This is a genomic window from Streptomyces sp. NPDC030838 (genome assembly GCF_055572035.1).
The window spans coordinates 54,427-110,552 of record NZ_JBVIED010000021.1 but is presented as its reverse complement, the minus strand read 5'-3'; the positions used below and the strand labels follow the sequence as shown (position 1 = coordinate 110,552).

The 56,126-nt window shown below is 72.9% G+C and carries 55 protein-coding genes and 1 pseudogene (2 of these 56 only partly in view); 27 read left to right on the top strand and 29 right to left on the bottom strand.

Features of this window, described 5'->3' with window-relative positions; genetic code table 11:
- Together ACZ42A_RS37555 and ACZ42A_RS37550 are read left to right on the top strand one after the other, a co-directional pair.
- Window positions 1-23, top strand: partial view of an Lrp/AsnC family transcriptional regulator gene (locus tag ACZ42A_RS37555; RefSeq protein ID WP_468531855.1) — the 3' portion only. It extends 475 nt beyond the left edge of the window; 23 of the gene's 498 nt are visible here — the last part of the coding sequence; its start codon lies off the left edge, out of view; its stop codon occupies window positions 21-23.
- A gap of 32 nt (window positions 24-55) precedes the next feature.
- On the top strand, window positions 56-1,747 hold the full coding sequence (locus tag ACZ42A_RS37550) for a DUF885 domain-containing protein (protein WP_468531854.1): 1,692 nt from the start codon (window positions 56-58) through the stop codon (window positions 1,745-1,747).
- Between the two features lie 129 nt (window positions 1,748-1,876).
- On the opposite strand, the gene ACZ42A_RS37545 is transcribed toward ACZ42A_RS37550, so the two are convergent.
- On the bottom strand, window positions 1,877-2,356 hold the full coding sequence (locus ACZ42A_RS37545) for a rhodanese-like domain-containing protein (RefSeq protein ID WP_468531853.1): 480 nt from the start codon (window positions 2,354-2,356) through the stop codon (window positions 1,877-1,879).
- A gap of 139 nt (window positions 2,357-2,495) precedes the next feature.
- On the opposite strand from ACZ42A_RS37545, the gene ACZ42A_RS37540 reads away from it, so the two are divergent.
- The gene (locus ACZ42A_RS37540; RefSeq protein WP_468531852.1) at window positions 2,496-2,942 is read left to right on the top strand and encodes an Lrp/AsnC family transcriptional regulator; all 447 of its coding nucleotides are present in this window, start codon (window positions 2,496-2,498) and stop codon (window positions 2,940-2,942) included.
- 51 nt (window positions 2,943-2,993) lie between these two features.
- On the opposite strand, the gene ACZ42A_RS37535 is transcribed toward ACZ42A_RS37540, so the two are convergent.
- The 13 genes from ACZ42A_RS37535 to ACZ42A_RS37475 form a co-directional block, all read right to left on the bottom strand.
- Entirely contained in the window at window positions 2,994-5,984 is a 2,991-nt protein-coding gene (locus ACZ42A_RS37535; protein ID WP_468531851.1) for an AAA family ATPase, read from the bottom strand.
- Window positions 5,985-6,072: 88 nt separating this feature from the next.
- Window positions 6,073-7,236, bottom strand: coding sequence for an exonuclease SbcCD subunit D (locus tag ACZ42A_RS37530; RefSeq protein ID WP_468531850.1), 1,164 nt, complete (start codon window positions 7,234-7,236; stop codon window positions 6,073-6,075).
- 162 nt (window positions 7,237-7,398) lie between these two features.
- On the bottom strand, window positions 7,399-7,650 hold the full coding sequence (locus ACZ42A_RS37525; RefSeq protein ID WP_468531849.1) for a chorismate mutase: 252 nt from the start codon (window positions 7,648-7,650) through the stop codon (window positions 7,399-7,401).
- A 38-nt stretch (window positions 7,651-7,688) separates the two neighbouring features.
- Complete coding sequence (locus tag ACZ42A_RS37520) at window positions 7,689-8,447, bottom strand: thioesterase II family protein (RefSeq protein WP_468531848.1); 759 nt, start codon at window positions 8,445-8,447, stop codon at window positions 7,689-7,691.
- A 44-nt stretch (window positions 8,448-8,491) separates the two neighbouring features.
- Complete coding sequence (locus ACZ42A_RS37515) at window positions 8,492-9,115, bottom strand: NADPH-dependent FMN reductase (RefSeq protein WP_468531847.1); 624 nt, start codon at window positions 9,113-9,115, stop codon at window positions 8,492-8,494.
- Window positions 9,116-9,134: 19 nt separating this feature from the next.
- A complete protein-coding gene (locus ACZ42A_RS37510) occupies window positions 9,135-11,315 on the bottom strand; it encodes an anthranilate synthase component I (protein WP_468531846.1) in 2,181 nt (726 codons plus the stop codon).
- Window positions 11,316-11,424: 109 nt separating this feature from the next.
- A complete protein-coding gene (locus tag ACZ42A_RS37505; protein ID WP_468531845.1) occupies window positions 11,425-12,645 on the bottom strand; it encodes an acyl-CoA dehydrogenase family protein in 1,221 nt (406 codons plus the stop codon).
- Between the two features lie 96 nt (window positions 12,646-12,741).
- Entirely contained in the window at window positions 12,742-13,539 is a 798-nt protein-coding gene (thyX, locus tag ACZ42A_RS37500) for an FAD-dependent thymidylate synthase (RefSeq protein ID WP_468531844.1), read from the bottom strand.
- Between the two features lie 13 nt (window positions 13,540-13,552).
- Window positions 13,553-14,308, bottom strand: a complete 756-nt coding sequence (gene fabG / locus ACZ42A_RS37495; RefSeq protein WP_468531843.1) for a 3-oxoacyl-[acyl-carrier-protein] reductase — start codon at window positions 14,306-14,308, stop codon at window positions 13,553-13,555.
- A complete protein-coding gene (locus ACZ42A_RS37490; protein ID WP_468531842.1) occupies window positions 14,305-14,565 on the bottom strand; it encodes an acyl carrier protein in 261 nt (86 codons plus the stop codon). The genes fabG and ACZ42A_RS37490 overlap by 4 nt, the downstream gene beginning before the upstream one ends.
- Window positions 14,566-14,608: 43 nt before the next feature.
- Window positions 14,609-15,586: a beta-ketoacyl synthase N-terminal-like domain-containing protein gene (locus tag ACZ42A_RS37485; RefSeq protein ID WP_468531841.1), complete on the bottom strand. Its 978-nt coding sequence runs from the start codon at window positions 15,584-15,586 to the stop codon at window positions 14,609-14,611.
- Window positions 15,583-16,719, bottom strand: coding sequence for a beta-ketoacyl synthase N-terminal-like domain-containing protein (locus ACZ42A_RS37480; protein WP_468531840.1), 1,137 nt, complete (start codon window positions 16,717-16,719; stop codon window positions 15,583-15,585). Before ACZ42A_RS37480 ends, ACZ42A_RS37485 begins: the two co-directional genes overlap by 4 nt.
- Window positions 16,716-18,479: an AMP-binding protein gene (locus ACZ42A_RS37475; RefSeq protein ID WP_468531839.1), complete on the bottom strand. Its 1,764-nt coding sequence runs from the start codon at window positions 18,477-18,479 to the stop codon at window positions 16,716-16,718. Before ACZ42A_RS37475 ends, ACZ42A_RS37480 begins: the two co-directional genes overlap by 4 nt.
- Before the next feature lie 511 nt (window positions 18,480-18,990).
- Here ACZ42A_RS37475 and ACZ42A_RS37470 point away from each other — a divergent pair.
- The 12 genes from ACZ42A_RS37470 to ACZ42A_RS37415 all read left to right on the top strand — a co-directional run bounded on the left by ACZ42A_RS37470 (window position 18,991) and on the right by ACZ42A_RS37415 (window position 33,995).
- The gene (locus ACZ42A_RS37470; protein ID WP_468531838.1) at window positions 18,991-20,676 is read left to right on the top strand and encodes a class I adenylate-forming enzyme family protein; all 1,686 of its coding nucleotides are present in this window, start codon (window positions 18,991-18,993) and stop codon (window positions 20,674-20,676) included.
- Window positions 20,677-20,819: 143 nt separating this feature from the next.
- Entirely contained in the window at window positions 20,820-22,079 is a 1,260-nt protein-coding gene (locus ACZ42A_RS37465) for an MFS transporter (protein WP_468531837.1), read from the top strand.
- Window positions 22,076-23,305, top strand: a complete 1,230-nt coding sequence (locus tag ACZ42A_RS37460) for a beta-ketoacyl-[acyl-carrier-protein] synthase family protein (protein WP_468531836.1) — start codon at window positions 22,076-22,078, stop codon at window positions 23,303-23,305. Before ACZ42A_RS37465 ends, ACZ42A_RS37460 begins: the two co-directional genes overlap by 4 nt.
- Window positions 23,302-24,078, top strand: a complete 777-nt coding sequence (locus ACZ42A_RS37455; RefSeq protein ID WP_468531835.1) for a beta-ketoacyl-[acyl-carrier-protein] synthase family protein — start codon at window positions 23,302-23,304, stop codon at window positions 24,076-24,078. The genes ACZ42A_RS37460 and ACZ42A_RS37455 overlap by 4 nt, the downstream gene beginning before the upstream one ends.
- Window positions 24,075-24,848, top strand: coding sequence for a 4'-phosphopantetheinyl transferase family protein (locus tag ACZ42A_RS37450; RefSeq protein WP_468531834.1), 774 nt, complete (start codon window positions 24,075-24,077; stop codon window positions 24,846-24,848). The genes ACZ42A_RS37455 and ACZ42A_RS37450 overlap by 4 nt, the downstream gene beginning before the upstream one ends.
- A gap of 39 nt (window positions 24,849-24,887) precedes the next feature.
- Window positions 24,888-25,340, top strand: a complete 453-nt coding sequence (locus ACZ42A_RS37445) for a hotdog fold thioesterase (protein WP_468531833.1) — start codon at window positions 24,888-24,890, stop codon at window positions 25,338-25,340.
- Between the two features lie 27 nt (window positions 25,341-25,367).
- Window positions 25,368-26,741, top strand: a complete 1,374-nt coding sequence (locus ACZ42A_RS37440) for an MFS transporter (protein ID WP_468531832.1) — start codon at window positions 25,368-25,370, stop codon at window positions 26,739-26,741.
- Window positions 26,734-28,869: a molybdopterin oxidoreductase family protein gene (locus ACZ42A_RS37435; protein WP_468531831.1), complete on the top strand. Its 2,136-nt coding sequence runs from the start codon at window positions 26,734-26,736 to the stop codon at window positions 28,867-28,869. The genes ACZ42A_RS37440 and ACZ42A_RS37435 overlap by 8 nt, the downstream gene beginning before the upstream one ends.
- Before the next feature lie 4 nt (window positions 28,870-28,873).
- Entirely contained in the window at window positions 28,874-30,292 is a 1,419-nt protein-coding gene (locus ACZ42A_RS37430; protein WP_468531830.1) for an FAD-dependent oxidoreductase, read from the top strand.
- A complete protein-coding gene (locus ACZ42A_RS37425) occupies window positions 30,289-31,494 on the top strand; it encodes an NAD(P)/FAD-dependent oxidoreductase (protein ID WP_468531829.1) in 1,206 nt (401 codons plus the stop codon). Before ACZ42A_RS37430 ends, ACZ42A_RS37425 begins: the two co-directional genes overlap by 4 nt.
- Before the next feature lie 192 nt (window positions 31,495-31,686).
- Window positions 31,687-32,832, top strand: coding sequence for a hypothetical protein (locus tag ACZ42A_RS37420; RefSeq protein WP_468531828.1), 1,146 nt, complete (start codon window positions 31,687-31,689; stop codon window positions 32,830-32,832).
- Window positions 32,829-33,995, top strand: a complete 1,167-nt coding sequence (locus ACZ42A_RS37415) for a hypothetical protein (RefSeq protein WP_468531827.1) — start codon at window positions 32,829-32,831, stop codon at window positions 33,993-33,995. Before ACZ42A_RS37420 ends, ACZ42A_RS37415 begins: the two co-directional genes overlap by 4 nt.
- Window positions 33,996-34,055: 60 nt before the next feature.
- Here ACZ42A_RS37415 and ACZ42A_RS37410 read toward each other — a convergent pair whose 3' ends face one another.
- From ACZ42A_RS37410 to ACZ42A_RS37400, 3 genes are read right to left on the bottom strand one after another with little or no spacing between them, the layout of a single operon-like run.
- Complete coding sequence (locus ACZ42A_RS37410) at window positions 34,056-34,682, bottom strand: YigZ family protein (RefSeq protein ID WP_468531826.1); 627 nt, start codon at window positions 34,680-34,682, stop codon at window positions 34,056-34,058.
- Between the two features lie 20 nt (window positions 34,683-34,702).
- On the bottom strand, window positions 34,703-35,245 hold the full coding sequence (locus ACZ42A_RS37405; RefSeq protein WP_468531825.1) for a SixA phosphatase family protein: 543 nt from the start codon (window positions 35,243-35,245) through the stop codon (window positions 34,703-34,705).
- Window positions 35,242-36,012, bottom strand: coding sequence for a hypothetical protein (locus ACZ42A_RS37400; RefSeq protein WP_468531824.1), 771 nt, complete (start codon window positions 36,010-36,012; stop codon window positions 35,242-35,244). Before ACZ42A_RS37400 ends, ACZ42A_RS37405 begins: the two co-directional genes overlap by 4 nt.
- Window positions 36,013-36,144: 132 nt before the next feature.
- Between ACZ42A_RS37400 and ACZ42A_RS37395 the strand changes: the two genes are divergently transcribed.
- The 3 genes and pseudogenes from ACZ42A_RS37395 to ACZ42A_RS37385 all read left to right on the top strand — a co-directional run bounded on the left by ACZ42A_RS37395 (window position 36,145) and on the right by ACZ42A_RS37385 (window position 39,023).
- Window positions 36,145-36,561: a CoA-binding protein gene (locus ACZ42A_RS37395; RefSeq protein ID WP_468531823.1), complete on the top strand. Its 417-nt coding sequence runs from the start codon at window positions 36,145-36,147 to the stop codon at window positions 36,559-36,561.
- A 7-nt stretch (window positions 36,562-36,568) separates the two neighbouring features.
- Window positions 36,569-37,798, top strand: a pseudogene (locus ACZ42A_RS37390) (4-hydroxybenzoate 3-monooxygenase).
- A 127-nt stretch (window positions 37,799-37,925) separates the two neighbouring features.
- A complete protein-coding gene (locus ACZ42A_RS37385) occupies window positions 37,926-39,023 on the top strand; it encodes a cation diffusion facilitator family transporter (protein ID WP_468531822.1) in 1,098 nt (365 codons plus the stop codon).
- Between the two features lie 12 nt (window positions 39,024-39,035).
- On the opposite strand, the gene ACZ42A_RS37380 is transcribed toward ACZ42A_RS37385, so the two are convergent.
- Window positions 39,036-39,596 carry a YbaK/EbsC family protein gene (locus ACZ42A_RS37380; RefSeq protein WP_468531821.1) on the bottom strand — a complete coding sequence of 187 codons (561 nt, stop codon included), beginning with the start codon at window positions 39,594-39,596 and terminating at the stop codon, window positions 39,036-39,038.
- 43 nt (window positions 39,597-39,639) lie between these two features.
- Window positions 39,640-40,212, bottom strand: coding sequence for a helix-turn-helix domain-containing protein (locus tag ACZ42A_RS37375; RefSeq protein ID WP_468531820.1), 573 nt, complete (start codon window positions 40,210-40,212; stop codon window positions 39,640-39,642).
- A 93-nt stretch (window positions 40,213-40,305) separates the two neighbouring features.
- Here ACZ42A_RS37375 and ACZ42A_RS37370 point away from each other — a divergent pair, with 93 nt between their 5' ends.
- A complete protein-coding gene (locus ACZ42A_RS37370; RefSeq protein WP_468531819.1) occupies window positions 40,306-41,163 on the top strand; it encodes an EamA family transporter in 858 nt (285 codons plus the stop codon).
- Window position 41,164: 1 nt separating this feature from the next.
- On the opposite strand, the gene ACZ42A_RS37365 is transcribed toward ACZ42A_RS37370, so the two are convergent.
- Window positions 41,165-41,947, bottom strand: a complete 783-nt coding sequence (locus ACZ42A_RS37365; protein WP_468531818.1) for an acyltransferase — start codon at window positions 41,945-41,947, stop codon at window positions 41,165-41,167.
- Window positions 41,948-42,055: 108 nt separating this feature from the next.
- Here ACZ42A_RS37365 and ACZ42A_RS37360 point away from each other — a divergent pair, with 108 nt between their 5' ends.
- Window positions 42,056-42,592: a gamma carbonic anhydrase family protein gene (locus tag ACZ42A_RS37360; protein WP_468531817.1), complete on the top strand. Its 537-nt coding sequence runs from the start codon at window positions 42,056-42,058 to the stop codon at window positions 42,590-42,592.
- A gap of 3 nt (window positions 42,593-42,595) precedes the next feature.
- Here ACZ42A_RS37360 and ACZ42A_RS37355 read toward each other — a convergent pair whose 3' ends face one another.
- The 3 genes from ACZ42A_RS37355 to ACZ42A_RS37345 form a co-directional block, all read right to left on the bottom strand.
- Complete coding sequence (locus tag ACZ42A_RS37355) at window positions 42,596-43,249, bottom strand: DedA family protein (RefSeq protein ID WP_468531816.1); 654 nt, start codon at window positions 43,247-43,249, stop codon at window positions 42,596-42,598.
- Window positions 43,250-43,317: 68 nt separating this feature from the next.
- The gene (locus tag ACZ42A_RS37350) at window positions 43,318-44,910 is read right to left on the bottom strand and encodes a carboxylesterase/lipase family protein (RefSeq protein WP_468531815.1); all 1,593 of its coding nucleotides are present in this window, start codon (window positions 44,908-44,910) and stop codon (window positions 43,318-43,320) included.
- A gap of 192 nt (window positions 44,911-45,102) precedes the next feature.
- Entirely contained in the window at window positions 45,103-45,540 is a 438-nt protein-coding gene (locus ACZ42A_RS37345) for a DUF4442 domain-containing protein (protein ID WP_468531901.1), read from the bottom strand.
- 101 nt (window positions 45,541-45,641) lie between these two features.
- Between ACZ42A_RS37345 and ACZ42A_RS37340 the strand changes: the two genes are divergently transcribed.
- The 3 genes from ACZ42A_RS37340 to ACZ42A_RS37330 all read left to right on the top strand — a co-directional run bounded on the left by ACZ42A_RS37340 (window position 45,642) and on the right by ACZ42A_RS37330 (window position 49,165).
- Window positions 45,642-46,601 (top strand): DUF8017 domain-containing protein, encoded by a 960-nt coding sequence (locus ACZ42A_RS37340; protein WP_468531814.1) that lies wholly within the window; start codon window positions 45,642-45,644, stop codon window positions 46,599-46,601.
- A gap of 92 nt (window positions 46,602-46,693) precedes the next feature.
- On the top strand, window positions 46,694-47,725 hold the full coding sequence (locus ACZ42A_RS37335) for a DUF8017 domain-containing protein (protein WP_468531813.1): 1,032 nt from the start codon (window positions 46,694-46,696) through the stop codon (window positions 47,723-47,725).
- A gap of 108 nt (window positions 47,726-47,833) precedes the next feature.
- On the top strand, window positions 47,834-49,165 hold the full coding sequence (locus tag ACZ42A_RS37330) for an MFS transporter (RefSeq protein WP_468531812.1): 1,332 nt from the start codon (window positions 47,834-47,836) through the stop codon (window positions 49,163-49,165).
- Here the strand turns inward: ACZ42A_RS37330 and ACZ42A_RS37325 are convergent.
- From ACZ42A_RS37325 to tuf, 3 genes are all read right to left on the bottom strand, one after another.
- Window positions 49,127-49,972: a spermidine synthase gene (locus ACZ42A_RS37325; RefSeq protein ID WP_468531811.1), complete on the bottom strand. Its 846-nt coding sequence runs from the start codon at window positions 49,970-49,972 to the stop codon at window positions 49,127-49,129. The two genes, ACZ42A_RS37330 and ACZ42A_RS37325, sit on opposite strands and share 39 nt — an antisense overlap.
- A gap of 97 nt (window positions 49,973-50,069) precedes the next feature.
- Complete coding sequence (locus ACZ42A_RS37320; RefSeq protein ID WP_468531810.1) at window positions 50,070-50,246, bottom strand: hypothetical protein; 177 nt, start codon at window positions 50,244-50,246, stop codon at window positions 50,070-50,072.
- 361 nt (window positions 50,247-50,607) lie between these two features.
- Complete coding sequence (gene tuf, locus ACZ42A_RS37315; protein WP_468531809.1) at window positions 50,608-51,780, bottom strand: elongation factor Tu; 1,173 nt, start codon at window positions 51,778-51,780, stop codon at window positions 50,608-50,610.
- Window positions 51,781-52,108: 328 nt separating this feature from the next.
- On the opposite strand from tuf, the gene ACZ42A_RS37310 reads away from it, so the two are divergent.
- Window positions 52,109-52,876, top strand: coding sequence for a TVP38/TMEM64 family protein (locus ACZ42A_RS37310; protein ID WP_468531808.1), 768 nt, complete (start codon window positions 52,109-52,111; stop codon window positions 52,874-52,876).
- Window positions 52,877-52,880: 4 nt separating this feature from the next.
- Here the strand turns inward: ACZ42A_RS37310 and ACZ42A_RS37305 are convergent, their stop codons facing one another.
- A complete protein-coding gene (locus tag ACZ42A_RS37305) occupies window positions 52,881-54,050 on the bottom strand; it encodes a thiolase family protein (RefSeq protein WP_468531807.1) in 1,170 nt (389 codons plus the stop codon).
- Between the two features lie 171 nt (window positions 54,051-54,221).
- Between ACZ42A_RS37305 and ACZ42A_RS37300 the strand changes: the two genes are divergently transcribed.
- Together ACZ42A_RS37300 and ACZ42A_RS37295 are read left to right on the top strand one after the other, a co-directional pair.
- Window positions 54,222-54,692: a winged helix-turn-helix transcriptional regulator gene (locus ACZ42A_RS37300; protein WP_468531806.1), complete on the top strand. Its 471-nt coding sequence runs from the start codon at window positions 54,222-54,224 to the stop codon at window positions 54,690-54,692.
- A complete protein-coding gene (locus ACZ42A_RS37295) occupies window positions 54,689-55,162 on the top strand; it encodes a hypothetical protein (RefSeq protein WP_468531805.1) in 474 nt (157 codons plus the stop codon). Before ACZ42A_RS37300 ends, ACZ42A_RS37295 begins: the two co-directional genes overlap by 4 nt.
- Window positions 55,163-55,221: 59 nt before the next feature.
- Here the strand turns inward: ACZ42A_RS37295 and ACZ42A_RS37290 are convergent, their stop codons facing one another.
- A complete protein-coding gene (locus tag ACZ42A_RS37290) occupies window positions 55,222-55,440 on the bottom strand; it encodes a hypothetical protein (RefSeq protein ID WP_468531804.1) in 219 nt (72 codons plus the stop codon).
- Window positions 55,433-56,083: an AzlC family ABC transporter permease gene (locus tag ACZ42A_RS37285; RefSeq protein ID WP_468531803.1), complete on the bottom strand. Its 651-nt coding sequence runs from the start codon at window positions 56,081-56,083 to the stop codon at window positions 55,433-55,435. The genes ACZ42A_RS37290 and ACZ42A_RS37285 overlap by 8 nt, the downstream gene beginning before the upstream one ends.
- Window positions 56,084-56,096: 13 nt before the next feature.
- On the opposite strand from ACZ42A_RS37285, the gene ACZ42A_RS37280 reads away from it, so the two are divergent.
- On the top strand, window positions 56,097-56,126 hold the 5' portion of the coding sequence (locus ACZ42A_RS37280) for an Lrp/AsnC ligand binding domain-containing protein (protein ID WP_468531802.1). 222 nt of this gene lie beyond the right edge of the window; the window shows 30 of its 252 coding nt (coding positions 1-30); its start codon is at window positions 56,097-56,099; its stop codon lies off the right edge, out of view.

The following is a 56,126-nucleotide window of genomic DNA, read 5'->3' as shown; positions in this document are numbered from 1 at the left end:
CGCCCTCGGCGCAATCCCGGTGACGGTGCCCGGACGTCGTACGAGGATGGTCCGCATGCCACAGACCCCACAGAGCCCGCTGCCCCGCGAGGTCGCCGACGCCTACGTCGACGAGCTCATCGCCCTCGACCCGGTGACCGGCACCTACCTGGGGGTGAAGGAGAGTTCGAGCCGGCTGCCCGACACCTCGCCCGCGGGCCAGGAGGCGCTGGCGGAGCTGGCCCGCCGGACGCTGGCGCGGCTCGACGAGGCCGAGCGCCGGCCCGGCGCGGACAGTGACATCGAGCGCCGCTGCGCCCGGCTGCTGCGGGAGCGGCTGACCGCCGAACTGGCCGTGCACGAGGCCGACGAGGGGCTCCGCGCGGTCGGCAACATGGGCACGGCCGCCCATCAGGTGCGCGAGGTGTTCACGGTGACCCCGGCGGACACCGAGGAGGACTGGGCGGCGATCGCCGAGCGGCTGCGGGCGGTGCCGGCCGCGCTGGCGGGCTACCGCGAGTCCCTGGCGCTCGGCCTGGACCGCACGCTGTACGCGGGCCCGCGCCCGACCGCCGTGTTCATCGAGCAGCTGGCCGAGTGGGCGGACACCGGCTCCGGCCGCGGCTGGTTCGAGGACTTCGCCGCCGCGGGCCCCGAGGCCCTGCGCACCGAGCTGGACAAGGCCGCGCGGGAGGCGACCGCGGCCGTGGCGGAGCTGCGGGACTGGATGCGCGACGTGTACGCCCCGGCCGTCGAGGGCGCCCCGAACACGGTGGGCCGCGAGCGCTACGCCCGCTGGTCGCGCTACTACAACGGCACCGACCTGGACCTGGACGAGGCGTACGCGTACGGCTGGTCGGAGTTCCACCGCCTCCTCGGCGAGATGCGGAAGGAAGCCGAGAAGATCCTGCCGGGCGCCGAGACGCCGTGGGTCGCGCTCGCGCACCTCGACGAGCACGGCCGGCACATCGAGGGCGTCGACGAGGTCCGGGAGTGGCTCCAGGGCCTGATGGACCAGGCGATCGAGGCGCTGGACGGCACCCACTTCGAACTCGCCGAACGGGTGCGGAGGGTGGAGTCGCGCATCGCCCCGCCCGGCGGCGCCGCCGCCCCGTACTACACATCCCCGTCGGAGGACTTCTCCCGCCCGGGCCGCACCTGGCTGCCGACGATGGGACTGACCCGGTTCCCGGTCTACGACCTGGTCTCCACCTGGTACCACGAGGGCGTGCCCGGCCATCACCTCCAGCTGGCGCAGTGGGTGCACGTCGCCGGGAACCTGTCCCGCTACCAGGCGTCCGTCGGCATGGTGAGCGCCAACGCCGAGGGCTGGGCGCTGTACGCGGAGCGGCTGATGGACGAGCTGGGCTTCCTCACCGACGCCGAGGTGCGGCTCGGCTATCTCGACGCGCAGATGATGCGGGCGGCCCGGGTGATCGTCGACATCGGCATGCACCTGGAGCTGGAGATCCCGGCGGACTCGCCGTTCCATCCGGGCGAGCGGTGGACACCGGATCTGGCCGAGGAGTTCTTCGGCGCGCACAGCAGCCGTCCGGCGGACTTCGTGTCGAGCGAGCTGACCCGCTATCTGACGATCCCGGGCCAGGCGATCGGCTACAAGCTGGGCGAGCGGGCCTGGCTCCTGGGCCGGGAGAAGGCGCGCGAGCGACACGGCGACGCCTTCGACCTCAAGGCCTGGCACATGGCGGCACTGTCCCAGGGGTCACTGGGCCTGGACGACCTGGTGGACGAGCTGGCACGCCTCTGAGCCGCCGCGCGGCGCGCCCCGCCCAGGGGCGCGGGGAACTGCGCGACCAGACCCCACGGCCCGCCCCCGCCGGACGGCGGGGGCGCGCAGCTCCGCAGGCGGTCTTTTTCCCGCGCCCCGCCGGAGGCCTCAGCAGCCACAGTCCTCGGAGTCGGCCGGCGCCGTCAGCGGGTCCGCCGCGCGCCGGTCGGGGCCCTGCCAAGTCTCGAACTCGAAGCCCTCGCGCGCCCAGTACTCGAAGCCGCCCAGCATCTCCTTGACCTGGTAGCCCAGTTCGGCGAGGGCGAGGGCGGCGCGGGTGGCTCCGTTGCAGCCGGGTCCCCAGCAGTACGTCACGACCGGCACCGACTTGTCGAGCAGCTGCTCGGCCTGCTCCGGGATGAGCGCGGTCGGCAGGTGGACCGCGCCGGGGATGTGGCCCTGGTCCCAGGCCGCGGTGGAACGGGAGTCCAGCACCACGAAGCCCGGGTCGCCGTCGGCGGCGAGCGCGGCGGCCACGTCGGAGACGTCGGCGTGGAAGACGAGGCTGGCCCGGAAGTAGGCGGCGGCCTCGGCCGGGGCGGCGGGGGCGACGCGCAGGACGGGGTTGGCGGCGGTGGCGGCGGTCATCGCAGGGCTCCCTTGCTGGTGGTGTCCGACCCCGTGGGGTCCGATGACCAGAAATCTACGGTCGTTGATCATCTTCCTGAAGGGCCGTTCCACGGTCCGACCCTTGATCGGCCGGGGATTCCCCTGCTATCCCTCGGACATGACCGCGTTTTCCCCGGACGCCACCGACTGGCGCATCCTCGACGTCCTCCAGCGGGAGGGCCGGGCCAGCTTCGCCGAGCTGGCCCGGGCCGTCTCCATGTCCCCGAGCGCCGTGACCGAGCGGGTGCGCCGACTGGAGGAGGCGGGCGTCATCCAGGGGTACGCGGCCGTGGTGGACCCCGAGCGGCTGGGCCTGCCGATCCTCGCGTTCGTCCGACTGCGCTACCCGAACGGCAACTACAAGCCCTTCCACGACCTGGTCGCCGCGACCCCGGAGATCCTGGAGGCGCACCACGTCACCGGCGACGACTGCTTCGTCATCAAGGTGGCCGCGCGCTCGATGCGGCACCTGGAGGAGGTCTCGGGGCGGATCGGGGCGCTGGGCTCGGTGACCACGAGTGTCGTCTACTCCTCGCCGCTGCCCCGGCGCCCGCTCGGCCAGTGAGGCCGGTGAGGTCGGCGAGGTTCGGTGCAGTGAGGTTCAGTGCAGTGAGGTTCAGTGCCCCCGCTGCCGCAGCGCCGACCCGGATCTGCCCTTGACGACCTCCAGCTGCGCGTGGATCCGCCGCCGCAGATCGGCGACATGGCTGACGATGCCGACGCTGCGGTCGCGCTCGCGCAGTGAGTCGAGCACGTCCAGCACCTCGTCCAGCGTCTGGTCGTCGAGGCTGCCGAAGCCCTCGTCGATGAAGAGGGTGTCCAGGCGGACCCCGCCCGCCTCGTCGGTGACGACGTCGGCGAGGCCGAGGGCGAGGGCGAGGGAGGCGAAGAAGGTCTCGCCGCCGGACAGGGTCGCCGTGTCCCGCTCGCGTCCGGTCCAGGCGTCGACGACATGCAGTCCGAGCCCGCTGCGGCCGCGCCCGGCCCGGTCGTCGGAGTGCACCAGGGTGTAGCGCCCGGACGACATGCGCTGCAGCCGTACGGTCGCGGCGGCGGCGACCTGCTCCAGGCGGGCGGCGAGGACGTAGGCCTCCAGGCGCATCCGGCGCTCGTTGTCCGCGGAGGTGCCGGCCGCGAGTCCGGCCAGCCGGGCCACCCGGTCGTACTCCTCGCGCAGCGGGGCCAGCCGGCGGGCGCCCGTGGCCGCGTGGGCGGAGAGCCGGTCGAGTTCGGCGCAGCGGCGGGCGGCGGCGTCCCGCGCGGAGGCGGCCTCCCGCACCCGGCGTTCCGCCTCGGCGGCGGCCTGCTCGGCGGAGGCGAGGTCGGCGGGCGGCCGCCCGGCCGCGGCGGCGGTGTCGGCCTCGGCGAGCACCGCGCGGACGGCGGCCTCCTCGGCCTGCCAGGCGTCAAGGCGCCGTTGCAGCTCGCGATGGGCGGTGTCGTCGAGGAGGGCGGCGGCCGCGGCCTGCGGGGTGTCGAAACCGGCCCGGAAGGCCGCGTCGGCGAGCCGTGCGTCGGCGTCCTTGAGGCGCTGGGCGGTGTCCTCGGCGGTGCGGGCGGCCTCGGCGGCCTCGGTGAGCCTGGCCGCCCACCGCTCCAGCTGGGCGGCGCGTGCGGCCACGCTGTCCGCCGTACCCCGCGCCTGCGCCAGTTCCTCCTCCAGCGCGGCCCGTTCGCTCTCCAGCCGCTCCCGGTGGCCGACGCGGGCGGCGGCCCGGACGGCGGCCTGCTGCCGGGCGGTGGTACGCCGCTCGTGCTCCTGCTCGGCGTGGCGCAGCTCCTCCTGGGCGGCGTGCAGCGCGGAGGCGGCCGCGCGCGCCTGCTGGTACTGCCGCTCCAGCTCCTCGGCCGCGCGGGCGAGTTCACCGGCCGGGGTGTCCCCGGCCTCGGCGGTGGCGGCGGCCAGCGCCTCGCGTACGGCTGCCAGGCGCCGTTCGTCCTCGGCGCGCTGTTCGTCGGCGCGCTGGTAGGCGGCGAGGGCGCGCTCCTCCGTCTCCCGGTCGACGTGCCCGGCGACCTTGCGGGCCGGGGCGGGGTGGTCGGTGGCGCCGCAGACGGCGCAGGGCTCGCCGTCGACGAGGTTCGCGGCGAGTTCGGCGGCGATGCCGTTCAGCCGCTGTTCCTTGAGGTCGAGCCAGTGGGCGCGGGCCTCGACAGCGTCGTGGGCGGCGGCGAGGGCCTGCCGCTCGGCGGCGTCCGCCTCACCGGCGAGCCGGTCCCGCTGCCGGGCCGCGTCCAGCCGCCGCCGGGCGGGTTCGCGCCGCTCGGCGAGCTGCTCCGCCCGCCCCGCGGCCTCCTGCGCGGACTCGATGCGGGACCTCAGCTCCGCGCGGGTGGTCTCCCATCCGGCGAGCCAGGACTCGGCCTCCTGAAGGATCTCCCCGTCGGCGCGCTCCTGGCGGTCGAGGCCGCCGCGTTCGGCAACGAGATCGGCGAGCCGGCGCTCCCCGCGGCGGGCCGATTCCAGTCCGCCCAGCTCCTCGGCGGCCCGGCGGGCGTCGGCGGCCAGCCCGGCGGCACCGGCGTCGGCGTACCGCTCGGGCAGCGCCGCTCGCGCCTGGGCCTCGGCGGCGACCGCGCGGCGGTGCTCGGCGTCGGCGGACTCCCGCAGCTCCAGGGCGGGGGCCACGGCCTCGGCCTTGCGGGCGCGCTCCATCCGGGCCTGCGCCTCGCGGTGGGCGTCGGCCCGTTCCTCCAGGAGGAGGGACCTCTCCCGGGCTTCGGTGAACCGCCTTTGCAGGCGGGCCAGTTCGCGTACGTCGTCCAGGGCGCGGTCGGCGGCGGCCCGTGCGGACTCGGCGGCGGCGAGGCGGCTCTGGGCGACGGTCAGCTCTTCGCGGGCGGTGCTGCGGGCGATGGCGGCGGCGCCGAGCACGGCGTCGGCCAGGCCGGGGTCGCCGGGGGCCAGCTCGGGCAGGTCCAGGGCGCCACCCGCCGCCTGCTGCATCCGGTGGGCGTCGGCGAGCAGGGCCGCGTCGCCGTCGCGGACGTCGGCCTCGGTGGCGCGGCGGCGGTCGGCGAGCCGCTTCTCGACCTCGGCGAAGCGCTGGGTGTCGAAGAGCCGGCCGAGCAGCTTGCCGCGGGCCTCGGCGTCGGCGCGCAGGAAGCGCGCGAAGTCGCCCTGCGGCAACAGCACCACCTGGCAGAACTGCTCCCGGCTCATGCCGAGCAGCTGGGTGATCTCCTCGCCGATCTCCTGGTGCGAGCGGCTGCGGTCCCGCCAGCCGCCGGCCGCGGCGTCGTACTCGCGCAGCCAGGTCTGGGCCTTGTCCAGGGTGGTGCCGGTGCCGCGCTTCTTGGGGCGCTCCCAGGGCGGCTGCCGGGTGATCTCCAGCCGCCGGCCGGCGACGGTCAGCTCCAGCGTCACCGACGTGCGGGTGCCCGGCGCCGCGTGGTCGCTGCGCAGGCCGGTGCCCTGGCCGCTCTGCCGGGCGCCCGGCACGGAGCCGTAGAGCGCGTAGCACACCGCGTCCAGCACGGATGTCTTGCCCGCGCCGGTCGGCCCGTGCAGCAGGAACAGCCCGGCGGCGGACAGCGCGTCGAAATCGACGCTCTGGGAGCCGCCGAAGGGCCCGAAGGCGGTGATGTCGAGCCGGTGCAGCCTCATCGGGCGGCCTCCGGGGCGAGGAACGGCATACGGGCCGCGTGCCCTGCCGCCGGGCTGGCTCCAGGGAGCCGACGTGCCGCTGGCGCCCTCATCGGGCCACCTCCCGCACCGCCTGGTCCGCGCGGACCGCGTCGAACGCCTCCCGCAGGACCGTCCGTTCCCGGGTGTCGGGTCCGGCGCCGCGGACGTGCGCGACGAAGTCCTCGGCGATCTGCTGGTCGCTGCGGCCGGCGAGGCGGCGGGCGTAGGACACGTCGGGGTCGTCGGGCGCGCGTTCCGGGGCGAAGACGAGGCTGAGGGTGTGCGGGAAGCGCTCGGTGAGGCGGGCCATGGGCTCGGCCGGGCGGACCACGTCGGTGAGGGTCGCCTCGACCCACGCCTCCTCGTGCCGCGCCAGCTCCGGGTCGGCGAGCAGGTCCTCCAGGGTGCCCCGGATGCGGGCCAGCGGGCGCGGCACCGGGCAGTCGACGCGCTCGGCGGTCACCGCGCCGTCGGCGTCGAGGTCGACGAGCCACATGCTCTTGCGGTGCCCGGCCTCCGAGAAGGAGTACGGCAGCGGGGAGCCGGAGTAGCGCACGCGCTCGGTGATGGTCTGGCAGCCGTGCAGATGCCCCAGCGCGGCGTAGTCGACACCGTCGAAGACGCCGGCCGGGACGGCGGCGACTCCGCCGACGGTGATGTCCCGCTCGCTGTCGCTGGCCTCGCCGCCGGTGACGAAGGCGTGGGCGAGGACGACGGACCGGGTGCCCGGCGGGCGTGTGGCGAGGTCGGCGCGGACCCGGTCCATGGCGGCGGCCAGCACCGCCTCGTGCCCGGCCTTCTCCACCCCGAACTCATCCTTCACCAGGGCGGGTTCGAGATACGGCAGCCCGTAGAAGGCCACCTCCCCGAAGGCGTCCCGCAGCACGACGGGCGTGCCGCAGGCCGACGGGTCGGTCCGCAGATGGATGCCCGCCCGCCCGATCAGCCCGGCGCCCACGCCGAGGCGGCGTGCCGAGTCGTGGTTGCCGGAGATCATCACCGTCGGCACACCGAGGTCGGCCAGCCGGTGCAGGGCGTCGTCGAACAGCTCGACGGCGGCGAGCGGCGGAACCGCGCGGTCGTACACATCCCCCGACACGACCACCGCGTCCACCGCGCGCTCCCGCACGGTGGTGACGAGATGGCCGATGAACTCGGCCTGGGCTCCGAGCATGTTCACCCGGTGGAAGGCCCGGCCGAGATGCCAGTCGGAAGTGTGCAGTATTTTCATGAAATTGCTCTGACCTGCACGTTTATCCCTACTGCGCCTCTACACCCAGCACGAACCAGCACGGGGCTCGCCATCAACGCCTGCCACGCTAACGCATGCCATCCTCTGATCCACCACTCACCTCGGATCACCTCGGTCATTGTGCACGCTCCGAGCGACGGATCAGTCCCGTCGCCCCAGTTCCGTGAGAAGCATCCCCAGCGAGGTACCGATGGGGCCGAGCGCCTGGTGGTAGCGGTGGAGGACTGCGTTCTCCCGGGAGAGCTCGATGGCAGGGCCTCCGACGGCGCGGCGCTGGGAGGCCAGCTCCCGGCACAGGTCGGTGCGCTCCTTGACCAGGTCGATAATGGTCTGGTCCAGTCGGGCGACCTGGAGGTACCGCTCCTCAAGGGTGCTGTCCACGGTCTCGGGCATTCACGTTCCCTTTCTCCAAGAGGCAGGCGGGCATGGCGTCAGCGAACTGGAGCGGCGGCCCGCATCGCGGCCGTGATGGTGGCGGCGAGGGGCCGGCGGTGATCCGTCAGGTAGAAGTGGTCGCCTTCGTACATCTCGAGTCCGCGGAAGTCCCGCGTGAACGTCCGCCAGGCCAGCAGTCGGTCTTCGCCGATGAGGACGTCGTCGCGGCCCCCGAAGACTGAGATCGGGACGGGCAGCGGTTCGGGGTCTCGGGGCGGAGTCCAGGTGTCCACGAGCTTGAAGTCGCCGCGGAACACCGGACCGAACTTGCGCCAGATGACGTCGTTGTCGAGCAGCTGCGGGGGGCTGCCGCCCGCGTTCCGCAACCAGTCGCGCAGTTCGTCGTCGGACATCAGATGGCGGCGGCCGTCGGCGCCGGCCTCACCCCGCGGGGCGCCGTACGCGGACACGCCCAGCCAGTCGGGGAGCGGGCCGCCCTCGCGGACGAGCCGGCGGGTGAGCTGGTAGGCGACGAGCGATCCCATGCTGTGGCCGAAGAACCCGAACGGCCGGTCGAGCCACGGGGCGAGGGCGGTGTGGAAGTAGTCGACCAGCCGGTCGCAGTCGTCGATCAACGGCAGCGCCTGCAGCCGGCCCCGCCCGGGGGCCTCCAGCAGACAGATCTCCCAGTCCTCGGGGAAGTGCGCCGCCCAGCCCCGGTAGAGCAGATGCGAGCCGCCGGCGTGGTGGAACATGAACAGGCGGACCGCCGGGTCGGCCGGCTGTCTGGGGCGGATGACCGGGCCGGTCGTCACCGGGCGTGCGTCGTCATACCCGGCTCGGTTCGGGGTCCCCGTCGTCACCGTGCCGCCCTTCCGGCGCCCGCCACGACCTCCTGAGCCGGAACGGGCGCGGCGACGCGGCGCGAGCGGGCGAACTCCACCACCTGACCGGCCATGGCCGTCAACTGTGCCTGGATGCGCGGGTGGTCGCAGCGGCCGTCCGCGTCGAAGGCCACCGCCTCGCTGTTGACAGCGACCCCGAGCGGGGTCGGCCAGCCGCGCAGAGCGTGGGTGACGGTGCGCAGCGTCCCCAGCGTGGAGACCGCGCCCTGCCAGCCTTGTCCGACTGCCAGGAGGCCGACGGCACGGCCGCTCAGATAGGGCTGGGCGTCGCCGCGCAGCTCCTCCAGGTAGTCGAGGGCGTTCTTGACCAGGCCGGAGACGGTGCCGTGATAGGCCGGGCTGGCGATGACAATGCCGTCCGCCGAGGCGACCTCGGCGATCAGGCGCAGCGCCTGCGGCGAACGGATCTCCTCGCGCGGGTCGTAGACCGGGAGCACCAGCTCGGCTCCGCCGATCAGGCTGGTCTCCGCGCCCAGGCGCCGCGCCTCCGCCAACACCGTGCGAAGCGCCCGCTCCGCGGTGGAGTGCGGCCGGGGCGAACCCCCGATTCCGACGACCTTCACGGTCTGCTGCTGCATGGTTCTCTCACTTCGTCGATCAGGCGTGAGCGGTCGCCGGCCGGCCGGCCGGACCCGCCGTCGGCCCGCCGTTCCGCGAGTGGCGGGGAACGGTGAGCTTCAGCACGTTGCTGATGATGCGGTGGCCGGCGTTGTGGGTGGCGGTGAGGATCGATTCCGGGTGGAACTGCACCGCGTAGCGGCGGTGGACGCGGTCCTCGATGGCCATGACGACGTCACCGGTCTGCGCGGTGACCTCGAACGGACCGGCCAGTTCCGGCCTGATGTACAGGGAGTGGTAGCGCGCGGCCGTGAACTCGGCGGGCAGCCCCTCGAACAGGGCGCCGCCCAGGACGGCGACCCGGCCGGGCTTGCCGTGCACCGGGGTGTCCAGCTGGGACAGCTCGCCGCCGGCGTGCTCGACCATCGCCTGCAGCCCCAGGCACACGCCGAACACCGGGATGTCCCGCGCATAGACCTCGTCGAGCAGGTCCGCGCAGGCGAAGTCCTTGGGGCGGCCGGGTCCAGGGGAGAGCACCACGAGGTCGGGCCGAATCCCGTCGAGCATCGCGTACGGGAAGCCGTGCCGCAGCGTCGTCACCTGGGCGCCCGCGCAGCGGAAGTAGTCGGCGAGCGTGTGTACGAAGGAGTCCTCGTGGTCGACGAGCAGGACCTTCGCCTCGCTGCCCGGAGCCGGCTTCGGTGTCCGAACCGCTCCGGCGTGGGTCGCGGTGAGGGCTTCCCGCAGGGCAAGGGCCTTGAGGTGGGTCTCGCGCTCCTCGGCGTCGGGGTCGGAGTCGTACAGCAGGGTCGCCCCGGCGCGTACCGCGGCCACGCCGTCGCGGATCTGCGCGGTGCGGATGGTGAGTCCGGTGTTCATCGAGCCGTCGAAACCGACGAAGCCGACCGCGCCTCCGTACCACCGGCGCGGGGACTCCTCGTGGTCCTCGATGAACTGCATCGCCCAGCTTTTCGGCGCGCCGGTCACGGTGACCGCCCACATGTGGGTGAGGAAGGCGTCGAAGGCGTCGTACCCGGGGCGCAGCCGGCCCTCGACGTGGTCAACGGTGTGGATGAGGCGCGAGTAGAGCTCGATCTGGCGGCGTCCGATGACCTTGACGGATCCCGGTACGCAGATCCGCGCCTTGTCGTTGCGGTCCACGTCGGTGCACATGGTCAGCTCGGACTCGTCCTTGGCCGAGTTGAGCAGCTCCCGGATGTTCTCCGCGTCCTCCAACGCGTCCGAGCCGCGGGCGACCGTCCCGGAGATCGGGCAGGTCTCGACCCGGTGGCCGCGGACCCGGACGAACATCTCCGGGGAGGCACCCACCAGATACTCGCAGTCGCCCAGGTTGAAGAGGAACTCGTACGGTGCCGGGTTGCGGCGGCGCAGCCGGTCGTAGGCGGCGACGGCGGAGTCGCAGCGCTCGTACATCTCATGGCTGGGGACGACCTCGAAGAGGTCGCCGCACCGGAACCTCTCCTTGGCGTCGCGCACCAGCTGGGCGTAGCGACCGGGCACGGGCTGGGCGGGCGGCTCCCGGTCGGCCGGGGCGGGGGTGGGTTCGGTGGTGCGGGCGAGGCCGACTGTGGAGACGCCGTCGACGACGAAGTCGTAGGAGAGCCGGGCGCTGGTCTCCCGCTGACGGTCCACGATGATCATCTCGTCGGCCAGGTGCAGCACGATGTCGCGCTGGTCGGCGGGCCGTTCCCGGCTGACCCTGATGCTCTCGAACTGGTGCACGAGGTCGTAGCCGAACGCGCCGTAGAGGCCGAGGTAGGGGTCGTTGCAGCGCAGCGCCGAGGTCACCGCACGCAGGGCGGTGAACACCGTGGGCCGGCGGGTACGGTCCTCCTCGGCGGCCAGTCGGTCATCGGCGAGGACCGTCACCTCGGCCGTACCGTCGCCGTGCGAGACCTCTCCCGCGCTCTCCAAGGCGGCGGCCACGATGGGCAGCAGGACGCGGCCCCGCTCGTTCAGGGCCCGGGCGGTCAGGCGCAGCCCGCGCGAGGTGAACTCCAGGCACGGGTCGACGTAGGCCATATGCCAGCGGCTGTACCGCCCGGGGTACTCGACCCCCGAACTCAGCACTCCGCCCCGGCGGTTCTCGACGGCCGCCACGAGCTCGCGGAAGACCCCGCTCTCGCGGTCCGGGTCCACCGGCGTGGCGGTGCGCATCACCCGCACCCCGCCGTCGGTCAGATACTCGGTCGTCTCCACGTGGAACGTGCTCCCTTGACTGGCGTCTCGGCCCCGGGCAGGGGCGCTGTCACGATAAACTGCGTACGTGCGGCCGAACGGCCGACCGTGGGCGGGGCCCTCGGGCCGGCTACTCCGGGAGCCCCAGGGCGAGCGGGTTCTGCGGCTTGCCGCCCAGCAGGATCGCGCCGGCGGACTGCAGGATCTGGTCCTGCACGGTGGCGTGCTGGCACATCGCGTTGAGGTCGCGCAGCCAGCGGTCGAGCGGCGAGGGCTTGTAGATCGCGGCCGTGGTGACCAGATCGAACAGGCTGGACACGATGGTCCGCGCCGCGCGGAAGGCGTTGACGCGGGCGAGCGCCACGGCGACCTGCTCGTCGGGGCCGATCTCCGCGCCGGCCTGCAGCAGTTCCCACTGCCGGTGCAGCGTGCCGTACACCCCATGCCGCGCGACCAGCAGGTCCGACTCGCACTGGGCGATCGCCATCTGCACCCGGTAGTTCTGCGGCCAGGGCTGACGGGTCGGACGGTCGACGCGCTTCTTCGCCATCTCCCGTACGTGGTCCAGGGCGGCGCGGGCGACGCCGAGGGGGACGCCGGGCATGGTCCTCAGGATCGAGTCGGGGGTGGCGGCCGGGCTCGGCACGACGGGGTTGGCGAAGCTGAAGGTGTGCTCCTCGGGCACGAACAGGTCCTTGGCCCGGTAATCCCGGCTGCCACTGCCCGCCAGCCCCGTGGTGTACCACGTGTCGGAGATCTCGAACTGGTCCGGCCGGGCGACGATGATCCGCCAGTGCGCGCGGCCGCCGACCGGCAGTGGGTTGGGCTCCGGCTCGCCGTCCCGGTACACGAGCACGCCGGCGATGACCCGGTCGCAGTGCGTGATGCCGCTGCCGAACTGCCAGTCGCCGTTGACGCGGTAGCCGCCGGGGACCCGGTCGGCCCGGCCCTTCGGAGGGATGGCCCCGGCCGTGATCATGTCGAGGTCGGGGAAGAGCTCGCGGGCGGCCGGCTCGGCCATGAAACCGGCGAACAGACCGCTGTCCATGCCGACCATGGCGCACCACGCGGCGGAGGCGTCACCGGTCGCCAGCGCCTCGATCACCTCGGTCTGCTGGACCGGGGTGAGCACCGGGCCGCCCCACGAGGCAGGGTAGGCCATGCCGAAGACGCCGGTGGAACGCAGCAGTCGGACGATGTCGTCGGGAAGGCGCCGGGCCTCCTCGATCTCCTCGGCACGGGCGGCCAGCTCCGGTGCGGCGGCCTTGGCGCGGGCCAGGATCTCCTCCGGCGTGGCGGCAGGCCCGGCACCGGATCCGGCGGGCGTCGCCGGGGCGCTGGAAACAGACATGGGAGTACTCGCTTTCTGGGGCCGGGCCCGGCGGTCCTGGCGGACACGCCGGGCCGGCTGCGTACCGGTTCGGACGGATGCGCGCGACAAGGCGGGTCAGACCTTGCGCCACTTCGGGACCCAGGCTCCGTCCACCACCTCGTAGTCCGAGAACAGCGCCGGGGCCTCCTGCCGCATGAGCTGCCCGATCCGGTCGAACAGGAGACGAATCTCCTCCTCGGCGCCCGGTGCTGTGCGGGCCTCGATCATGTGTCGCAGGGCGCGCACGTTCGCGGTCCAGACGAGACCGGTGGCCACCCCATCGGGGGCGAACCTGCGCATGAAGGACGTCTTGTGCTTCTTCTCGCTGAAGGGCAGTCCTTCGGCGTCCAGCTGGAAGTGCTCCGTCATCCAGTGCTGGAACTCTTCCATCCGCTCCAGCATCTCGGTGGCCCGGGCCATCAGCTCCGGGTCCTCGCGCGCCCACTCCGGGAACCAGAACGGCAGCTCCTGGAGCCGCACGAAGCGCAGCGACTCCTGGGACACGGCGACACCGGCGCGGTGGCGGACCAGTTCGTGCGTCAGCACCCGGCTCACGTTGTGCAGCGCGAAGGTGAAACTGACGTGTTCGAGGACCGACCCGTGCGCGCTGGCCAGGATGTTGCCCAGGTACTGGTCCTGGTCGGCACGGATGCGGACCACGTTGGGGTTCAGCCCCGGCTCCCACGAGCGGTAGCAGGCCCGGCCCGCGAACTCGGCGAGGTTCTGCGGATCGTTGAGGTGGTCGTCGAGCGCACCGCTGTCCAGGCGCTGCAGCCAGCTCTCGCCGCCGACCTCGCGCAGATACTCAGCCATCGCCGCGTAGTCGACGCGGGGGCTCGCCACGAGGAAGACCTCGGGTTCCACGTGCTTCATGACAATCCCTCCCTCAGATCGCGAGTCCGCCGTCGATGCCCAGGACCTGGCCGGTGATGTAGGCGGCGCGGTCCGAGACGAGGAACGAGACCAGGTCGGCCACGTCGTCCGGGGCACCGAAGCGGCCCAGCGGGATCTGGCCCAGGTACTTCTTTCTGGCTGCCTCCGGCACCGCCGAGGTCATGTCGGTGTCGATAAAGCCCGGTGCCACCGAGTTCGCCCGCACGCCGAACTTGCCGTACTCCTTGGCGAGGGCGCGGGTGAAGCCGATGATGCCCGCCTTGGAGGCCGAGTAGTTGGTCTGCCCCACGCCGCCGTACACACCGGCGATCGACGACAGCGTGACGATCGCACCGGTCCGGCGCTTGATCAGTGACTGGATGGAGGCACGGCAGACGTGGTACGTGCCGTCGAGGTTGGTGCGGACGACGTCCTGCCACTGGGTGTCGTCCATCATCGCCAGCGGCCGGTCCCGCGTGATGCCCGCGGCGGTCACCACGGCGTCCAGCGGCCCGAGTTCGGCCTCGGCCTCGGCGGTGAACCGCCGGGTCGCCTCGGCGTCGGCGATGTCGACTCGGCGGGCGAAGGTGCGCGCGCCGTGCTTGGCGGCCGCCTCGGCGGTCTCCTCGGCGGCGTCCGAGCGCGAGTGGTAGCAGAACGCGATGTCGTAGCCGTCCTCGGCGAGCCGGGTCACGATCGCGCGTCCGATGCCCCGGGAGCCGCCTGAGACGAGTGCGACGGGTCGGGCGGCCGTCAGGTGGTCGCTCATGCGGACGGCTCGCCGGCGAGCTTGGAGGTGAGGAAGGCGTGCAGCTCGGCGAGGGTGTGGACACCGCTGATGACCACGTCGTCGACCGGGACGCCGTACGTGTTCTCCACGCGGGTCGAGATCTCCAGCAGCATCAGCGAGTCGATCTCGAGCTCGTCGGTGAAGTGAGCCTCGTCGGTGACCTCTTCCGGCTCGGCCTCCAGGGCACCGGCTATCAGGGCGCGGAGGTCCTCGATGTTCACAGTCGCGGTGGTCATGGGTATTCCTTTCGTTCCTTCAAGGGGAGATGAAGTCGGTCGGTCAGGACCGGACCGGGTCCAGCAGCAGAGCAGCGGCCGCGTCGTGACCAGGGCTTCCCGCTGTGGCGAGCACGCTGTGGGTGGCGCCGCTCTCCAGATGGGCCACCGCGGCGGCGCACTGCAGGACGCCCAACGCCCCGGACAGCGGGCCCAGCTGGGACTCCAGATCGATCCGGCGGGTGCCGGCGAGCGTGTCAGCCGGCTCGGACACGCGCCCGTCGGCCAGCCACAGCCCGATGGACGTCTTGTCGGGCACCCCGGCGGCGGCCAGCGCCGCGGGGAGGTCCGCGGCGCGGGCGTATCCGCCGATCGTGGCGCGGGGCCGCGCGCCGCGGGACGCCGCCGCATCCGCGGATTCGAGCACCAACGCGACCGCCGCGTCGGTGGACTGCTCACCGAGCAGCTTCGTCACCACGTCGTTGGCCGGTTCGACGCCGACCACGACGGCTGCTTCGGCGCGCCCGGCCACGATCAGGTTCCGGGCCCAGCACAGCGCGTCCAAGCCGCTCGTGACGCCGTTGCAGACGGTGAGGTTCGGGCCGCGGAGTCCGTAGCGGATGGCCACCCAGCCGGCGATGACATTGCTCGACGTCTGCGGCAGGCCCAGCGGGCTGAGGCCCATGATGCCGACCCTGGCGATGGTGTCGGTGGCCTCGCAGACGCTGTCCACGTTGCCCAGGTTGGTGCTCACCACGACGGCGGTGGCGTCGGCCACGCCCGAGAACGTCGCGTCGGCATCGGTCAGCCCCGCGTCGTCGAGGGCGAACTCGGCGGAGCGCAGGGCGAGCCGGGACGCGCGGTCCTTGTGGCGCATCTCGCGACCACCGAGCCCGGTGGACAGGTCGAAGCCGCCCTCGCCGGGTACGGGGCCGAGCAGGTCGCCGGGCGTCGCGACGCCGGGGAGCGCCAGTCCTACGCCGGTGACGACGACCTCCCGGGTGCCCGGACCCGTCGCGCGTGTGCTGTTGGTCGTACTCATCGGGCCGCCTCCACAATCGCCACGGCGTTGATCCCGCCGAAGCCGAACGCGTCGATCTGCGCGATGGCCAGGTCGCCGGCCGCGGGCTCGCCCCGCACCAGGCGCAGTCCCGCAGCCTCGGGGATCGGATCTGTGAGCCCCAGGACCGGAGGTACCACGCCCTCCTGCATGGCGAGCACCGCCATGACGAGGCTGAGCAGTCCCGAACCGCCCAGTGTGTGCCCCGTCATCGCCTTGATCGCGGTCATCAGCGGGCCGCCTCCGGTGCCCTGGAACACCTGGCTCAGGACGCTCGACTCCGTCACGTCGTTCCTGGGCGTACCGCTGCCGTGCAGCATCAGCAGGTCGATGTCCTCGGCCCGCACCCCGGCCCTGCGATAGGCGTCCCGCACCGCCAGCCCGATCCCGTCGGGGTCGGGCGCGGTGGCGTGGTGGGCGTCGCAGTTCATGGACACCCCGCGTACCCGGGCGTGCACGGTCCCGTGGCCGGTGCCGGCGCGCTGGACGACGACGGCGACCGCGCCCTCGCCCATGAGCATGCCCTTGTGCGAGGTGTCGAAGGGGCGCAGCGCGTCGGGGGTCTCGTTCTGTACCCGGTCGAGCGTGCCGAAGGCGCTCTCGGTCGCGGCGTCGGTGCCGGCGACCACGACCGTGTCGGTCATGCCGAGCTCGATCATGTCGGTGGCCATACCGAGCGCGTAGAGCGTGGCGGAGCAGGCGTTGGCGAAGGTGTACGTGGTGACCGCCCCGAACTCCTCCCTCAGGGAGGTGCCGAAGTGCAAGTCCCCCAGGCCGACTTCGACGCCGTCACGCCACCACAGTTCGACGCTGCGCTGCTCGCGCATGGTGGTCCCGACCAGCACCGGCACCCGCGACAGGTCCTCACCCAGGCCCGCGTCGGCGAGCGCCTGGCGCACGGCCGTGGTGAGCCAGCGGGTGGCCCGCCGCGGCACGTCGCCACCGCCCTCGGGCCGGTCGTCGATCTCGTAGGCGTACGCAGCCCGGTACTTGTCGGGGTCGAACGCCTTCAGGGGCGTGCGGCTCTCACGGCCGGCGCAGAGCGCGGCGAATATCTCCCGGGGATTGCCGCCGATGTTCGCGACGGCTCCCATACCCGTAATATCCCAGGTCACTGTCGTGCAGCCTGCTTCCTCAGCTCGAAGGCGGCCAGCTTTCCGGTCGAAGTGGTCGGGAGCCTGTCCAGGAACTCCAGCCGGGCCGGCCGCTTGTAGGCGGCGAGACCGCCACGGATAGCGGCCATCACCGCGCGCCGGACCACGTCCTCGTCCGCCCCGGCGCAGGCGACCAGGTACAGCACGGCCTGCTCCAGGCCGTCGGCGTCGCGGCTGCCGACCACCACGCAGTCCTGGACTCCCACGGCGGCGCGGACCACCCCCTCGATCTCGCTCGGCACGACCTTGTAACCGCCCAGGTTGAGCAGGTCGTCGGCGCGGCAGAGATGGGTGAACGTGCCGTCCGGCGTGCGGCGCACCACGTCACCGGTATAGACGCCGCCGTCGGCGAAGGTGACCGCAGCGGCCTCCGGCCGGCCGATGTAGCCGAGGGCGACCGTCGGGCCGGCGATATGCAGCCGTCCCTCCTCCCCGTCGGCGACCGGCATGCCGTCCGCGGCGCGGACGGTCGCGGTGACGCCGGGCACCGGGACCCCGAAGGTGCCCGGCAGTTCCCGCCCCGGCGGTGTGCCGACGACGATGTAGAGCACCTCGGTGGCACCGAGCCCGTTGAGCAGCTCGGCGTCGAAGGCGGTGCGGATCCGTTCGCCGAGCGAGGCCGGCAGGTTCTCGCCCGCCGCCACGCACAGCCGCACCGAGTCGGCGGAGACGTCGGCCGTCTCGGCGGCGCCGAGCAGCGCCGCGTACAGGCGCGGCACCGAGAACAGCACGGTGGGCCGGTGGCGCCGCATCGCGGCGACCAGCGAGTGGACGTCGACCGTGCCGCGGATGAGCGCGACGCGGGCGCCGGCCGCCAGCGGGCACAGGACGGAGCTGCCGAAGCCGTAGCCGAAGGACATCCGGGCGCTGGAGAGCACGGTGTCCTCGGGGGTCAGTGCGAGCACCGTGCCGATACCGTCGGCCATGGCCGCGATGGCGCCCGCCGAGTGCCGGACTCCCTTGGGCATGCCGGTGCTTCCGGAGGTGTACTGCACCAGCGCCTCGCACCGCGCGCTCCACGCAGCCGGAGAACCGGCCTGCTCGGGGAGCCGGGCGGGGCCGGGCTCGGCCGTCGCCAGAGCGGCACGGACGTCGGCGCCGGAGAACCGGGTCTTCCCCGCGAACAGTCCCTCCAGGGCGAGTTGCCGCTTCGGGGCCGCGTCCAGGTGCACCACCTCGGCGGCGCAGTCGTCGGCGATGTAGCGGACCTCGTCGTCGGTGAGCACCGGGCTGATCACGACCGGGACACAGCCGTGCCACCACAGGCCGAGGACGGCGACGACGGTCGCGACGGAGTCGTCCGCGACGAGGAGGCCGCGGGCGCCCTGGCGCACGCCTGCTGCCCGGAGCGCGCCGGCGTATCCGCGCGCTGCCTCCAAGAGGCCCGCGTAGGTGACCTCGCCGACGTCGGGGTCGAGGTAGCTGACCCTTTCGCCGTGACCGGCGGAGACCTGATGGGCCACCAGGTGGCCGATCAGGTCGATACCGCGGGGGGCCGTGGCCCGGTCGCCGAGCACGGTCACCGCGGCGTCCACGCTGGTGACGCCCGCCGCCTCCTCGGGGGGCAGGGACACTCCGAACTCGCTCTCGATCGCGGCGACGATACCGACCTTCTCCAGGGAGTCGACGCCGAGATCCTCATAGAACAGAGCATCGGGCTCGATGTCCGCCTTTTCCATTTCAAGGACAGACGCCACGATCTCACGCAGTCTGTCGCGCACTGAATTATTCGGCACTACATCGCGCACCAACGAGGGTCCTTTTCCGTATAACTCGCCTGCCTATGAAGCCCGGCGGACAACGGGTGGCGAGGTCGAATACAGGACCCGCTTCCCAACCCATGCAACACACACCGGGGGCGGCCAAGACCATACACGAGTCTGAATCTTGAAAACGTACCCATGTCCACTTTGTGTCAATTGACAGATAGGTCCCGACCGGCCGATCGAGAAAGTGCTACACGCATAGATTCGCCTCCCATCCATACGGTTCACCAAATCCTCACGGGGAGGGCTCCGGCCGGCCCGCTCGGCAGCCGCACAAGTGGGGGCGGACCTGGGCTGCTGTGGCCCTGAGCTGTGTTAAGGTTCCTCGCGATCTTGAGCGACCCGGTTGGCCGCCAGCGCCCGATCCCCATTCCCGCCATATTCAGGCCGGGTGAATACACGACGGCCCAATGTCGCCTTGCTGCCTTCCAGAACAGGTGAACACATGCCTTTCTCTCCACGTACCTTGCGTACTCCGGAGGAGCGCGCCCAGCTCCTCCAGAACGATTTTGGTGGTGGCAACGCCTGGCGTATCGCTCTGGAAACCAGCCGTACACCGGATCTTCCCGTACTCGTCTCACAGCGGGCCCTGGTGAACGCCGATGGCGTCCCGCAGCATGAATTCAGCCTCTCCCAGCTGTGCTCCCTTGCGGATTCATGGTCGGCTTGGTATCTCGAGCGCGGAATTGAGCCGCGCGACCGGGTCGCCGTATACATCGAGGATTCTTTCGAGGACCAGGTCCAGCTGACCGCGCTCGCGCAAATCGGAGCGATTCCGGTCCTCATCAACGGCCGGATGCGCCCCGAGGTCGCCCTCGGCGTCATCGAGCGCTCGGGCGCCGTCGCGCTGTACACGGACGCCGACCACCTGGCGCGACTGGCCGGCCGACAGACCGAGTTGTCCGGTCTGCGCCACACCTGGACCCGCGAGGACGTGCACCTCCCCACCGGTGGACTGCACGATTCGGCGCGGTTTCGTCATGCCGACGACGACCCGGTGGTCCTGTGTCACACCTCGGGTACGACCGGGAACCCCAAGCTCGTCATCTGGTCCCACCGCCAGAGCGTCGCGGGCGCCCGGTTCCGTCTCTCGGTTCACCCCGAACCGGAGAACTCGGTCATGCTCTCCGCCGTGGCGCAGTCCCACTCGGGGGCGATCGCGTTCACCTTCTACGCGCTGCTCGCCGGGCTGCCGCTGGTAGCGCTCACCGACCGCAGCCCGGCCAGTGTGGCCCGGGCCGCCGCCACGTACAGGCCGACCACGATCATGGCCTTCCACCCGACCTTCGCGGCGCTGGCCACGTCCGACCCCGACCCCGCCGACTTCGAGTCGGTGGAGTACTGGCTGAACACCGGGGACTCCGCGCACGACACGCATGTGCGGACCCTGATCGGCCTGGGCCGGCACATGGAGGACGGACGGCTCGTGCCCGGCTCGGTCTTCGGCGACTCGCTGGGCGCCTCCGAGCTCGGCTGGGGCCCGCTGCGCCGCGTCATCACCCAGGACACCCCGCCCCGCGCCCGGCACATCGGCCGCCCCGTGCCCATCGCCGACGTCACCGTGCTGCGCGAGGACGGCACCGAGACCGACCCCGGGGAGACCGGCCTCCTCGCGGTGCGCGGCGAATCCGTCTCCCCGGGCTACTGGAACGACTCCGACACGTACTACCGCAGTTGGCTCGGTTCCTACCGGCTCACCGGCGACCTCGCCTACAAGGACGCGGACGGCGAGTTCTTCCACGTCGACCGCGTCGTCGACCGCATCCGCACCGCACAGGGCGACGGCTACTCGGTGCTGATGGAGGAGGCGCTGCTGCTACACGTCCCGCAGATCGCCGACTGCGCGGTCGTCGCGGGCCGCGACGGGGAGCGGACCGTACCGGTCGCCGTCGTCCGCCCGCACGCCGACGACGCGGCGGCCGACGAGCTGCTCCGCCTCGCCAACGCGGCCCTGGCCACCGCCGGTCAGCCGCAGCTCGCGGTCCTCGAGATCGCCCGCACGCACGACGACATCCCGGTGGGCCCGACGGAGAAGACGCTCAAGCGTCAACTGCGCGACAAATACAGTGACCTGGCCGCGTACGTGGCGAACGCGCCGGCCGGGCAGCTGGCGACGGCAACCGGCGGGCCGGCGCCCACCGTGACGCGCTGACCCGCGCACGGCCGGCCCCGCTCTCCTCGCCCCGCCCGTACGGCACCGGCCGCGGGCGGGGCGCTCCCGCCCGACGTCCGCGCCGGACACAGCGCGTTCGCCGCCACCCCCCACGCTCCTACCTGGAGGATCAGACCGTCATCATGCGCCTGCCATCCCTCACCGCCACTCTGCCCAGTGGGGCGGCCCGGAAGCCGATCCTGCTGATGACGCTCGGGGCCTTCGCCCTGGGCACGGACGCTTTCGTGATCAGTGGCGTCCTGCCCGCCGTGGGACAGAGCCTCGGCGTCTCTCTGACGGCGGCGGGGCTACTGATCACCGTCTTCGCCGGCGTGTACGCACTGGGCGCGCCCTTCCTCGCGGTCGCCACAGGCAGCCTGAACCGGGACAAGGTCCTCCAGATCGCGCTGGCTGGATTCGTCGCGGCCAATCTCCTCGCGGCCGTCGCGCCCACCTACCCGGTGCTGATGGTGGCGCGCGTCCTCGCAGCGGTCTCCGCCGCGCTGTTCATGCCGGCCGCCTCCGCCAGCGCGGCGGCCGTGGCCGCCCCCGAGGAGCGTGGCCGGGCCCTGACCACTGTGCTCGGCGGACTCACGCTGGCGAGCGCGCTCGGCGTCCCCCTCGGCACCGTCGTCGGCCATGCCGCCAACTGGCGCGCCACGTTCGTCCTGGTCGCCGTCCTCAGCCTGCTGGCCCTGGTCGGCCTGATGAGGGCGCTGCCGCCGACGCCCGCCGCGAACATCGCCTCGCTCGGCGACCGGGTTCGTGCTGCGAAGCTGCCCGGCATCCCCACGATCTTGCTCGGCACCGTGCTGACGTATTGCAGCATGTTCACCCTGTACGCCTACATCCCCTGGTTCGCGGAGCGCACCGCGGGCATCGGCGAAGGCGCCGTCTCCTGGGTCTACCTCCTCTACGGCCTGTGCGGCGTGCTGTCCAACATGGCGGCGGGCTGGCTGATCGACACCTACCCGACGCAGCGAGTCGCGATCATCGCGTCCGCGCTCCTGGCCGTCAGTCTGAGCCTGCTGACCCTCTTCGCCTGGGCGGGCCCGTCCCACTCGGTCATGGGCGGTGTGCTGCTCTACGTCCTGATCGCCCTGTGGGGTCTGATCGGCTGGGTTATCAACCCCGCGCAACAGAAGCGCCTGATCATCACGGCCGGCCCGCAGGGACCGGTGGCACTGTCCCTCAACGGCTCGGCCGTGTACGCCGGACAAGCCGTGGGCGGTCTCGCCGGCGGCATCGCGCTGAGCCACGGCGCGACCTGGCTGATGGTGACCGCGGTGGTGCTCCAGCTGCTGGCCGTGCTCGTCGTCTGCGTCTCCGCCCGGGCCGGCAAGAACACCGCCCCGGCCGCCCCCGCCGAGGTCCACGCCCCCACCGAGGACGTGACGTCATGACGGGACCGCAGGACGTGGTCGTCACCGGTTACGGGGTCTTCACCGCCTTCGGCTTCGGCGCCCAGGCCCTGCGGGACGGGGTCTTCGCCGGGCGGTCCGCGTTCGGCCCCGTCACCCGCTTCGACCCCACCCCCTTCCACGCGTCGTACGCGGCGGAGTACACCGGGCAGGGCCCCGAGGTCCCCGGAGTGCCGATCGGGCCCGGCACCACGCCCGGACAGGTCGAGGTGCTGCTCGCCTGTGCCCGCTCGGCCCTGGAGATGGCCGGCACCGACGGGGCCGGTGCCGCCGTACTGCTCGGCACCAACGGCGACCACTCCACCGGGCGGCACTTCTGGGCGGCCCGGCAGGCCGGCCGGTCCCCCGACGCGCCGCGCAGCCTGGACAGCCTGGCCGGCCGGATCCCGCAGCGCATCGCGGAGGAACTCGGCCTCGGCACGCCCCGGTTGGCGTTTGTCAACGCCTGTGTCGCCGCGACCAACGCCATCGCCCACGCCGCCCAGCTGATCAGCAGCGGAGCGGTGACCACGGCGGTCTGCGGCGGCGCGTCCATGGTCACCGAGGACGTCTTCGCCCGCTTCGACTCGGGCCAGGCGATGACGCGGCAACCGGTGCCGCGGCCCTTCTCCGCAGACCGCGCGGGCCTGCTGCAGGGCGACGGCGCTGCCGTCCTCGTCCTGGAGTCGGCGACGGCAGCACGGGCGCGCGGGGCGGAGATCCTCGGCTGGCTCGCGGGCTGGGGCATGGCATCGGACGCGTACCAGGTCGTCCAGCCCCATCCGCAGGGTGCCGGCATGGCCGCCGCCGCGCGCGCCGCGCTGCGGCGGGCGGCGCTCGCACCGGAAGACATCGACTACGTCAACGCGCACGGCACCGGCACCGCCCTCAACGACGTCGCGGAGACCACGGCCCTGCACACCGTTTTCGGCGAGTACGCGCCCCGCATCCCGGTCAGCTCGACCAAGAGCAGCACCGGCCACATGCTGGAGGCCACGGGCGGCGTGGAGGCCGTGATCACCCTGCTCGCCCTCCAGGACGGACTGCTACCGCCGACGCTGGGGCTGCGCGAGGCCGACCCGGACTGCGACCTGGACTACGTCCCAGAGGGCCCCCGGCCCGTCCCCATCACCCATGCGCTCTCCCTGAACGCCGCCTTCGGCGGGGTCAACGCGGCGCTCGTCCTCAAGCGGGCCCGCCCCGCCGGTCACCAGGAGCCGACCCCATGACCCCACGCGAGACCGCAGGAGACCCCGGCACCCTCGCCCTGTCGTCGGTGGCGGTGCTCACCCCCTGGGGTGAGGCCGCCGACGGTCTGCCTGGCGCCGCGCCGGTGAGGCTGCCCAAGGTCAGGGGGTTCGTCGGCTCCCGGTTCAGCCCGCTCGTGCACGCTGTCGCCCAGGCCTGCCTGGGCGCGCCCGAGGCCTTCGGCGGCCCCGACGCCACGGCGGGACACCGGACGGGGATCGTGGTCGCCACTCTGTTCGGCGACACCACGACGACCGACACGTCCACCCAGCGCGTGATGGAGGGACAGGTCCACAATCCGCTCCTCTTCTACCAGTCGGTGACCACCTCGATCCTGGGACACCTGGGCAAGGTGTACGACATCACCGGACCGTTCACCTGCGTGTCGGGCGCGACGGACCTGGCCGCCGAGGCGATGGGCATGGCCCGCGTCCTCATCGACGCCGGCGACGTGGACCAGCTGCTCGTGGTGGGTGTGGAATGCGCTCCGAACGAGCGCGCCACCTGGGTGCACGGCTCGCTCGCGGGAGGGGGCGTCCCGCTCGACAGACTGCCCGCCGGCGACAGCGCCGTGGCACTGCTGCTGCGCCGGCCCGCCGACGGCGACGGACTGCCCAGAATTCCGGTGTGTACGCCGTACGCCGACACCGGGCCGACCGCGGAGCCGGTCCGTCCGGAGTGGACCCAGGCCTTCGGATGGCTGGCGCCGCTGGTGGCGACCGCCGAGGCGGCGTACCCGAGCACGGCTCCGTGACCGCATCTCCGCGTCCCCGGCTGCGCGTGCTGGTGCGTTACGGGCAGGCGGCCGGTGAGCCGGACCTGCGCGATCTCGCCGTCCTCGCCCCCGAGGAGCGGCGCCGGGCGCGGCGCTTCCGACAGCCCCACCGGGCCGCCGCGTACGCGGCGGTCCACGCGACCGCACGCCGCTGTCTGGCGGAGCAGTCCGGCGACACCCCCGAAGGGATGCGCTTCGGTCGGCTCGCCTGCCCGGGCTGCGGCGGGCCGGACCACGGCCGTCCGGTCGTCGAAAGCCCGGTCGGTTCCTGGGAGTTCAGTCTGTCCCGGTCCGGCGCGCACTGGCTGTTCGCGGCGGCGGACGGCGAGCCGATCGGCGTCGACATCGAACGGATCCGCCCGGTCGAGCTGAGCGTCCTGGGCCCCGCCGTGCTGAGCGAAGCCGAAAGGGAGTACCTGGCCGGCCTCGCGCCACAGCTGCGCCAGGCCGCGTTCATGAGCTGCTGGACCAGGAAGGAGGCCGTCGTGAAGGCCAGTGGGATCGGCATAGAAGCCGACCTGCGCCGAGTCGAGGTGCAGCCCTGGCGGGACACAGCCGTCGTCCGCCACGGGACGGCCGACGGTGCGGTCTCGCAATGGACCGTCCGCGACCTGCCGGTAACGGCCGGCTGTCGTGCGGCGCTCGCCGTTCCGGCCCGGACCGAGCCGTTGCTCGGCCTTGCCTCAGCGGTGCGGAGCCCGTCCGACACCAGGCCCGACGTCCCGTACGAACCCCGTTCCGTCTCCTGATCCGCTCCCGTCCTCACCCGAATCCGAAGAAGACACCCCATGGAATCCACCACACCGCCCGCCACCCCGCAGGGACCGGACGATGGCGTCACGCCACGCATGCTGCAGGTGCCGCCACACCTGGCCGACAAGCAACTGGCCCTCCGCATGGGCATCGAGATCACCTCGTGGGACCCGAAGCGGTTGATCGGCACCATGCCGGTGGAGGGCAACCAGCAGCCCTTCGGCTGGCTGCACGGCGGGGCGAACGCCGTCCTCGCCGAGACGCTCGGCTCGGTCGCGGCCAGTCTGCACGCGGCCACGAAGGGCACGGTGGCCGGTCTCGAACTGTCCTGCACCCACCACCGCCCGGCCCGGTCAGGCCTCGTCACCGGCGTGTGCACCCCGCTGCACCTGGGGTCCCGGATCGCGACGTACGAGATCGCCATCAGCGACGAGCACGGGAACCTGACCTGCTCGGCCAAGCTCACCTGCGTCATCAACAGCCGCTGACCCGGCCGTCGACTGATCCGGAGCATCATGACCGACACACCCGCCGAACGGCGCGGCTGGCTCACCAACTGGGACCCCGAGGACGAGGACGCCTGGAACGAGGGCGGTCACCGCGTCGCCCGCCGCAACCTCGTCTTCTCGGTCCTCTCCGAGCACGTCGGGTTCTCGGTGTGGACCCTGTGGTCCGTCCTCGTCCTGTTCATGTCGCCGGAGATCGGCTTCGGTTTCGACCAGGGCGAGAAGTTCCTGCTGGTGGCGGTTCCCACCGTCGTCGGCTCGCTGCTGCGCCTGCCGTACAGCTTCGCGGTAACGCGGTTCGGCGGACGCGACTGGACCGTCTTCGCCACCGCGATCCTGCTCGTCCCCGCGCTGCTGGCCCTGTATTTCGTGCAGCGGCCCGGCACCCCGCTGTGGGTGTTCCTCGCGATCGCTGCGCTGGCCGGTCTCGGGGGCGGCAACTTCGCCTCCTCGATGACCAACATCACCGCCTTCTACCCGCGGCGTCATCAGGGCTGGGCCCTCGGTCTCAACGCGGGCGGCGGAAACCTCGGGGTCGCGGCGGTCCAGCTGGCCGGACTCGCCGTCATCTCCATCGCGGGCACCGCCCATCCCTCGTACGTCGCGGCCGTCTACCTGCCCCTGATCCTGATCGTCGCGCTGCTCGCGGCGTGGAAGATGGACAACGTCGACGCCGTACGGACCGCGCCCGGCGCCCAGCGCGAGGCCGCCCTGGACCGTGACACCTGGTGGATCTGCCTCCTCTACATCGGCACGTTCGGCTCGTTCATCGGCTACGGCGTCGCCCTCGGTCTGGTCCTGCAGAACGAGTTCGGCACCACTCCCCTGGAGGCCATGGGCTACACCTTCCTCGGCCCGTTGCTGGGGTCCGTCTCCCGCCCGCTGGGCGGCCGGCTCGCCGACCGCCTGGGCGGGGCGAGGGTCACGTACTGGAACTTCCTCGGCATGGGCGCCGGCACCGTCGTGCTGGTGGTGGCGGCCAGGCTGAACTCGTTCAGCCTGTTCGTCGTGGGGTTCGTGGTGCTGTTCATCCTCAGCGGGGTCGGCAACGGCTCCACGTACAAGATGATCCCCGCAGTGTTCGCCCAGCGGGCCGAGGACGAGATCACCGGAGGGTGCGACGCGACCGGTGCCTTCGCCCGCGCCCGCCGCCTGTCCGGCGCGGTCATCGCGATCGCCGGCGCCGTCGGTGCACTCGGCGGTGCCGCCATCAATGTCACCTTCAAGCTCTCCTACACCGACGGCTCCGGCTCCGGCACCCCCGCGTTCCTCGCCTTCCTTGCCTATTACGTGCTGTGCATGGTGCTGATCCGGGCCGTTTACCTGCCCCGTAGGCCCGTCGGGAGCCACCGTGTGAACGTCGTCGAGGAAGCCCATGTCTGAACTGCCGTCCCCCATAACGGACCCCATACCAGAGACGAACACCCACTGCCCGTACTGCGCGCTGCAGTGCGGCACGCGGCTGACCGGCGATCGGGCCTCCGGCGTGCGGGTGGTGCCGGCCGACTTCCCCGTCAACCGGGGCCGGCTCTGCCGGAAGGGCTGGACCGCCCCCGAGGTGCTGGCCGCCCCCGACCGTCTCACCCGGCCGCTGGTCCGCCGCCCGGACGGCCAACTGGCCGAGGCCTCGTGGGACACCGCGCTCGACAAGGTGGCCGAGGGCCTGCGCCGGATCACCGAACGGTACGGCCCCGACGCCGTGGCGGTCTTCGGTGGCGGCGGTCTCACCAACGAAAAGGCCTACATGCTGGGCAAGTTCGCCCGTCTCGCCCTGCGCACCAGTCAGATCGACTACAACGGCCGGTTCTGCATGTCCTCCGCCGCAGCGGCCGGGAACGCGGCCTTCGGCCTCGACCGCGGACTGCCCTTCCCCGTGACCGACCTCCGCCGCGCGCATGCGGTACTCCTGGCCGGCGCGAACGTCGCCGAGACCATGCCGCCGCTGATGCAGCACCTCGATGGAGCCGAGCTCATCGTCATCGATCCGCGGCGCACCGCGACCGCCCGGCGCGCGGCGCTGCATCTGCAGCCCGCACCCGGCACCGATCTCGCCCTCGTGCTCGGCCTGTTGCACATCGCGATCGTGGACGGCCTGCTCGACCAGGACTACATCCGCGCGCGCACCCGTGACTTCGACGCGGCGGCGCGGCGTGCGATGGCGTGGTGGCCCGAGCGGGTCGAGGAGATCACCGGAGTCGCCGCGAGCGCGCAACGGGAAGCCGTCCGGAAGCTCGCCACGGCCCGCAACGCCTACGTGCTGACCGGCCGTGGCGTCGAGCAGCACAGCAAGGGCACCGACACGGTGGCCGGGTTCATCAACCTCGCGCTCGCCCTCGGCCTCCCGGGGCGCGATGGCAGCGGGTACGGCTGCCTGACCGGGCAGGGCAACGGCCAGGGCGGGCGCGAGCACGGCCAGAAGGCCGACCAGTTGCCCGGCTACCGGTCGATATCCGATCCGGCGGCGCGTGCGCATGTCGCGGGCGTGTGGGGCGTGGCATCGGAGGACCTGCCGGGACCCGGCCGCAGCGCGTACGAACTGCTGGACGCGCTGGGCGGCGACCAGGGGCCAAGGGCGCTGCTGGTGTTCGGGTCGAACCCGGTCGTCTCGGCCCCACACGCCTCCCTCATCGCCGAGCGGCTGACGTCGCTCGACCTCCTGGTGGTCGCGGACTTCCTGCCCTCGGAGACCGCCCGCATGGCCGATGTGGTGCTGCCCGTCGCGCAGTGGGCGGAGGAGGAGGGCACCATGACCAACCTCGAGGGCCGCGTCCTGCGCCGCCGTGCGCTGGTGCCCCCTCCGGAAGGCGTATGGGGCGACTTGCGGGTCCTGCACGAGCTCGCCGTACGGCTCGGTGAGCCCGCGAGTCGCTATCCCACCGACCCGCGGATGGTGTTCGAGGAGCTGCGGGCCGCCTCGCGGGGCGGGCCGGCCGACTACTCCGGCGTCTCCTACGAGCGCCTGGACGCCGGCGAGAGTCTGTACTGGCCGTGCCCTGCGAGCCCCGAGCCGGATTCGGGTACGGGGCCGGGCACGAGTACCGAGCGCCACCCGGGTACGCCGAGGCTCTTCCTGGACCGGTTCGCGCACGCCGACGGCAGGGCGCGATTCGCCGAGGTGGACCACCGGAGGCCGGCGGAGGACATCAGCGCCGACTATCCCCTCTACGCCACGACCGGCAGGGTCCTGGCGCACTACCAGTCCGGTGCACAGACCCGCCGGGTCGCGGAACTGAACGAGGCCGTGCCCGAGTCGTTCGTGGAGATCCATCCCGACACCGCGGCCCGCTCCGGTCTGCGCGACCGAGGCCTCGCCGTGATCGCGTCCGCCCGCGGCAGCATGACGGCCCGGGTGCGGCTGGATCCGACCATGCGCCCGGACACGGTGTTCGTCCCCTTCCACTTTCCTGGGGAGGGCCGGGCCAACCTCCTCACCCACCCGGCGCTCGATCCGCGCAGTCGTATGCCCGAGTTCAAGGTGTGCGCGGTGCGGATCGCCGCGCACCAGGAGTGACGCCGTGAGCCATGTCCTCATCATCGGCAACGGCCCGGCGACGCAGCGCCTCGCGGAACGCCTGCGCCACCACGGCCACGTGGGGCCCGTCACCATCCTGGGGTCCGAGCCCGAGCCCGCCTACCTTCGCCCTCTCCTGACGTCCGTCGTCGCCGGCCGGCTCGCCCCCGAGGCCACGCGGCTGCCGACCCCGCCCGGCACCCGCGTTCATCTGGGCTCGACAGTGACCGGCATCGACCGCGAACGGCGCCTGGTGCGGGCACGCAAGGACGGAGCGACCGGGGCCGAGACCACGTACGCCTACGACACCCTGGTCCTCGCGACAGGCGCCCGCGCCCGGATCCCGGACGCCCCCGGCATCATCGGCCGCGACGGGAACCCGGCCCCAGGGGTGACAACCCTGCGTACGGCGGCGGATACCGGCCGGATCACCGGCGACCGGGTGGTCGTGCTCGGCGGTGGACCGCTGGGTGTGGAGACCGCCGCCGCGCTCGCCGAGCGCGGCACCCGGACAACGCTGGTCTGCGCGCGGCCCCACCCCCTGTACGAGTGGCTTGGCGACACCGGCGGCAGCATGCTCACCGAGCGGCTGGGCCAAGCGGGGGTAACGGTCGTCGGCGACGCCACCGCTGTGCGTCGCGAGTCGGGCCGACTGCTGCTCCACGACGGAACGGCACTGCCCGCGGACACGCTCGTGCTGTGCACGGGCGCCGTCCCCGACACCGGACTCGCCCGCGCCGCCGGGCTGCGGGTCCGCGAGGGGATCGTGGTCGACGACGAGCTCCGCACCGACGATGCCCGTATCCACGCCCTCGGGGACTGCGCCGAACACCGCGGCCGGACCCTGGCCGGACTCGGCGCCGCCTGGGAGCAGGCGGAGGCACTCGCCCGGATCCTTACCGGCCGCCCAGAGCCGTACCGGCCCGAGCCGCCCGCGCTCCGTCTGCGGACCCGGGTGGCCGACGTGTCCTGCCTCGGCTCGCCCGCCGACCTCGACCAGCCCGGCACCCGCCGGCTCACGTTCACAGACCCGGCCGGCCGACGGTACGCCCGGCTGGTGCTGCGCGACGAACGCGTCGTCGCCGCCGTGCTGTTGGGCCTTCCCCAGGCCATCGCCACGATCGGCCGTCTCCACCGGCGCGGCGAGTGGCTCCCTTCCGACCGGCTGGGTCTGCTGCTCGGCCTGCCACCCAGGCCGGCGTCGAACAGCCCGGGGCCGGGCGAGCATGCGCCGGTCTGCCTCTGCAACGGCGTCTCTCGGCGCCAACTGCACACGGCGTGGCTGGCCGGCTCCCGCACCGTCACGACGCTCGCCACGGCGACCCGCGCCACGACCGGCTGCGGCGGCTGCGTCCGGGAGGTCGAGGAACTCTGCGACCGGTGGGCGCGGCACACCGCACACGCACCGGGGAGGGCATCGTGACCCGTACGCTCGTCGTCGTCGGCCACGGAATGGCCGGCCACCGTCTCGCCGACCGGATACGGATGCTGGACGCCACATCCGCCTGGCGCGTCGTCGTCCTGGCCGAGGAGCGCTACCCGGCCTACGACCGCGTCGGCCTCTCGTCGTACCTGGACGGCAAGGACCGGAGCGACCTCACGCTGGCCGGAGAGGACTTCCTCGGTGACCCCCGGGTGGAACTCCGGCTGTCGTGCCCCGCGGTGGCAGTCGACCGGGCGGCGCGTACGGTACGGACCGCGGCTGGGGACAGAGTCCGGTACGACGCGCTCGTCCTGGCCACCGGCTCACGCCCGTTCGTCCCCCCGGTCCCCGGCCACGACCTGGCCGGCTGCTTCGTCTACCGTACGTTCGACGATCTCGACGCCCTCCGCAGCGCCGCGCGCCCCGGCCGCCCCGGTATCGTGATCGGCGGCGGGCTCCTCGGTCTGGAGGCGGCCGAGGCCCTGCGGCTGCTCGGCATGCGCGCCCACATCGTGGAGACCGCGCCCCATCTGATGCCCGCACAACTCGACGTCGGCGCGGCCCGCGTCCTTCAACGGCACGTCGCCGACTCAGGCCTGCGCACGCACTGCGGGGTGGCCGTCGCCTCGATCGATGGCGACCCCGACGGGACGATCCGCGCCGTGACCCTGTCGGACGGCACGGTCCTGCAGACCACCCTGGTGGTGTTCGCCGCGGGCATCCGCCCCCGCGACGAGCTCGCCGGACCCATGGGCCTGGACCGCGGCGAGCGCGGCGGCTTCCTCGTCGACGAGCATTGCCGCACCTCCGACGCGCGCGTCTGGGCCATCGGAGAATGCGCGGCGGTCCACGGACGGTGCTACGGCCTCGCTGCCCCGGGCTACCGCATGGCGGACAGCGTGGCCCGCCAACTGCTGGGCCACGAGCACGAACCTCTGGACGGCGCCACCGTAGCCGCGACCACCCTCAAACTCCTCGGCCTGAACGTCGCCACGTTCGGCACCACGGACCCCGGGGACGGCCAGGTCCTCGAGCTCGTGTACGCCGAGGACGACACCCACTACGCCAAGATCCTCCTCCACCCCGACACCGGCGCCCTCCTGGGAGGCATCCTCGCTGGTACCTCTGCCCCCGCGACCGCCCTCGCCCGCTTCGTGGGCCACCCACCCCCGGCGGACCTGGAGCAGCTCCTCATGTCCTGACACCCGGAACCGCAACGACGTCACTCAGCTGCTGCCGCTGCTGGAGGTATGTGCCTGAAGCGGGCAACTCCTTTGCTGTTGTCAACAGATGATTACACTGCGGGTCGAGATCAGTGTGGTGTGTGATTACGGCAAGGGCGCACGTGGGGAACCGGTTCTCGACACCTGCCTGTGCCAGAGGGGGATCACGGGGTGAGTGAGACCGACGAGGCGCCCGCGGCGCCCGGTCGGCTGCGCCGGGCGCTGCCACACAGCAGGCGCGGCCGGTTGTCGCTGATATCCGCGCTGGTGCTCGCGCTCGCGGGGACCGGGCTCGGCACGTGGGCGGCAGACACCTGGCCGTGGCCGAAGGACCGCTACTGCTGGGGCGCATGGGAGAAGGACAGCGGCCCGGACTTCCTCGGCGACGAGGCCTTCGGCGACGATGACGACGGGTCACGCACCAGCGAGGAGACGGCGCCCACCCGCGAGCGCCCGACTGGCAGGTGCGAAATCTCCATCGCCGCCGACTACAGGAGCAGTTACGACGGCGACAAGCTCTCCATCGACCAGCGGGTGTCCGTCGAGTACGGCCCGGTCCCCAAGGCCGCGGAAGCCCGGATCACGATGATCCATGACGGTTTCCTGGGCGGCGACATGGTCCCGCTCCCGGACGGGCTGCCGGGCACGGTGAACGGGCGCGGTGGCCTGCTGGTGCTCCCGAAGTCCTGCGATGCGCCGGACGGCCGGCCGACCGTCGTCACCATGCAGGCGTCCGGCACGTACACCGGCGGCTCCTCATACACCCAGAGCGATCCGGCCGATCTGGGCGGCGCCCGTCAGGCGGCGGTGCTGCTCGTCGCGGCGGCCAACCGCGGGATGGCGGCGGCCGGTTGCGCGCCGGACGAGCCGCTGAGGGTCAGCTCGCCGCTCTACGACCTGCCGGGCGAGTGGGAGCGCGTCTTCGGCACCACTGAGGACGTCTGCGGCATCCGCGGCCTGCACCTCGACACGGAGGACATCGAGTTTCAGACCGGCGCGGTCACCCGCGACCTGCAGACGTGCAGCGTTCGTGGCGATCGCGACGGCTTGACGTACCTGCAGCTGGCCATGGTCGCGCAGCCCCGGCTGGCCGCGGTGTTCGACGGCATCGCGGGCGAACGCCCCGTGGCCCCCGGCTGGCGCGGCATGGGCACCATCGGCGAGAACCACGCGATCGTACGAGCCGACTGCGCCGGCCGGCCCGTCACCTTGCTGATGGGCACCTCCACCGAACCCGGCCATCTCGCCGCCTTCGCCAACGCGGTCGCCCGCCGCCTGGGCTGCGCCCCCATCGCCCCCAAGGGAGCCGCCCGGTGAGCAGCACCGCGGACGAGCCGAACCGATACGAGCAGCCCCTGCCCGCCGAGCGGGAGCCGCTCAGCGAGCGGCGCCTGCGCCGGTGGCACTGGCGCAGACTGCTGCGCGGCCGGGTCCGGCCGCTGCTGGCCGCAGGTCTCGCCGGGGTGCTGCTCGGTGTCGGCGGCATGGCCTGGCAGACGCAGGCCGGGCCGTTCGCGCCGGATGAGGTGTGCTGGGGCGCGATGTCCCGCGATGACCTCGCCCCGATGTTCCGCAAGCCCGAGGACGTCAAGGCGGTCGAGGCGCCCGTGCTGCACGGTGAGAGCCTGGACGGGCCCACCGGCAGTTGCCAGTTGACGAACAGCGACGGCGACGGATGGGCGCTCACCGCCCGGGTGCACCAGCTGGACGACCGGGCCGGCGACGATGGCAAGTGGGCCGATGAGTTCCTCTCCGCCCGTCTCACCCCGCTCGGCGGCGGCCTCCTGGGCATGGCCTCGGACAACCGCGCCTGGCTCGCCGTCCCGGACGGCTGCCTGGGCCGCCCCGGCGACTTGGACGGGCCGACCGTCGTGGACATCGCCCGGGGCAGCTGGATCAGCGACATGGAGCCGGGCACCGAGGAGCGGGACTGGATGGCCCGCACGGTCGTGAAGCTCGTCAACAAGGTCAGCGCGGACCTGGGCTGCACCGGCACGATCGCCGATCCGGTCGAACGCCTGCCGAAGGCCGCCCGCTACACCCGCACGGAGAAGCCGGACGCGCTCTGCGGCATCAAGGGGCTGACCCTGGGCAAGAAGCGCAAGCCGGACCGGTACCCCATGATCACCGACGGGCACGGCCCGGTGCGCACCTGCGACCGGGACATCACCGGCTCGCAGCCGGGACAGCGCCTGATGACCGTCGAGGACCCGCGGCTGGCCGCGATCTTCACGAGGATGACGCTGAACGAGGGCGACCGGGTGCACTCCGCCGCCGGCTACGGCGGCCTCGGCCCCAACCTCGGCGTCTTCCGGGCCCGTTGCCAGGCGGGCCCGACGGTGTTCCTCGTGCAGGCCAACGAGAGCGGGATGAGCACGGACGTGCGCACCCTCTTCCCCCGCTACGTCGAGGCCGAGGCCGCCCGCCTCGGCTGCGGCCCGCTGAAGCTGGAACTGCCACGGCCGGGCGGCAGCCGCTGACCCCCGCCCGGCCGCCGTGCTGTACTGATCGCACCCATAGGGGACGATCAACCAGTTTTGTCAGGCGTCCCCGTACGCCTCCCCGCCCAGTTCGAACCCGGCGGTCCCCGCGGTGACGTCCGCGAGCCAGGCCCGGAAGGCGTCCACGTCGGCGTCCGGCAGGCCGATCTCGATCGTGACCGCCTCCGCGTAGCGCACGTCCCGCACCTCGCGGCCGGTCGCGCGCAGATCGTTCTGCACCTTGCCCGCGCGCTGGTGGTCGACGGTCACCGTGGCCAGCCGGAAGCGCCGCCGGGTGAGCGTGCCGAGCGCGTCCAGGGCCTCGCCGACCGCTCCGCCGTACGCCCGGATGAGTCCGCCCGCGCCGAGCTTGACCCCGCCGTAGTAGCGGGTGACGACGGCGACGACGTACCGCATGTCGCGGCGCAGCAGCATCTGGAGCATGGGGACGCCGGCGGTGCCGCCGGGCTCGCCGTCGTCGCTGGCCTTCTGGATCGCGGCGTCGGCGCCGATGACGTACGCCCAGCAGTTGTGGGTGGCGTCGGCGTGCTCCTTGCGCACGGCGGCGATGAAGTCCTGGGCCTCCCGCTCGGTGGCCGCCGGCGCCAGGGCGCACAGGAAGCGGGAGCGGTTGACCTCGGTCTCGTGCACGCCCGCGCGGGCGACCGTGCGGTACTCGTCCTGCATCCGGCCAGCCTATGCGGCGGCTACTTCTTCTTCCCCCTCGGTACCGTCACCCAGGTCAGCAGCGCCCCGCCGGGGGCGAGCGCCCGCCACTCGGCGCCGCGCCAGGCGAGGACGGCGATCGCCGAGGTCGGGAACTTGGTCCGGACCCGCTCCAGGGTGTCATTCAGCCCGTCCCCGGCCAGGTCGAGCACCAGTTCCTCCAGTCCGGGGTTGTGCCCGAGGAGCAGCAGGGTGCGCACCTCGGGCGGCACCTCGTGCACGACGGCGAGCAGCTCGGGCACGTCCGCGGCGTACAGCCGCGGGTCGTGCCGGACCGGCGGCGGGGTGCCCCACTGGGCGGCGGCCAGCTCCCAGGTCTGCCGGGCGCGTACGGCGGTGGAGCACAGCGCGAGGTCCGGCAGGAGGTCGGCCGCGGCGAGGGCCCGCCCGGCGGCCGGAGCGTCGCGCCGCCCGCGCGGGGCGAGCGGACGGTCGTGGTCGGGCACGTCGGGCGGCCAGGCGGACTTCGCGTGCCGCAGCACCACCAGACGCCGGAGCGGGCCCGACCCCGCGCGCGTGATCACGCCGGGGCTCCCAGGTCGCCGGCGAGGTCGAGGCCGAGGAGCCGGTCAGCGTAGACGTACGTCTCGAAGCGGGCGCCGTCCGGCAGCCCGGGCTCGCTCTCCACCCAGCGCAGGACACGCAGCACGCCGGGCACGTCCAGGTCGTCCTCCCAGGCGGCGCGGAGCCGTCCGCGGACCTCGTCGGGGACCGGCCGGGACGGCTGCCGCGCCCACCGGGCCACGGCTCGCCGCCATCCGGCCAGCTCCTCCCCGGCCGCGTCGAGGGCGCCCGCGTCCAGCCGCACGACCTCGCTCCTGGGACGCGACAGCAGCACAAGCCGCACGGCGGCGGGGTCGGCGTCCGGAGGCAGGGCGGGGCGGCCGGCGTCCGCGGGCAGGGCGAGGGGGCCGGCGTCCGCGGGCAGGGACCCCTCGACCGCCGCCACGGCCACCCGCACCCCGTCCGGCACGCCGCCGTCCTCCGCGAGGACGTGCAGCACCTGCCGCTCGCCCAGCCCGGGGCCGACGTCCCGGCGGTCCTCGAAGGGCCGGATGCCCAGTGCGGCGGCCGCCGCCCTCAGCTCCGCGTGCTGCCGCTCGGCGGACAGCAGCCCCCAGATGGGCGTCCCGCCGAGTTCCAGGGCCCGTACGAGGACATCGGCGACCAGCAGCACGCGCAGAGCGGTGGGGTCGAGGCCCGGCACGTGCGCCTCGACACGGGTGAGGCCCCGGCGGGCGGGGGCGGCCTCGACGGGTTCTCCGGTTCGGGCGTCGATGATGCGCAGCACGGTGCGAGCGTAGGCCCGGCGCCGTCCGCGCGCAGGTGCGCGGGCCGGGAATCTTCGCCGGCCGTCGGCCGTTCTCCTGCTCGGAACAGTCGGAACAGCAGGAGAAGCTCCACAAGGCCCGGGAGGCCCCAGGTGTACGGCGACGCAGCGACCGTCCGCAAGATCCTCACCGAGAGCGGCGACACATGGGCCGTGGTGGGCCTGTCGAACAACGAGCGGCGCGCGGCCTACGGCGTCGCCCGCGTGCTCCAGCGCTTCGGCAAGCGTGTCGTGCCCGTCCACCCGAAGGCGGAGACGGTGCACGGCGAGAAGGGCTACGCCTCGCTCGCGGACATCCCCTTCGACGTGGACGTGGTGGACGTCTTCGTCAACAGCGGCCTCGCCGGAGCCGTCGCCGACGAGGCGGTCGCGAAGGGCGCGAAGGCGGTCTGGTTCCAGCTCGACGTCATCGACGAGGAGGCGTACGAGCGCACCCGCGCGGCCGGTCTCGACATGGTGATGGACCGCTGCCCCGCCATCGAGATACCGCAGCTGGACCAGCCGTCATAATGCTCGGGTGTCCACCACCTCCCCCCACACCAACTCCCCTGCCCCGCAACGCTTTCCGGTCGTCATCGTCGGCGCCGGGCCGGCCGGGCTGACCCTCGGCAACATCCTGCGGGCCGCCTCCGTCGACTGTGTGGTGCTGGAGGCGGAGAGCAGGGAGTTCATCGAGCGACGGCCACGGGCCGGGGTGCTGGAGGAGTGGGCCGTACGCGGTCTGGAGCGGCGCGGCCTGGCCGGGAACCTGCTGGCGCGGGCCCAGCGGCACACCCAGTGCGAGTTCCGCTTCGGCGGACGGCGGCACCGGCTGCCGTACACCGAGCTGACGGGGCATCACCACTTCGTCTATCCGCAGCCGTTGCTCGTGACGGACCTGGTGCGGGAGTACGCCGACGTGCGGGGCGGCGACATCCGCTTCGGGGTGCGGGACGTCCGGCTGCACGATCCGGACACGGACCATCCGGCGGTGTCGTATCTCTGCCCGGAGACCGGTGAACGACAGCTGATCCGCTGCGAGTTCATCGCGGGCTGCGACGGGGCGCGCGGGGTGACACGTACCGCGCTGCCGCCGCACCTGACCCGGATCGCCCGGCAGGACTACGGCATCGGCTGGCTGGCGCTGCTCGCCGAGGCGCCGCCGTCCTCCGACTGCGTGGTGTTCGGCATCCATCCGCACGGGTTCGCCGGGCACATGGCGCGCAGCCCCGAGGTCACCCGCTACTACCTCCAGTGCCCGCCCGGCGACGACCCGGCGAACTGGCCGCACGAGCGGGTCTGGGCCGAGCTGCGGCAGCGGCTCGGCGCGGCGGACGCCCCGCCGCTGACGGAGGGGCGGCTGATCGAGAAGCGCGTGCTGGACATGCACAACTACGTCGTGGAGCCGATGGCGTACGGCCGGCTGTTCCTGGCCGGCGACGCGGCACACCTCACCGCGCCGATCGCCGCCAAGGGCATGAACCTCGCCCTGCACGACGCCTTCCTGCTCGGCGACGCGCTCGTCGGGTACCTCACCCGGGGCGACGCCGCCGGGCTGACCGGGTACTCGGCGGCCTGCCTGGGACGGGTCTGGGACTACCAGGAGTTCTCGCAGTGACTGTCCGAGATGTACCACGGGACGGCTTCCGGCGACCCCTACCGCGCGGGCACCACGCTCGCCCGGCTGCGCCGCCTGTTCGACTCCCCCGGCGCGGCGACCGCGTTCGCGGAGCAGTACCTGGGCATCTCCGCCCTCGCCTCCTGGTGACGTCCGGCGCGTGATGCGCGGCTGCGCAGCATGCGCAGGTAACAGGTGCATGCGTGCGCTCTTGCGCACATAATGTGCGGAGAGTGCCGCGCACCCGCCCTCCGCCGCGCATCGGAAGGAGCACCCCGTGAGCGACCACCCCCAAGGCCACCCGCACGACCACGGCCACAGTCACAGCCACGGCGCCAGCCAGAGCCACAGCACCAGCCACGGCCCCAGCCATGAGCACCCTCACCGCCACGGCATCCGCCACCGCCTCGCCCACCTCCTCACCCCGCACTCCCACGACACCGCCGACAAGATCGACTCCGCCCTGGAGTCCTCCGCCCGCGGAATACGCGCTCTCTGGGTCTCGCTGGCGGTGCTGGGAGCGACGGCGCTCGCGCAGGCCGTCGTGGTGGCGGTGTCCGGGTCGGTGGCGCTGCTCGGCGACACGGTGCACAACACGGCGGACGCGCTGACCGCCGTACCGCTCGGCATCGCGTTCCTGCTCGGCCGCCGCGCGGCCACCCGCCGCTTCACCTACGGCTACGGCCGGGCCGAGGACCTGGCGGGCATCGTGATCGTGCTGACCATCGCCGCCTCCGCGGCGTTCGCCGGGTGGACGGCGGTCGAGCGGCTGCTCGATCCGCGCCCGGTGGCCCATGTGCCGGCGGTGGCGGCGGCCGCGCTGGTCGGTTTCGTGGGCAACGAATGGGTGGCCCGGTACCGGATCCGCGTCGGCCGGGAGATCGGCTCGGCCGCGCTGGTCGCCGACGGGCTGCACGCCCGCACCGACGGCTTCACCTCGCTGGCGGTGCTGCTGGGCGCGGGCGGCTCCGCGATCGGCTGGCATCTGGCCGACCCGGTCGTCGGACTGGCGATCACCGCGGCGATCGTCCTGGTGCTGCGGGACGCGGCGCGCGAGGTGGTCCGGCGGGTGATGGACGCCGTCGACCCGGCGCTGGTGGACCGGGCCGAGCGGGCGCTGCGCGCGGTGCCGGGCGTGCGCGAGGTGGGCGAGCTGCGGCTGCGCTGGATCGGGCACCGGCTGCGGGCCGAGGTGGCGGTGGTCGTGGACGGCGAGGTGACGGTACGTCAGGCCCATGCGATCGCGGTGGACGCCGAACACGCCCTGCTGCACGCCGTACCGCGACTGACGGCCGCCCTGGTGCACGCCGATCCGGCGCCGGTGCCGGGCGAGGCGGACCCGCATCTGGCGCTGGCCCACCACGCGACGGCCTGATCGGTCGACCGGTCAGACGGGCACGCCGAGCCCGTCCAGCACGGCGGCGCCCGGCAGTTCGGCGAACGCCTTGCCGGGCACGAGCAGTTTGCCGCGCCGCCGTCCGCTGCCGACCAGGACGTACGGCAGGTCGACGACCGCCGAGTCGACCAGCACCGGCCAGTCGGCGGGCAGTCCGATCGGCGTGATGCCGCCGTACTCCATGCCGGTCTCCCCGGTGGCCGTGTCCATCGGCGCGAAGGAGGCCTTGCGGGCACCCAGGTGGCGGCGGACGACGCCGTTGACGTCGACCCGGGTCGTGGAGAGCACCACACAGGCGGCGAGCGTGCTCTCGCCGCCGCGCTTCCCGGCGACGACCACGCAGTTCGCGGACCGCTCCAGCAGGTCCCGGCCGTAGTGCTCGACGAAGACGGCGGTGTCGGCCCACCGCGGGTCGGTGTCGACGTAGAGGATCTGCTCGGCGGGGACGGCGCCGGACCACTGGCGTACGGCGTCGGCGACCGGTCGGGTCAGTTCGTCGAGGCAGTCGGGGGCGGGAGTGGCCTGGTCGAAGTCTCCGATGGGGGCACGCATGGCCGCACGGTAACAGCCGTACGGCGGCGGCCGTCCGGCCGTCTCAGCCGACGGGCGGGACCGAGACGGCCAGCACCATCTCCATCGGGACGTCGCCGTCGTTGCCGTAGGTGTGCGGGGCCCCGGCCTCGAAGGAGGCGCTGGCGCCGGCCGGGACGCGGTACTCGATGCCGTCGACGGTGAGGGTGAGCTCGCCGGCCGTGACATGGACGAGTTCGACGGTGCCCGCGGGGTGCGGGTCGGAGGAACTCGACTCGCCCGGCATCAGCCGCCACTCCCACAGCTCCAGCGGGCCGGGGGCCTCGGCGCCGGCGAGCAGCCGGTTGTAGCTGCCCGCCTCCGTGTGCCAGAGCCGGACGGCCTGGTCGGCGGGGACGATCCGGACCTTGGGGCCCTGTTCGTAGTCGAGCAGGGTGGTGATGCTGACGCCGAGCGCGTCGCCGATCTTGACGACCGTGCCGAGGCTGGGGTTGGTGCGGGCCTGCTCGATCTGGATGAGCATGCCGCGGCTGACACCGGCCCGGGCGGCGAGCGTGTCCAGGGTGAAGCCCCGCTCGGAGCGCCAGCGCTTGACGTTGCGGGCCAGGGACTGGGTCAGCAGGTCGAGGTCCGACACATTCCGTCCAATATTCTGGATGACAGAGTTCAGTTTGTTGAACTACGGTGGGGTGCACCCGATCGTTCACCGAACTGTACTGCGAGGCACCCCGTGACAGCACTCTTCGCCCTGGCCACCAGCCTGCTGTGGGGCCTGGCCGACTTCGGCGGCGGACTGCTGACCCGGCGCACCCCCGCGCTCACCGTGGTGGTGGTCTCGCAGACGATCGCCGTGCTCGTGCTCGGCGCGATCGTGGTCGCGACCGGCGGCTGGAGCGAGGCCGGGCCGCAGCTGTGGTTCGCGGTGGGCGCCGGTCTGGTGGGCCCGGTGGCGATGCTCGCCTTCTACAAGGCGCTCGCCCTGGGGCCGATGGGCGTGGTCTCCCCGCTGGGCTCGCTGGGCGTGGCCGTGCCGGTCGGGGTCGGGCTCGTGCTGGGCGAACGACCGGGACTGCTCCAGCTCGCGGGCATCGTGGTGGCCGTGGTCGGGGTGGTGCTCGCGGGCGGGCCCCAGTTCCGGGGCGCCCCGGTGCAGCGGCAGGCCGTGCTGCTCACCCTGCTCGCGGCGTTCGGCTTCGGCGCGGTGATGGCGCTGATCGCCGAGGCCTCGACCACGGTCACCGGTCTGTTCCTGGCGCTGTTCGTGCAGCGGGTCACCAACGTCGTCGCGGGCGGCACCGCCCTCTACGTCTCCGTGCGGCGCGGCTCCCCCGCCCTCCCCGCCGACGGCTTCCCCTGGCGTGCGCTGCCCGCGCTCGGCTTCGTCGGGCTCGCCGACGTCGCGGCCAACGGCACCTACGCGATCGCCGCCCAGCAGGGCCCGGTCACCGTGGCCGCCGTCCTCGCCTCGCTCTACCCGGTGGTGACCGCCCTGGCCGCGCGCGGCTTCCTCAGCGAACGGCTGCGCGCGGTGCAGGCGGCGGGCGCGGGACTGGCCCTCGCGGGCTCGCTGCTGCTGGCCACCGGGTGAGTCAGGGCTCCGCGTCGACCGCCTCGACGTCGTCCAGTTCCGCCAGCCTGGCCACCGCGTCCTCGTCGAGGCCGGACAGCTTGAGCAGCTGATCGGACGTCACCCCGTCGGGTATCGGCACCGGCGCCGGGGTGCGCAGCGGCGGCTGCCAGCCCTCGGCGGGCGTCCAGCGCCGTACGACCTTGGCGGGCGCCCCCGCCACCACGGCGTGGTCGGGCACCGTGCCCCGCACCACCGCTCCGGCCGCGACCACCACGTTCCGCCCGATCCGCGCACCCGGCAAGATCACCGCGCCGGTGCCTATCCAGCAGCCGGGCCCTATCTCCACCGGTTCCATGCGCGGCCACTGCTTGCCGATCGGCTGGTGGGGATCGTCGTACGAGTGGTTCGTGGACGTCACGTAGACGTACGGGCCGAAGTAGCAGTCGCTGCCGATGGTGACCGTGGTGTCCGCGATGACATGGCTGCCGCGGCCCAGGACCACGCCGTCGCCGATGCGCAGGATCGGCTCGGGACCGAGGTCCAGATCGGGCATCAGACCGGCCGTCAGGGTGACCTGCTCGCCGACGATGCAGTGCGCGCCGAGGTGGATCCACGGTTCGCCGAAGACCGTGCCGAGCGGGAAGGCCAGCCGGGTGCCGGGGCCCATCGAGCCGAAGCGGAACCGTCCCGGGTGCTCGGCGGTGACCGAGCCGGTGCGCTGCACCCACGCCCAGCCCGCGTGGACCGCGCGCTGCGCCAGGCGGCGGCGCCATGATGAGAACGTGTTCTTGGGCTTCGGCACCCGCTCACCGTACTCAGGGCCCGGGGGACCCATGGGACCGGAGGCCTGTGATCTTCGCCCTACCGGGTGGCGTACGGTGCGGGGGTAGTCGACGACGAGGAGGCGAGGATGGCTCACCAGGCACTGATCACGGGGATCGGCGGCAAGGAACCGGTACTGCACCCGGAGGCGTTCACGGCGCCGGGCTCCACCGTGATCGGGGACGTGACCCTGGGGGCGGACGCGAGCGTCTGGTACGGGGCGGTGCTGCGGGGCGACATCGAGCGGATCTCGGTGGGCGCGAGCAGCAATGTGCAGGACAACTGCACGCTCCACGCCGACCCCGGCTCCCCCGTCACCGTCGGCGAGCGCGTCTCCATCGGGCACAACGCCGTCGTGCACGGCGCGACCGTCGAGGACGACTGTCTGATCGGCATGGGCGCGACGGTGCTCAACGGCGCGGTCATCGGCGCCGGTTCGCTGGTGGCCGCGCAGGCGCTGGTGCCGCCGGGCATGCGCGTGCCCCCGGGCTCGCTCGCCGCGGGCGTACCCGCGAAGGTCATACGGAAGCTGACCGACGAGGAGCGCGAGGGCATCACGCTGAACGGAACGATGTACGCGGAGCTGGCGAAGGCGCACCGCGAGGTGCACGCCTCGGAGTCGTAGGGCTCAGTCGGTGGCCGGGACGGGCTCCGGCTCGGCCACCTGCTGCGGTGCCGCCGTCGCCTTCTTCGCCTTGCGCTTGATGATCAGCATGGAGGTCAGTCCGACGCACACGGCCAGCACCAGGCCGACCCAGGAGAAGCGCTTGAGCCAGGCCTCGGCGACCACACCGACGTAGTAGACGACCGCGGTGGTGCCGCCGGCCCAGACGATCCCGCCGAGGACGTTGGCGATCAGGAACTTCCAGTACGGCATGCGCAGCACGCCCGCGAGCGGGCCGGCGAAGATCCGGAGCAGGGCGACGAACCGGCCGAAGAAGACGGCCCACATGCCCCACTTCTCGAAGGAGCGCTCGGCGGTGGCGATGTGCCCCTCGCTGAAGTGCCGGGGGAACTTCTTGCCGAGCCAGGCCAGCAGCGGGCGTCCGCCCTTGCGGCCGATGGCGTAGCCGATGGAGTCGCCGATGATCGCGCCGGCGGTGGCGCAGGCGCCGAGGATCACCGGGTCGATGTCGCCGTGCTGGGAGGCGAGCAGCGCGGAGGAGACGAGGATGATCTCGCCCGGCAGCGGAATGCCCAGGCTCTCCAGACCGATGACCACTCCCACCAGCGCGTAGATGCTGACCGCGGGTACGGTCTCGAGCCATTCCTGGACGTGCACCGCAGCTTCCCTCTCGTCGCGTGGCCGGCATGCGCCCGGGCGGGCGCATGCCGGTGCAGCCTACCCGGTCACGGTGACACCGCCGCGTCCCACAGGTCGCACTGGTGCTCCTGATGGACGCCGGTATTCGGTGCGTTCCCGCCCGCGGACCGGGTCCGCAGGGAGAGGACCGTGCGGGAGCCGTCGCCGGGCATGTCCGGCCCGCCGTCCGCGCGGGGCACCCCATCGCGTACGAAGGACCCCCAGTACCGGAGCATCTGCCGGGACAGCGCCCGCTGCTCGGCGTTCAGCGGCGAGGCCAGCCCGAAGTGCTTGAAGAGGTACTGCACCTCGTTGACATGGGTCGCCCCGAAGTCGAAGTCGGTGTCCAGGTTCCGCAGCGAGGCGAAGGGCGGCGAGCTGCGGTCGGCGAACTCGTACGCGTAGACCGGGCCGCGCCCGGCGAGCGCGCCGTCGAGCCGCAGCGCGGGGCAGGCGAACAGCATGTCACCGAAGGCGGTGCCGAAGGCGATGGTCGGCGAGGGATGGGCCGACAGCGGATAGCGCCGCAGGGCCTCCTCCCCCGAGGCGCCGAAGATCTGGCGCATGACCGCTGGGTACCGCTCGGCCGTGAGCGGGGTGCCGTTCAGGTCGAAGGACGCGAAGGCGAAAAGGCGCCCTTCGTCCTGGTTCGCCCCGTTCATCACCGGAATGTCCCGTGCGGCCCCGGCGGCGAAGGCCTCCGCAGGCTGCCGCGGCAGGAAGCCGCCGCCGGTCACCGGCCCCCAGTCGAAGTCCGCCTGGGCGGCCAGGACCTCCTCGGCGGACTTCCCGCGCAGGCAGGCCACGTCCGCGCACCCCAGCTTCCGCGCGAAGGCGGCTCCCTGGGCGATCGCCGCCTCGTGGGTGCGGGCCGCGCAGTCTCCGTACGCACCGCTCTGGATGATCCCCGCCCGGAACAGCCCGCGCGCCGTTGGCGAGGCGAGCTGGGTGCACACCGACCGGCCGCCCGCCGACTCGCCCGCGATGGTGACGCGGGCCGGGTCGCCGCCGAACCGGCCGATGTTGGCGCGCACCCAGCGCAGCGCGGCCTGCTGGTCGAGCATGCCGAAGTTCCCGGAGACTCCGTCGCGCGCCTCGCCGTCGAGCCCGGGCAGGGCGAGGAAGCCCATGGCGCCGAGGCGGTAGTTGACGGTGACGACGACCGTGCCGGTCTGCCGGGCGAAGGTGTCGGGCACGACGTCCTTGCCGGCGCCGGCGGTCAGTCCGCCGCCGTGGAACCAGACCAGCACCGCGCGCCTGCCGCCGCCGTCGGGGACATAGACGTTGAGCGAGAGGCAGTCCTCGGTGTGGCTGGGCTGTTCGTAGCCCGGGTCCCAGCTCGCCCCCTGGACGCAGGTGGGGCCGAAGTCCCGCGCCGGCCGCACCCCGGACCAGGGCCGGACGGGCCGCGGCTCACGCCAGCGCAGGGCGCCGACCGGCGGTTCCGCGTACGGGACACCGAGGAACTGCCGCCCCTCGGCGGTGGCCTCGCCGCGCACCCGGCCCGCGTCGGTGCGCACCACGAGCGGGTCGGAGGGGACCGCCTGGGCCGGGACCGGCGCGAGCAGGGCGGCCACGAGGGCCATGAGGACGCCACCGAGCAGTCGCCGTGCGGATCTCCGGGGGAAGGTTTCGGTCACCGGCCGTCACTCCTTCTCGACGTGACTGTCCGTCAGGCATCAGGGGCGCGGCGGGAAAACTATGAGCGATGGTGACTCGTGTCAACGCTTTGAACGAGAGCGGCGTACGTGACGACAGGAAGCGAGGACGCGAGAAGGGCCCCGGCCGTGACGACCGGGGCCCTTTTCAGCGGTAAAGGCTCAGCTGAAGGCTCAGTTGTTGGGGCGCAGCGTCCAGACGACGGTCATCTCACTGGTGACGGCGCCGTCCTCGCGCTGGATCGCGACACTCACCGGGAACTCCGGGCGCTTGCCCTCGTCGAGTTCGGCGATGACGTCGGCGATCGGGCGGCCGAGGGTCGCGGTGGCCTTCACCGGGCCCAGCGCGATCTTCTTGAAGGCGATCTCGGCGTGGACCGGGAGCGGGACCGCGCGCGAGAGCTGGTCGCCGAACGCGGCCAGGACGATCGCGCCGCTGGCCGACTCGCCGAGGGTGAACATGGCCCCCGCGTGCGGCCCGCCGACGTGGTTGCGGTACTCGCTCTGGTCCGGGAGGGCCAGCACGGCCTTCTCCGGAGTGGTCTCCAGGTACTCCAGGTTCAGGGTCCGAACCATCGGCACCGTGGCGGCGAGCAACTCGCCGATCGACATCTGATCTGCGCTCATGGCGGAAGGTTACCCACGAGTAGCCTCCACTGGCCAGACCCTTCACCGGCCCGACCGGTGTGATGATCGCCGTATCCTTGCGGCCCATGTGGCATGGAGAGCAGCCGCCGACGAGCGGACCACAGAGCCCGCAGGGGAACCCGTACCGGCAGCCCGGCTATCAGCAGCCCAACCCTTATGCCCAGCAGGGGCCGGCACCCTGGGACGCCCCCACGCTCCCCGCCCCGCCGCGGGGCGACGGCGGGCACGGCGGGCGCGATGGGGGCGATGGGCGGCGGACGAGGGCGGTCGCGATCGGCGCGGCGGCGGCCGTCGTGGTCGCCGCGGCCGTGACCGGGGCCGTGCTGCTCGGCGGTGACGGCGAGGAGACGCCCTCTCCGGCCCCCGGCACGTCCTCGGCCGCCCCGTCCGCGACCGGCGGCGCGCGCACCGGGGACGGCCCGAAGCCGACCGTCGCGGGCTGGAAGGTCGTGGTCAACCCGGATCTCGGCATCGCCTTCGACGTCCCCGCCGACTGGGCGCTCCAGTCCCCGGACTGGGTCAGCTACGTCGCCGACGAGGACGATCCGCAGGACAGGCCGCTGGTCGCGATGAAGGCGCCGGCCGTGCTGAAGGAGAAGTGGTGCTCGTCCGACGACGACCGGGACGGCACCGTCGACGACACCTCGCTGGCGAGCGCGGGCACCCGCGGCAACAACGGGGCCCGCACCACCGCGGAGGCCGCCCGCGCGGACTCCGCGAACTGGGTCTACGGCCTCTACGCCCAGCCGGACCGACAGAAGGTCACCACGGGTCCGGTCTCCTCGTTCACCACCGCCTCCGGCCTCACCGGCAGCCTCGTCACCTCGTCCTCCACCGGGGTCGAACGCCGCGGCAAGTGCGACTCGGACGGCAAGGCCACCACCTTCGCCTTCGAGAACCCGGACGGTGACGTGGTGTCATGGTCGTTCACGGGCGCGGACGGAGTGCGCGACGAGGTCCCGGACGCCACCGTGCGGGACATCGCCCGCACGGTGCGGCTGTACACCGTGCCGTCGGAGTCCTGAACCCACGTCCTGAACATGCGTACGGTTTCGCTACCGCCCTGACGAGGGGTGGTGACCGAATCGTGTCGTGAACACCACTAGGGTTACGGCTCATGTGGCCAGGACAGCAGCAGCCCGGGGGCGAGCAGAACCCGCAGGGGCAGAACAACCCGTACCAGCAGCCGGGGTACCAGCAGCCGAATCCTTACCAGCAGCCCGGCTACCAGCAGCCCAACCCGTATGCGCAGCAGCAACCGCAGTGGGGCACCCCCGCCCCCGTGGGCGCTCCGCAGCCGCCGACGAGCGGCGGCGGCAGCGGCGGCGGCAACCGGACGAAGCTGGTCGCAATCGCGGCGGCCACGGCCGTGGTGATCGCGGCCGGTGTGACCGGGTTCCTGGTCCTCGGCGGTGACAAGGACGACGAGGCCGGCGGCGGCTCCAAGCCGAAGACCAGCCAGTCGCCCACGCCGACCGCGGAACCCACCGCCACGTCCTCCGGCACCGACGACAATCCGCGTGACGGCGAGGCCGAGAAGCCGACCATCGCGGGCTGGAAGGTCGTCGTCAACCCCAAGTGGGGCGTCGCGTTCGACGTGCCGGCCGACTGGGAGGTGCAGAACCCGGGCATGCTCATCGCGTTCGAGGAGGAGAACGCGGACGAGCTGAAGCCGCTCGTCACCATGACCGGCACCGCCGTCTACCAGTCCAAGTGGTGCACGTCGGACTCCAACAAGGACGGCCGCACCGAGGACACCTCGCTCGCCGCGGTGGGCACGAAGGGCGCCGACGGCGCCAAGAACACCGACGAGGTGGCGATCAACACCGTCGCCTGGTGGGTCTACGGCGGATACACCCAGCCGGACAAGAAGAGCATGGTCTTCGAGGAGAAGGCCGAGCCCTTCACGACGGCCTCCGGCATCGAGGGCAGCATCGCCTGGGCCGAGTCGAAGAACTCGCCCCAGAAGGGCAAGAGCAAGTGCGCCACCGACGGCAAGGCGATGACGTTCGGCTTCCAGAACTCCGCGGGCAACTACGTGTCGTGGAACTTCTTCGGCGCCAAGGGCGTGAAGAAGGAGGTCCCGAAGGAGACGATCCTGAAGATCGCCAAGACGGTCCGTCTGCACGGTGAACCGACGGAGAGCTGACCGACGCCCACGCACAGTCCGTGCGGCGCAGGCGGAGAGCCGACCTGCGCCGACAGGCGGCGGCAAACCGGTTTGGCAAGTCGGGCCCCGGCCGGTGATAGTCAGCCGGTGAACTCCGCCGCCGATCCCGCCGCCCCCGGGCGCCGCCCGCGCAGACCCGCCTGGGCGGGCCGCAACTACAGCCTGCTGACCGCCGCCGCGGTCGTCACCCACCTCGGCAGCCACGGTGCGCTGATCGCCGCCGCGTTCGCCGTGCTCGACGCCGGGGGCGACGGCGGCGACGTGGGCCTGGTCGCCGCCGCGCGCACCTTGCCGCTGGTGCTCTTCCTGCTGATCGGCGGCGCGCTCGCGGACCGGCTGCCGCGGCACCGGGTGATGGTCGCGGCGAATGTCCTCAACTGTGTGTCGCAGGGCCTGTTCGCCCTCCTGGTGCTCACCGGCGAGCCGCAGTTGTGGCAGATGATGCTGCTGACCGCGTTGAACGGCACCGGCCAGGCGTTCTTCAGCCCGGCCGCCGAGGGCATGCTGCTGTCCTCCGTGCAGGGCGAGCAGGCGGGCCGGGCGTTCGCGGTGTTCCGGATGGCGATGCAGGGCGCGGCCCTCGGCGGCGCTGCCCTCGGTGGTGCGATGGTCGCCGCGATCGGACCGGGCTGGGTGCTCGCGGCGGACGCCGCGGCCTTCGCGGTCGCCGCCGGGCTGCGCTCCTTCCTCGACGTCAGCGGAGTCCCGCCGCGCGAGCCCGGCGGCGGGATGCTCGCCGATCTGCGCGAGGGCTGGCGGGAGGTCGCCGGACGGCCCTGGCTGTGGGGCATCGTCGTGCAGTTCTCCCTCGCCAACGCGGTGGTCGGCGCCGCCGACGCGGTCTACGGCCCGCTGGTCGCCCGCGACCACCTCGGCGGCCCGGCACCCTGGGGTCTGGCCCTCGGCTTCTTCGGGGCGGGCACGGTCGTCGGCGCGCTGCTGATGACCCGCTGGAAGCCGCGCCGGCTGCTGTTCGTGGGCACGTTGTGCGTCTTCCCGCTGGCCCTGCCGTCCGCGGCGCTCGCCGTGCCGGTGCCGGTGGGGGCGCTCTGCGCGGTGATGTTCGTGACCGGGGTGACGCTGGAGGTGTTCGGCGTCTCCTGGATGACCGCCCTGCACCAGGAGATACCGGAGGACAAGCTCTCCCGGGTCTCGGCCTACGACTGGTTCGGCTCGGTGGCACTGATGCCGCTGGCGACGGCGCTGGCCGGCCCCGCGGAGCAGGCGTTCGGGCGAACCCCGGCGCTGTGGGGGTGCGCGACGCTGATCGTGGTGGTCACGGCGGCGGTGCTGTGCGTGCCGGACGTGCGCAATCTGCGGCGCCGGACCAAGGAGGTCGCGCTGGCGGTCACACCCGTCGGGCCCGGCGCCGACAGCGGGTCAGCCGATGCCGAACGCCCCGTCGGGGGGCTCGGGTGACGGGACGGCGTCCTCGTCCCGGACGGGCCGGGCGTCGCCGATGAACGCCCGCAGCGAGGAACCGTGCTCGACCCGGGCGGGGAAGACGTCGGCGGCGGTGAGCCGGGTCAGCGCGGCGATGTCGACCGGGCGGTGGGCGGCGACGAGCACGGCGTTGCCGAAGCGGCGGCCGCGCAGCACGGCCGGTTCGGCGATCAGCGCCGGCTCCTCGAAGACCGCGCCGAAGGTGGCCAGTTGGGAGCGGAGGAAGGCGAAGGGCGCGGCGTCGGCGAGGTTCGCCAGATAGACGCCGCCCGCGCGCAGCACCCGCTCGGCCTCGCGGGCGTAGGCGAGCGAGGTCAGATGCGCGGGCACCCGTGAGCCGCCGAAGACGTCGGCGACGATGACGTCCGCGCTGTCGTCGTCGGCGTCCGCCAGCCAGGCCCGCGCGTCCGCCGCGTGCAACGCGATCCCGGCGTCGGCCGGGAGCGGCAGGTGCTCGACGACCAGGTCGAGCAGCGCCCGGTCGGCCTCGACGACGTCCTGCCGGGAGCCGGGCCGGGTCGCCGCCACATAGCGCGGCAGCGTCAGCGCCCCGCCCCCGAGGTGCAGCACGTCCAGCGCCCGCCCCGGCTCGGCGACGGTGTCCAGCACATGCCCCAGCCGCCGGGCGTACTCGAACTCCAGATGCGTCGGCTCGTCGAGGTCGACATACGACTGCGGCGCCCCGTCCACGGTGAGCAGCCAGGCCCGCTCCCGGTCCACGTCGGGCATCAGCTTGGCGGTTCCGTGATCGACGGACCGGCTGACGGGTATGGGCTCGTTCACGGCTCCATTGTGCCGGTGGCGGGACGGTCCCCGCCCCCGACCAGCCCGCCCCCAACCAGCCCGGCCACGCCCAGCCCGGCCCCGCCCAGCCCTCTGGTCAGGCGGCCTCCTCCGGCGCGTGCGCCTGCTGCCCGTTCACCTTCTTGGACACCCAGCCCTTCGAGAGTCCCAGACGCTCCGCCATCACCTCGACCGGCACCCCCAGACGGTGTGCCGCGCGCAGCGCCGCGTTCCGTCGTCGCTGCCACCGAGCGGCCGCCTGCCTGCTCGCCACCGTCCGTTCCATCACGACGGCCGCCTCGAGCAGTGCCCGGCCTGCCGCCCCTTGGACCCCGCGCCCCATGTCGCCCCCTGTCCTGGCTGTGCTGCCCCGCCTGTACACCACGGTCGGGGATGCCCAAAGCCCTCACAAGGGCGCAGATCAGGCGCACAAGGGGAAGCCGGGCGACCCGGAGGTCAGTGACCCCACACCTCCGCGACCGGCTCCGCGTGCGCCGGTGCCTGGGCACACCCCGCCCGGGCGGCCGCCGCACGGACGGCGGGGTCCACGGGGTTGCGGCCGAAAGCCCGCGAGGGCCCCCAACCGGCAGGCGGGGCCCGCCTCACGGCTCTTCGCCGAGGCGGGCCCCACCCGTTCAGCCGACCGTCGTCACCGTGCCCGCGCCGACCGTGCGCCCGCCCTCGCGGATCGCGAAGCCGAGGCCCGGCTCCAGCGGCACCTCACGGCCCAGTTCGACCGTCATGGTGACGGTGTCGCCGGGGCGGGCGACCGCCGTCCCGCCGAGGTCGACGGCGCCGACCACGTCCGCCGTGCGGATGTAGAACTGCGGTCGGTACCCGGTCGACACCGGTGTCGTACGGCCGCCCTCGCGGGCCGACAGCACGTAGACCTGAGCCGTGAAGCGGCGGCTCGGCGTGACGCTGCCGGGCGCGGCGACGATGTGCCCGCGCCGGACCGCGTCGCGCGGTACGCCGCGCAGCAGCAGGGCCACGTTGTCCCCGGCCTGCGCCTCCTCCATCGGCTTGCCGAAGGTCTCCAGGCCGGTGACGACGGACTCGACCTCCGCGCCCAGTACCTCGACCCGGTCGCCCAGGCGGACCGTGCCCCGCTCGACGGCGCCGGTGACGACGGTGCCGCGGCCGGTGATGGTCAGCACGTTCTCCACCGGCAGCAGGAACGGCGCGTCCAGGTACCGCTCCGGCATGGGCACATAGGTGTCCACCGCGTCGAGCAGCGCCTCGATGGACGCCGTCCACCGCGGGTCGCCCTCGAGCGCCCGCAACCCGGACACCCGGACGACCGGCACCGAGTCACCCGCGTACCCGTGCTGGGTGAGCAGGTCGCGCACCTCCAGTTCGACGAGGTCGACGAGCTCCTCGTCACCGGCGCCGTCCGCCTTGTTGAGCGCGACGACGATGTGGTCGACGCCCACCTGCCGGGCGAGCAGCACGTGCTCGGCGGTCTGCGGCATGATCCCGTCGAGCGCGGAGACGACGAGGATCGCCCCGTCGAGCTGCGCCGCGCCGGTGACCATGTTCTTGACGTAGTCGGCGTGGCCCGGCATGTCCACGTGCGCGTAGTGCCGGGTGTCGGTCTCGTACTCGACGTGCGCGATGTTGATGGTGATGCCCCGCGCGGCCTCCTCCGGGGCGCGGTCGATGCGGTCGAACGGCACGAACGTGCCGGTGCCGCGCTCGGCGAGGACCTTGGTGATGGCGGCGGTCAGGGTGGTCTTGCCGTGGTCGACATGGCCCATGGTGCCGATGTTGAGATGCGGTTTGGTGCGGACGTACGCCGTCTTGGACATGGCGGTACCTCGAAGTCTCTGCGAAGAGGACTCTCCGCGGCGGGAGAGGGGGACCCCAAGGACGTGCCGACCCTCCCCCTGCGGGGTCCGCCGGACGATCCGGAGAGGGTCAGCTTCGGGCGCCGTCGACGGCGGCCAGGAAGACGGGCACGGCAGCCTTCGGCGCATCCGCGACTGCGGATGCTGCGACGAGGAAGGCGTACCGGAACATGACGCAGATCATTGCCGACGCGTTGTCCCACGTCGAATGGTTTTCGGCGGTGCCGGGCCGGACGACGGACGCGGGCGGTTACGGCGATCACACACGTTCGTCGGTTAATGTCACCGAATGCTCGATGCCACCACCCGCTCTGGGGGCACCGCCACGGCCACTCCCCTGGCCGCCGCCTCGGACCTCGCCATCGCGGCACCCGCACCCGTCGGCTTCCCGGCGCGCTGCGCGCGTGTACTGCTGTCGCCCTGGTCCCGTTTCGCGCTGCTGGTCGCGCTGCTCGTGGGGGCCGCGACCTGTGTGCTGCTGTTCGAGCCGCAGCGGCTGCTGGCGCACGGCTGGCCGCCGCAGCTGAGCGGTGCCGCGGCGGCGCTGCTGTTCGCGGTGGCGTACGGCCTGTGCACGGTGGCGTTCGTGCCCCGGCCGCTGCTGAACCTGGCGGCGGGCGCGCTGTTCGGCTCGCAGCTCGGGCTCGGCGCGGCGGTGGCGGGCACGGTGCTCGGCGCGGGGCTCGCCTTCGGGCTCGGCCGGGTGCTGGGGCAGGACGCGTTGCGTCCGCTGCTGCGGGGCCGGGTCCTGACGGCCGTGGACGGGCAGCTGAGCCGGCACGGCTTCCGCTCCATGCTGGCGGTGCGGCTGTTCCCGGGGGTGCCGTTCTCGGCGGCGAACTACTGCGCCGCGGTCTCCCGGATGGGCTGGCTGCCGTTCCTGCTCGCGACGGCGCTCGGTGCGGTCCCGAACACCGCCGCGTACGTCGTGGCCGGCGCCCGCGCCTCGACGCCGACGTCGCCGGCCTTCCTGATCGCGATGGCCTGTATCGCCGTACCGGCGCTGGCCGGTGCGGTGGTGGCCTGGCGCAAGCGCCACCACCTGCGGGGCCGCTGAGTCGTCAGACCCCTTCGAGGATCATCGCGTTGGCGAGGCCGCCCGCCTCGCACATGGTCTGCAGGGCGTAGCGGGCGCCGCGGGCGCGCATCGCGTGCACGAGCGTGGTGGTCAGCCGGGTGCCGCTGGCACCGAGCGGATGGCCGAGGGCGATGGCCCCGCCGTGCACGTTGACCTTGGCCGGGTCGGCGCCGGTCTCCTGCTGCCAGGCCAGCACCACGCTGGCGAACGCCTCGTTCACCTCGAACAGGTCGATGTCGTCCAGGGTCAGGTTCGCCCTGCGCAGCACCTTCTCGGTGGCCGGGATGACGCCGGTGAGCATCAGCAGCGGGTCGGAGCCGGTGACGGCGAAACTGTGCAGCCGGGCGAGCGGGCGCAGGCCGAGGCGGGCGGCGGTCTCGCTCGTCGTGACGAGCACGGCGGAGGCGCCGTCGTTGATGGGGCTGGCGTTGCCCGCGGTGACGTTCCACTCGATCTGCGGGAACCGTTCGGCGAAGCCGGGGTCGTGGTAGGCGGGCTTGAGGCCGGCCAGGATCTCGGGCGTGCTGGACGGCCGTACGCACTCGTCGCGCGCGACCCCGTCCAGGGGCGCCACCTCCGCGTCGAACAGGCCCTGTTCCCAGGCGGCGGCCGCCTTGCGGTGCGAGGAGACGGCGAACGCGTCCATCTGCTCGCGGGTGATCGACCACTTGGCCCCGATCAGCTCGGCGCTGATGCCCTGGGGGACGAGGCCTTCGGGGTAGCGCTCGGCGACGCCGGGGCCGAAGGGGTCCTTGCCGGGCGGCACGTTGGACCACATCGGCACCCGGCTCATGGACTCCACACCGCAGGCGACGACGAGGTCGTACGCGCCGGACAGCACGCCCTGGGCCGCGAAGTGCACGGCCTGCTGGGAGGAGCCGCACTGGCGGTCCACGGTGGTCGCGGGGACCGACTCGGGGAAGCCCGCCGACAGCACGGCGTAGCGGGTGGTGTTCATGGCCTGCTCGCCGACCTGGTCGACGGTGCCGCCGATGACGTCGTCGATCCGCGCGGGGTCGACGCCGGAGCGCTCGACGAGGGTGCGCAGGGTGTGGGCGAGGAGTTCGACGGGGTGGACGTGCGCGAGGGAGCCGTTGGGCTTGCCCTTGCCAATGGGGGTGCGTACGGCTTCGACGATGACTGCGTCGCGCATGCTGCGGGCCTCCTTGGCCGCCGTGGCGAGGACCGGCGGGCGCGCCGGTCGTCCCACCAGCTCGATTACCAGTGACTCGATTGCCAGTGACTCGATTACTAGCGAGTAGGAAATCCAAACTCACCATAGCCGCATGAGTTGGAAAATCAAACCCTCCCCTAGACTGCCCTCATGGCCGTCCGCAAAGACCCGCGCCCCTGCTCGATCGCCGACGCCCTGACGCTCGTCGGCGAGAAGTACTCCCTGCTCGTCGTACGGGAGGTGTGTCTCGGCAACGGCCGCTTCGACCAGCTGGTGCGCAACATCGGCGCCCCGCGCGACATCCTGGCCGCCCGGCTGCGCCGGCTCGTCGACGCCGGGATCCTCACCAAGCGGGCCTACAGCGAACGCCCGCAGCGCTTCGAGTACCGGCCCACCCAGGCGGGCCTGGAGCTGGTCCCGGTGCTGCTGACACTGATGGAGTGGGGCAACCGCCATCTGCGCCCCGAGGGCGACCGGCCGATGGTCAACGAGCACCGCTGCGGCCACGAACTGGTGCCGGTGGTCACCTGCCAGGCCTGCGGCGAGGCCGTCCACCACCACGACCTGACGCCCCATCCGCAGTCCCCGGGCTGGACGGTGGCGGGCCCGACGGCGGCGTGACGGCATCCCGGATGGGCATCGAGATCGCTTTCTTCCTCGCCCCGGACGACGCGACCGCCGCGGCGACGCGCACCACCGGTCCCGGGCCCGCGTTCGACTCGCTGAGCTGCGGCGACTTCTACCCCGACGACGCCGTCCTCGACTGGGAGGCGCACTTCGACGCCCGGGCCGAGGGCGGCCTGCCCCCGCTGGACCGGCCCCCCGCACGCGCGTGGCCCCGTTACGTGGCGCCGATCGTCAACGACGGCACGGGCGTGTTCGCCGTCCCCGAGAAGCTGACGCGTGCGCTCGCCGCCGCCACCCCCGACGCCCTGGACGCCTGCGCCGCGCACTGGACCGAACGGATGCGGCTCACGGACGGGGAAGACCTGCCGGACGATCCACGGACGGTCGTGGAGGGCGTGGCCCGGCTCGCGGCGACCGCCGAAGGCAGCGGCGGCGCCCTGCGCCTGTACTGCTGGCACTACTGACCGAAACCGCCGGCACTACTGACCGAAACTCCCGGCACCGCTGACCGAGACCGCCGGCCCTACTGACCGAAAACGGTGCTGGCCAGCACCACATGCACCGCCGTCCCGCCGAAGATGCTCAGCAGCGCGTTGCGCCGCCGCAGGTGCAGGCCGACGGTGACGGCCAGGGCCGCCGACGGGGCGACCGCGCGGGATTCGGCCAGGGGCAGGGCGCGCAGGGCCCAGGTGACGGCGGCGGTGACGAGGATCGCGGCGACGGCGTAGCGGATGTCAGGCATGGCTCGGGTTCGGCTTCCGGTCGGTCGTGAGTCGCTGGGCCAGCAGTCCGGCGGTGAACAGGCCGAAGGCCGCGAGGAGCAGCTGATCGGGGAAGAGAAGGCGGGCGGCCAGGGCGCTGAGGAGGGCGAGCACGGGGGTCGGCAGGTCGTCGGGCCGCTGCCGGACGGCGTCCAGCGCGAGCACCGTGAACAGCGCGGTCAGGGCGAAGTCCAGGCCGGTGACACCGTCCGGGACGAGCGAGCCGAGCAGGGCTCCGACGGTGGCGCCGCCGGCCCAGTACAGGTGCAGCAGAAGCTGGACCCAGAGCACGCGCCGCCCGGTCCAGGACCGGGCCCGCTCCCCCGCGGTCAGGGCGTAGGCCTCGTCGCAGAGGGCGAAGGTGCTGTACGCCTTGGCGAGGCGGCCGGACACCCGGTGCAGGGGGAAGGAGAGCGCGTAGAAGACGTGCCGGAGGTTCACCAGGAAAGCGGCCACGGCGATCGCCGTGAGCGGGGCGGCGGCGGTGACCATGCCGATGAGCAGGAACTCGAACGATCCGCCGAAGACGACCGCGGCGGACAGGCCCGCCCACCACCAGTCGAGTCCGGACTGGACGGCGAGCGCGCCGAAGGCGATGCCGAGCGGCACGAATCCCAGGCCCACGGCGGCGGAATCCGTGAAGGCGGCCCGCACGTCAGGGGATATT

Bases quoted from the DNA above. Each gene is read 5' to 3' on its own strand.
- ACZ42A_RS37550 (WP_468531854.1), top strand. From the start codon at position 56: ATGCCACAGACCCCACAGAGCCCGCTGCCCCGCGAGGTCGCCGACGCC.
- ACZ42A_RS37545 (WP_468531853.1), bottom strand. From the start codon at position 2,356: ATGACCGCCGCCACCGCCGCCAACCCCGTCCTGCGCGTCGCCCCCGCC.
- ACZ42A_RS37540 (WP_468531852.1), top strand. From the start codon at position 2,496: ATGACCGCGTTTTCCCCGGACGCCACCGACTGGCGCATCCTCGACGTC.
- ACZ42A_RS37535 (WP_468531851.1), bottom strand. From the start codon at position 5,984: ATGAGGCTGCACCGGCTCGACATCACCGCCTTCGGGCCCTTCGGCGGC.
- ACZ42A_RS37530 (WP_468531850.1), bottom strand. From the start codon at position 7,236: ATGAAAATACTGCACACTTCCGACTGGCATCTCGGCCGGGCCTTCCAC.
- ACZ42A_RS37525 (WP_468531849.1), bottom strand. From the start codon at position 7,650: ATGCCCGAGACCGTGGACAGCACCCTTGAGGAGCGGTACCTCCAGGTC.
- ACZ42A_RS37515 (WP_468531847.1), bottom strand. From the start codon at position 9,115: ATGCAGCAGCAGACCGTGAAGGTCGTCGGAATCGGGGGTTCGCCCCGG.
- ACZ42A_RS37505 (WP_468531845.1), bottom strand. From the start codon at position 12,645: ATGTCTGTTTCCAGCGCCCCGGCGACGCCCGCCGGATCCGGTGCCGGG.
- thyX (WP_468531844.1), bottom strand. From the start codon at position 13,539: ATGAAGCACGTGGAACCCGAGGTCTTCCTCGTGGCGAGCCCCCGCGTC.
- fabG (WP_468531843.1), bottom strand. From the start codon at position 14,308: ATGAGCGACCACCTGACGGCCGCCCGACCCGTCGCACTCGTCTCAGGC.
- ACZ42A_RS37490 (WP_468531842.1), bottom strand. From the start codon at position 14,565: ATGACCACCGCGACTGTGAACATCGAGGACCTCCGCGCCCTGATAGCC.
- ACZ42A_RS37485 (WP_468531841.1), bottom strand. From the start codon at position 15,586: ATGAGTACGACCAACAGCACACGCGCGACGGGTCCGGGCACCCGGGAG.
- ACZ42A_RS37465 (WP_468531837.1), top strand. From the start codon at position 20,820: ATGCGCCTGCCATCCCTCACCGCCACTCTGCCCAGTGGGGCGGCCCGG.
- ACZ42A_RS37460 (WP_468531836.1), top strand. From the start codon at position 22,076: ATGACGGGACCGCAGGACGTGGTCGTCACCGGTTACGGGGTCTTCACC.
- ACZ42A_RS37455 (WP_468531835.1), top strand. From the start codon at position 23,302: ATGACCCCACGCGAGACCGCAGGAGACCCCGGCACCCTCGCCCTGTCG.
- ACZ42A_RS37445 (WP_468531833.1), top strand. From the start codon at position 24,888: ATGGAATCCACCACACCGCCCGCCACCCCGCAGGGACCGGACGATGGC.
- ACZ42A_RS37440 (WP_468531832.1), top strand. From the start codon at position 25,368: ATGACCGACACACCCGCCGAACGGCGCGGCTGGCTCACCAACTGGGAC.
- ACZ42A_RS37435 (WP_468531831.1), top strand. From the start codon at position 26,734: ATGTCTGAACTGCCGTCCCCCATAACGGACCCCATACCAGAGACGAAC.
- ACZ42A_RS37410 (WP_468531826.1), bottom strand. From the start codon at position 34,682: ATGCAGGACGAGTACCGCACGGTCGCCCGCGCGGGCGTGCACGAGACC.
- ACZ42A_RS37380 (WP_468531821.1), bottom strand. From the start codon at position 39,596: ATGCGTGCCCCCATCGGAGACTTCGACCAGGCCACTCCCGCCCCCGAC.
- ACZ42A_RS37360 (WP_468531817.1), top strand. From the start codon at position 42,056: ATGGCTCACCAGGCACTGATCACGGGGATCGGCGGCAAGGAACCGGTA.
- ACZ42A_RS37345 (WP_468531901.1), bottom strand. From the start codon at position 45,540: ATGTCGATCGGCGAGTTGCTCGCCGCCACGGTGCCGATGGTTCGGACC.
- ACZ42A_RS37340 (WP_468531814.1), top strand. From the start codon at position 45,642: ATGTGGCATGGAGAGCAGCCGCCGACGAGCGGACCACAGAGCCCGCAG.
- ACZ42A_RS37335 (WP_468531813.1), top strand. From the start codon at position 46,694: ATGTGGCCAGGACAGCAGCAGCCCGGGGGCGAGCAGAACCCGCAGGGG.
- tuf (WP_468531809.1), bottom strand. From the start codon at position 51,780: ATGTCCAAGACGGCGTACGTCCGCACCAAACCGCATCTCAACATCGGC.
- ACZ42A_RS37310 (WP_468531808.1), top strand. From the start codon at position 52,109: ATGCTCGATGCCACCACCCGCTCTGGGGGCACCGCCACGGCCACTCCC.
- ACZ42A_RS37305 (WP_468531807.1), bottom strand. From the start codon at position 54,050: ATGCGCGACGCAGTCATCGTCGAAGCCGTACGCACCCCCATTGGCAAG.
- ACZ42A_RS37300 (WP_468531806.1), top strand. From the start codon at position 54,222: ATGGCCGTCCGCAAAGACCCGCGCCCCTGCTCGATCGCCGACGCCCTG.
- ACZ42A_RS37290 (WP_468531804.1), bottom strand. From the start codon at position 55,440: ATGCCTGACATCCGCTACGCCGTCGCCGCGATCCTCGTCACCGCCGCC.